The 57,671-nt window shown below is 50.8% G+C and carries 48 protein-coding genes, 3 rRNA genes and 4 riboswitches (2 of these 55 cut by a window edge); of the genes, 19 read left to right on the plus strand and 32 right to left on the minus strand.

The window, feature by feature from the left end; all coding sequences use genetic code 11:
• On the plus strand, window positions 1–1,028 hold the 3' portion of the coding sequence (locus tag IJ22_RS14945; RefSeq protein ID WP_062409392.1) for a MalY/PatB family protein. The gene continues 148 nt to the left of window position 1, outside the view; the window shows 1,028 of its 1,176 coding nt (coding positions 149–1,176); the start codon falls outside the window, past its left edge; the stop codon is at window positions 1,026–1,028.
• Between the two features lie 467 nt (window positions 1,029–1,495).
• Here IJ22_RS14945 and gcvH read toward each other — a convergent pair whose 3' ends face one another.
• Window positions 1,496–1,903: a glycine cleavage system protein GcvH gene (gcvH, locus tag IJ22_RS14955; RefSeq protein WP_062409394.1), complete on the minus strand. Its 408-nt coding sequence runs from the start codon at window positions 1,901–1,903 to the stop codon at window positions 1,496–1,498.
• Window positions 1,904–2,143: 240 nt separating this feature from the next.
• Window positions 2,144–2,238, plus strand: a riboswitch (glycine riboswitch).
• 190 nt (window positions 2,239–2,428) lie between these two features.
• On the opposite strand from gcvH, the gene gcvT reads away from it, so the two are divergent.
• The 4 genes from gcvT to IJ22_RS14975 all read left to right on the plus strand — a co-directional run bounded on the left by gcvT (window position 2,429) and on the right by IJ22_RS14975 (window position 7,903).
• Complete coding sequence (gene gcvT / locus IJ22_RS14960) at window positions 2,429–3,532, plus strand: glycine cleavage system aminomethyltransferase GcvT (protein ID WP_062409395.1); 1,104 nt, start codon at window positions 2,429–2,431, stop codon at window positions 3,530–3,532.
• Window positions 3,533–3,571: 39 nt separating this feature from the next.
• Window positions 3,572–4,924 carry an aminomethyl-transferring glycine dehydrogenase subunit GcvPA gene (gene gcvPA / locus IJ22_RS14965; RefSeq protein WP_054819593.1) on the plus strand — a complete coding sequence of 451 codons (1,353 nt, stop codon included), beginning with the start codon at window positions 3,572–3,574 and terminating at the stop codon, window positions 4,922–4,924.
• Window positions 4,921–6,426, plus strand: coding sequence for an aminomethyl-transferring glycine dehydrogenase subunit GcvPB (gene gcvPB / locus IJ22_RS14970; protein ID WP_269465276.1), 1,506 nt, complete (start codon window positions 4,921–4,923; stop codon window positions 6,424–6,426). Before gcvPA ends, gcvPB begins: the two co-directional genes overlap by 4 nt.
• A gap of 520 nt (window positions 6,427–6,946) precedes the next feature.
• Window positions 6,947–7,903, plus strand: a complete 957-nt coding sequence (locus IJ22_RS14975) for a cation diffusion facilitator family transporter (RefSeq protein ID WP_054819606.1) — start codon at window positions 6,947–6,949, stop codon at window positions 7,901–7,903.
• Window positions 7,904–8,147: 244 nt separating this feature from the next.
• Here the strand turns inward: IJ22_RS14975 and sdhB are convergent, their stop codons facing one another.
• From sdhB to IJ22_RS14990, 3 genes are read right to left on the minus strand one after another with little or no spacing between them, the layout of a single operon-like run.
• Complete coding sequence (gene sdhB, locus IJ22_RS14980; RefSeq protein WP_062409396.1) at window positions 8,148–8,915, minus strand: succinate dehydrogenase iron-sulfur subunit; 768 nt, start codon at window positions 8,913–8,915, stop codon at window positions 8,148–8,150.
• Window positions 8,916–8,917: 2 nt separating this feature from the next.
• Window positions 8,918–10,678, minus strand: coding sequence for a succinate dehydrogenase flavoprotein subunit (sdhA, locus tag IJ22_RS14985; RefSeq protein WP_062409397.1), 1,761 nt, complete (start codon window positions 10,676–10,678; stop codon window positions 8,918–8,920).
• A gap of 15 nt (window positions 10,679–10,693) precedes the next feature.
• On the minus strand, window positions 10,694–11,350 hold the full coding sequence (locus IJ22_RS14990) for a succinate dehydrogenase cytochrome b558 subunit (protein WP_062409398.1): 657 nt from the start codon (window positions 11,348–11,350) through the stop codon (window positions 10,694–10,696).
• A 267-nt stretch (window positions 11,351–11,617) separates the two neighbouring features.
• On the opposite strand from IJ22_RS14990, the gene IJ22_RS14995 reads away from it, so the two are divergent.
• Window positions 11,618–12,526, plus strand: a complete 909-nt coding sequence (locus IJ22_RS14995; protein ID WP_054819386.1) for a LysR family transcriptional regulator — start codon at window positions 11,618–11,620, stop codon at window positions 12,524–12,526.
• A gap of 36 nt (window positions 12,527–12,562) precedes the next feature.
• On the opposite strand, the gene IJ22_RS15000 is transcribed toward IJ22_RS14995, so the two are convergent.
• The 3 genes from IJ22_RS15000 to IJ22_RS15010 all read right to left on the minus strand — a co-directional run bounded on the left by IJ22_RS15000 (window position 12,563) and on the right by IJ22_RS15010 (window position 15,996).
• Complete coding sequence (locus IJ22_RS15000; RefSeq protein ID WP_054819391.1) at window positions 12,563–13,894, minus strand: TrkH family potassium uptake protein; 1,332 nt, start codon at window positions 13,892–13,894, stop codon at window positions 12,563–12,565.
• A gap of 73 nt (window positions 13,895–13,967) precedes the next feature.
• Entirely contained in the window at window positions 13,968–14,630 is a 663-nt protein-coding gene (locus IJ22_RS15005) for a potassium channel family protein (RefSeq protein WP_062409399.1), read from the minus strand.
• 13 nt (window positions 14,631–14,643) lie between these two features.
• Window positions 14,644–15,996 (minus strand): TrkH family potassium uptake protein, encoded by a 1,353-nt coding sequence (locus IJ22_RS15010; RefSeq protein ID WP_062409400.1) that lies wholly within the window; start codon window positions 15,994–15,996, stop codon window positions 14,644–14,646.
• A 64-nt stretch (window positions 15,997–16,060) separates the two neighbouring features.
• Window positions 16,061–16,199: riboswitch (cyclic di-AMP (ydaO/yuaA leader) on the minus strand.
• Window positions 16,200–16,427: 228 nt separating this feature from the next.
• Here IJ22_RS15010 and IJ22_RS15015 point away from each other — a divergent pair.
• Window positions 16,428–18,110, plus strand: a complete 1,683-nt coding sequence (locus tag IJ22_RS15015; protein WP_062409401.1) for a CPBP family intramembrane glutamic endopeptidase — start codon at window positions 16,428–16,430, stop codon at window positions 18,108–18,110.
• Here IJ22_RS15015 and uvrC read toward each other — a convergent pair.
• On the minus strand, window positions 18,022–20,013 hold the full coding sequence (gene uvrC / locus IJ22_RS15020) for an excinuclease ABC subunit UvrC (RefSeq protein WP_062409402.1): 1,992 nt from the start codon (window positions 20,011–20,013) through the stop codon (window positions 18,022–18,024). The two genes, IJ22_RS15015 and uvrC, sit on opposite strands and share 89 nt — an antisense overlap.
• 88 nt (window positions 20,014–20,101) lie before the next feature.
• Entirely contained in the window at window positions 20,102–20,419 is a 318-nt protein-coding gene (gene trxA, locus IJ22_RS15025) for a thioredoxin (RefSeq protein ID WP_054819385.1), read from the minus strand.
• Window positions 20,420–20,602: 183 nt separating this feature from the next.
• Here trxA and IJ22_RS26085 point away from each other — a divergent pair, with 183 nt between their 5' ends.
• Window positions 20,603–20,749, plus strand: a complete 147-nt coding sequence (locus IJ22_RS26085) for a YqzM family protein (protein ID WP_137670599.1) — start codon at window positions 20,603–20,605, stop codon at window positions 20,747–20,749.
• A gap of 98 nt (window positions 20,750–20,847) precedes the next feature.
• Here the strand turns inward: IJ22_RS26085 and dnaI are convergent, their stop codons facing one another.
• The 3 genes from dnaI to IJ22_RS15040 all read right to left on the minus strand — a co-directional run bounded on the left by dnaI (window position 20,848) and on the right by IJ22_RS15040 (window position 24,010).
• Entirely contained in the window at window positions 20,848–21,801 is a 954-nt protein-coding gene (gene dnaI / locus IJ22_RS15030; RefSeq protein ID WP_062409403.1) for a primosomal protein DnaI, read from the minus strand.
• 46 nt (window positions 21,802–21,847) lie between these two features.
• Complete coding sequence (locus tag IJ22_RS15035; RefSeq protein WP_062409404.1) at window positions 21,848–23,353, minus strand: replication initiation and membrane attachment family protein; 1,506 nt, start codon at window positions 23,351–23,353, stop codon at window positions 21,848–21,850.
• A gap of 372 nt (window positions 23,354–23,725) precedes the next feature.
• On the minus strand, window positions 23,726–24,010 hold the full coding sequence (locus IJ22_RS15040; protein ID WP_054819389.1) for a YuiB family protein: 285 nt from the start codon (window positions 24,008–24,010) through the stop codon (window positions 23,726–23,728).
• Window positions 24,011–24,239: 229 nt separating this feature from the next.
• On the opposite strand from IJ22_RS15040, the gene hemQ reads away from it, so the two are divergent.
• Window positions 24,240–24,986: a hydrogen peroxide-dependent heme synthase gene (gene hemQ, locus IJ22_RS15045; protein WP_054819383.1), complete on the plus strand. Its 747-nt coding sequence runs from the start codon at window positions 24,240–24,242 to the stop codon at window positions 24,984–24,986.
• A gap of 85 nt (window positions 24,987–25,071) precedes the next feature.
• Here hemQ and IJ22_RS15050 read toward each other — a convergent pair whose 3' ends face one another.
• Together IJ22_RS15050 and IJ22_RS15055 are read right to left on the minus strand one after the other, a co-directional pair.
• Entirely contained in the window at window positions 25,072–25,347 is a 276-nt protein-coding gene (locus tag IJ22_RS15050) for a hypothetical protein (RefSeq protein ID WP_054819382.1), read from the minus strand.
• Window positions 25,348–25,350: 3 nt separating this feature from the next.
• A complete protein-coding gene (locus tag IJ22_RS15055) occupies window positions 25,351–26,541 on the minus strand; it encodes an NAD(P)/FAD-dependent oxidoreductase (protein ID WP_062409405.1) in 1,191 nt (396 codons plus the stop codon).
• 405 nt (window positions 26,542–26,946) lie between these two features.
• On the opposite strand from IJ22_RS15055, the gene IJ22_RS15060 reads away from it, so the two are divergent.
• Entirely contained in the window at window positions 26,947–27,933 is a 987-nt protein-coding gene (locus IJ22_RS15060; protein WP_062409406.1) for an NAD(P)/FAD-dependent oxidoreductase, read from the plus strand.
• Between the two features lie 129 nt (window positions 27,934–28,062).
• Here the strand turns inward: IJ22_RS15060 and sda are convergent, their stop codons facing one another.
• From sda to ytxC, 3 genes are all read right to left on the minus strand, one after another.
• Window positions 28,063–28,218 (minus strand): sporulation histidine kinase inhibitor Sda, encoded by a 156-nt coding sequence (sda, locus tag IJ22_RS15065; protein WP_054819381.1) that lies wholly within the window; start codon window positions 28,216–28,218, stop codon window positions 28,063–28,065.
• A 362-nt stretch (window positions 28,219–28,580) separates the two neighbouring features.
• Window positions 28,581–30,518, minus strand: a complete 1,938-nt coding sequence (gene thrS, locus IJ22_RS15070; RefSeq protein WP_062409407.1) for a threonine--tRNA ligase — start codon at window positions 30,516–30,518, stop codon at window positions 28,581–28,583.
• A 332-nt stretch (window positions 30,519–30,850) separates the two neighbouring features.
• The gene (gene ytxC, locus IJ22_RS15075; protein ID WP_062409408.1) at window positions 30,851–31,780 is read right to left on the minus strand and encodes a putative sporulation protein YtxC; all 930 of its coding nucleotides are present in this window, start codon (window positions 31,778–31,780) and stop codon (window positions 30,851–30,853) included.
• Window positions 31,781–32,057: 277 nt separating this feature from the next.
• On the opposite strand from ytxC, the gene IJ22_RS15080 reads away from it, so the two are divergent.
• Window positions 32,058–33,554 carry a L,D-transpeptidase family protein gene (locus IJ22_RS15080; RefSeq protein WP_062409409.1) on the plus strand — a complete coding sequence of 499 codons (1,497 nt, stop codon included), beginning with the start codon at window positions 32,058–32,060 and terminating at the stop codon, window positions 33,552–33,554.
• A gap of 56 nt (window positions 33,555–33,610) precedes the next feature.
• Here IJ22_RS15080 and mqnC read toward each other — a convergent pair whose 3' ends face one another.
• The 3 genes from mqnC to metA all read right to left on the minus strand — a co-directional run bounded on the left by mqnC (window position 33,611) and on the right by metA (window position 37,100).
• A complete protein-coding gene (mqnC, locus tag IJ22_RS15085) occupies window positions 33,611–34,750 on the minus strand; it encodes a cyclic dehypoxanthinyl futalosine synthase (RefSeq protein ID WP_062409410.1) in 1,140 nt (379 codons plus the stop codon).
• Window positions 34,751–34,968: 218 nt separating this feature from the next.
• Window positions 34,969–36,177 (minus strand): aminotransferase class I/II-fold pyridoxal phosphate-dependent enzyme, encoded by a 1,209-nt coding sequence (locus IJ22_RS15090; RefSeq protein ID WP_062409411.1) that lies wholly within the window; start codon window positions 36,175–36,177, stop codon window positions 34,969–34,971.
• The gene (gene metA / locus IJ22_RS15095) at window positions 36,174–37,100 is read right to left on the minus strand and encodes a homoserine O-acetyltransferase MetA (RefSeq protein WP_054819377.1); all 927 of its coding nucleotides are present in this window, start codon (window positions 37,098–37,100) and stop codon (window positions 36,174–36,176) included. The genes IJ22_RS15090 and metA overlap by 4 nt, the downstream gene beginning before the upstream one ends.
• A gap of 121 nt (window positions 37,101–37,221) precedes the next feature.
• A riboswitch (SAM riboswitch) is annotated at window positions 37,222–37,345 on the minus strand.
• A 464-nt stretch (window positions 37,346–37,809) separates the two neighbouring features.
• Here metA and corA point away from each other — a divergent pair.
• The gene (gene corA / locus IJ22_RS15100; protein WP_062409412.1) at window positions 37,810–38,745 is read left to right on the plus strand and encodes a magnesium/cobalt transporter CorA; all 936 of its coding nucleotides are present in this window, start codon (window positions 37,810–37,812) and stop codon (window positions 38,743–38,745) included.
• A 38-nt stretch (window positions 38,746–38,783) separates the two neighbouring features.
• On the opposite strand, the gene IJ22_RS15105 is transcribed toward corA, so the two are convergent.
• Window positions 38,784–39,785, minus strand: coding sequence for an HRDC domain-containing protein (locus tag IJ22_RS15105; protein ID WP_235594352.1), 1,002 nt, complete (start codon window positions 39,783–39,785; stop codon window positions 38,784–38,786).
• A 218-nt stretch (window positions 39,786–40,003) separates the two neighbouring features.
• Here IJ22_RS15105 and IJ22_RS15110 point away from each other — a divergent pair, with 218 nt between their 5' ends.
• The gene (locus IJ22_RS15110) at window positions 40,004–40,306 is read left to right on the plus strand and encodes a hypothetical protein (RefSeq protein WP_054819375.1); all 303 of its coding nucleotides are present in this window, start codon (window positions 40,004–40,006) and stop codon (window positions 40,304–40,306) included.
• A gap of 114 nt (window positions 40,307–40,420) precedes the next feature.
• Here IJ22_RS15110 and ilvD read toward each other — a convergent pair whose 3' ends face one another.
• The gene (gene ilvD, locus IJ22_RS15115; RefSeq protein ID WP_062409414.1) at window positions 40,421–42,109 is read right to left on the minus strand and encodes a dihydroxy-acid dehydratase; all 1,689 of its coding nucleotides are present in this window, start codon (window positions 42,107–42,109) and stop codon (window positions 40,421–40,423) included.
• 217 nt (window positions 42,110–42,326) lie between these two features.
• Here ilvD and IJ22_RS15120 point away from each other — a divergent pair, with 217 nt between their 5' ends.
• The gene (locus IJ22_RS15120) at window positions 42,327–42,620 is read left to right on the plus strand and encodes a DUF3055 domain-containing protein (protein WP_062411007.1); all 294 of its coding nucleotides are present in this window, start codon (window positions 42,327–42,329) and stop codon (window positions 42,618–42,620) included.
• 90 nt (window positions 42,621–42,710) lie between these two features.
• Here the strand turns inward: IJ22_RS15120 and IJ22_RS15125 are convergent, their stop codons facing one another.
• From IJ22_RS15125 to IJ22_RS15135, 3 genes are all read right to left on the minus strand, one after another.
• The gene (locus IJ22_RS15125; RefSeq protein ID WP_054819373.1) at window positions 42,711–43,247 is read right to left on the minus strand and encodes an acyl-CoA thioesterase; all 537 of its coding nucleotides are present in this window, start codon (window positions 43,245–43,247) and stop codon (window positions 42,711–42,713) included.
• A gap of 191 nt (window positions 43,248–43,438) precedes the next feature.
• Window positions 43,439–44,044: an HD-GYP domain-containing protein gene (locus tag IJ22_RS15130; RefSeq protein WP_235594140.1), complete on the minus strand. Its 606-nt coding sequence runs from the start codon at window positions 44,042–44,044 to the stop codon at window positions 43,439–43,441.
• A 69-nt stretch (window positions 44,045–44,113) separates the two neighbouring features.
• Window positions 44,114–44,320, minus strand: a complete 207-nt coding sequence (locus IJ22_RS15135) for a hypothetical protein (protein ID WP_062409415.1) — start codon at window positions 44,318–44,320, stop codon at window positions 44,114–44,116.
• A 136-nt stretch (window positions 44,321–44,456) separates the two neighbouring features.
• A riboswitch (cyclic di-GMP riboswitch) is annotated at window positions 44,457–44,544 on the minus strand.
• 273 nt (window positions 44,545–44,817) lie between these two features.
• On the opposite strand from IJ22_RS15135, the gene IJ22_RS15140 reads away from it, so the two are divergent.
• The gene (locus tag IJ22_RS15140) at window positions 44,818–47,496 is read left to right on the plus strand and encodes a phosphoenolpyruvate synthase (RefSeq protein WP_062409416.1); all 2,679 of its coding nucleotides are present in this window, start codon (window positions 44,818–44,820) and stop codon (window positions 47,494–47,496) included.
• Between the two features lie 33 nt (window positions 47,497–47,529).
• On the opposite strand, the gene rrf is transcribed toward IJ22_RS15140, so the two are convergent.
• From rrf to IJ22_RS26370, 5 genes are all read right to left on the minus strand, one after another.
• Window positions 47,530–47,646 (minus strand): 5S ribosomal RNA (gene rrf, locus IJ22_RS15145).
• A 73-nt stretch (window positions 47,647–47,719) separates the two neighbouring features.
• Window positions 47,720–50,632, minus strand: a 23S ribosomal RNA gene (locus IJ22_RS15150).
• 314 nt (window positions 50,633–50,946) lie between these two features.
• Window positions 50,947–52,496 (minus strand): 16S ribosomal RNA (locus IJ22_RS15155).
• Together the 16S, 23S and 5S rRNA genes form the textbook arrangement of a ribosomal RNA operon.
• A 549-nt stretch (window positions 52,497–53,045) precedes the next feature.
• Window positions 53,046–53,420, minus strand: a complete 375-nt coding sequence (locus tag IJ22_RS15160; RefSeq protein ID WP_082660833.1) for an XdhC family protein — start codon at window positions 53,418–53,420, stop codon at window positions 53,046–53,048.
• Complete coding sequence (locus tag IJ22_RS26370; protein ID WP_160327387.1) at window positions 53,378–53,533, minus strand: hypothetical protein; 156 nt, start codon at window positions 53,531–53,533, stop codon at window positions 53,378–53,380. Before IJ22_RS26370 ends, IJ22_RS15160 begins: the two co-directional genes overlap by 43 nt.
• 392 nt (window positions 53,534–53,925) lie before the next feature.
• Here IJ22_RS26370 and IJ22_RS15165 point away from each other — a divergent pair, with 392 nt between their 5' ends.
• The 4 genes from IJ22_RS15165 (at window position 53,926) to IJ22_RS15180 (ending at window position 56,161) form a co-directional block, all read left to right on the plus strand.
• Complete coding sequence (locus IJ22_RS15165; protein ID WP_054818689.1) at window positions 53,926–54,150, plus strand: hypothetical protein; 225 nt, start codon at window positions 53,926–53,928, stop codon at window positions 54,148–54,150.
• 39 nt (window positions 54,151–54,189) lie between these two features.
• On the plus strand, window positions 54,190–55,074 hold the full coding sequence (locus tag IJ22_RS15170; protein WP_062409418.1) for a 5'-3' exonuclease: 885 nt from the start codon (window positions 54,190–54,192) through the stop codon (window positions 55,072–55,074).
• Window positions 55,064–55,654: a hypothetical protein gene (locus tag IJ22_RS15175; RefSeq protein WP_062409419.1), complete on the plus strand. Its 591-nt coding sequence runs from the start codon at window positions 55,064–55,066 to the stop codon at window positions 55,652–55,654. Before IJ22_RS15170 ends, IJ22_RS15175 begins: the two co-directional genes overlap by 11 nt.
• Window positions 55,655–55,846: 192 nt before the next feature.
• The gene (locus IJ22_RS15180) at window positions 55,847–56,161 is read left to right on the plus strand and encodes an MFS transporter (RefSeq protein ID WP_062409420.1); all 315 of its coding nucleotides are present in this window, start codon (window positions 55,847–55,849) and stop codon (window positions 56,159–56,161) included.
• A gap of 54 nt (window positions 56,162–56,215) precedes the next feature.
• Here the strand turns inward: IJ22_RS15180 and IJ22_RS15185 are convergent, their stop codons facing one another.
• Window positions 56,216–57,400, minus strand: coding sequence for an aminotransferase class I/II-fold pyridoxal phosphate-dependent enzyme (locus IJ22_RS15185; protein ID WP_062409421.1), 1,185 nt, complete (start codon window positions 57,398–57,400; stop codon window positions 56,216–56,218).
• Between the two features lie 64 nt (window positions 57,401–57,464).
• Window positions 57,465–57,671, minus strand: partial view of a site-2 protease family protein gene (locus IJ22_RS15190; RefSeq protein WP_062409422.1) — the final stretch only. Its footprint extends 870 nt past the window's final position; only the last 207 of its 1,077 coding nucleotides appear in the window; its start codon lies beyond the right edge, outside the window; the stop codon is at window positions 57,465–57,467.

The raw sequence follows: 57,671 nt of genomic DNA on the forward strand, positions 1-57,671 counted from the left end.
CTCTGGAAGCCCGTGCTGCGCTGGGAGTTTACGGCTATTCGATCAAAAACGAAGCTTATGTGGATGCCATTATCCACTGGTATCAACGGCGGCACGGCTGGACCATCGAGCGGGAATGGCTGAGCGACGTGCCCAGCGTCGTCACATCGCTCAGCATCGCGGTAGATGTATTCAGCGAGCCCGGCGGCTCCGTCATTCTTCAATCCCCGGTTTACTATCCTTTTTACGATGTGATTCGGATGAATGGCCGCGAGGTGGCTAAGAACCCTCTGGTCATCCGTAACGGCAGATACGAAATGGATTATGACCATTTGGAGGAACTGATGGCGGGCGGAGCCAAGCTGATGCTGCTGTGCAGTCCGCATAATCCGGGCGGGCGCGTCTGGGAACGCGAGGAGCTGCTCCGTCTGGGCGAGCTGTGTCTGAAGCACGGGGTTACGGTCATCTCGGACGAAATTCACTGTGATTTGGCACTGCCGGGACATCGCCACATTCCGTTCGCCTCTTTGTCGGAGGAGCTCTCGCAAATTACCTTGACCGCACTCGCGCCGACAAAGACGTTTAATCTCCCCGGCCTCCAATCCTCGTTCATTGTCACCGCTAATGCGGCGATGAAACGGAAATTCGATTACCGGGTCAAAGCGCTCAGCCTGCACATGACGAACTTCTTTACTCATGAAGCCGTGATGGCCGCATATAACGAAGGGGAAGCTTGGCTCGACGAACTGATCGAATACGTAGCAGGCAATGTCGAATATGCCATAGCTTATTTGGCTGAGCATCTTCCCGAGGTAAAGCCGATGCGTCCGGACGGCACTTATTTGCTGTGGGTGGACTGCCGGGGCCTGGGCCTCGATATTAAGGGGCTTAAGTCGCTGATGTTCGAAAAAGCGCGTGTGGCCTTCAGCGAAGGCTCTGCCTTCGGCACGGAGGGACAAGGCTGGCTGCGCATTAACCTGGCCTGCCCGAGATCGCTGTTGACGGATGCGCTGGAGCGGTTTTGTGAGGCGGCTTCCAATAGAAGTTAATCCGTTGTTTCTCACTAACACTACAGCCTTGTATTCCGTAACGCCTTTTCGCGAATACAGGGCTTCCTTATGTCGCCTTTGGGACTTGGGCATCGGGACGTAATTCCAGCCGGCGGCAGGAGAAAAGCTTACGAACGAACGGCTGCTTGCCCGAACAATGCAGCGCAGCCAGAAGACGTATACGCGAAGCCCTGCGGCTTGTCCCTGATCGGCTTAATTCATATTAAGGCCGGAGAAGGCAGCTTTGCGAAATAGCGGAACGATTCCATTTCTTCCGAAACGATTACCTAGCTCTTCATATTCCGGATGAGGTCATGCCGCAATGACTATTTTTCAACAGGTCTGAACCGTCAATCATAAGGATCATAGACCGCAGCCCGAATAAGGACCGCGCCTCCTGAAGTCAGCCGGGAGACCCGGTCTTTGGGGTGCCGCTTTCTCCAGATACGCGGACAAGACGCTGCCCATCATCCGCCTTCATGCTGTTCGTCGAGATAAGCCTTGTACTGCTCGGCATTGAAAAGCTCGTTCAGCTCTTCTCCGGCATCGGGAGACCATTCGATCTCTACGATCCATCCGCCCTCATACGGCTGCTCATTGACAAGCTCAGGCTGATCGAGCAGAAGGGCATTTATATTCGTGATGATGCCCGAAACGGGAGCAAACAAATCCGAAACGGTCTTCACCGATTCGATCGTACCTATAGGGTCTCCGGCGCGAACACTCGACCCTATCTCGGGGAGCTCGACAAATACAATATCCCCCAGCTCGCATTGCGCAAAATCGCTTATGCCGACCCTGACCGTCCCGGATTCCCCGATGTCCGCCCATTCATGCTCTTTGCTGTAGAAAACGTTCGCTTTAACCTCGCTCATATCCATACAGCTCCCCGTCTGTGCGGTGTTCTGCACCTGCCGGCTGCGATTCGTTCTCCCCGGAGGCACAGGCCTTCCACCCTTGTTGATCCTTCATCTTCGCACGTATACTGGTAGAATAAAACAATGGACAAGTTTACGTCAATATAACTTACATATCAATTTATTTTATCGGAAAAGCACATTGACAATCCGTTTCAACCGGGAAATAATGAGAATAAGACAACTAAATATCCGTGGATGATGACAAAAGGAGAGATTACTTGACATTAAAGTAACGCCGAAGGGGTAAGCCGCAAGGTGAATCTCTCAGGCAAAAGGACTTTTGCCGGACACATCTCTGGAGAGAACCTGCAAAACAGGTCACCCAAGGAGAAACTTGTGCTGCGGCATAAGGTAACTCTCAGGTAGAAGGACAGAGCAAGGAACGAGGTAACGCCGGCAAGCCCGGCAAGCCCGCTTCTTTTGCTCTGTTTGTTTTTTCTATGCGCTTGAGAGGCCAAATCATCGAAAGAGGTGAAAGAGATGTCCCCCTTAAAAAGAACACCGCTATTCCCGCTCTACGCGGATGAACCGGGAGCCCGCTGCATCGATTTCGGCGGTTGGGAGCTGCCCGTCCAATTCATCGGCATTCAAAAAGAGCACGATGCCGTTCGCCGGCACGCCGGATTATTCGATGTTTCCCATATGGGCGAGGTTCTGGTTACGGGTACCTTTGCCGAGGCTTACCTGCAGCACTTGACGACGAACGATGTCTCCAAATTAAGGGACGGTCAGGCACAGTACAGTTTGATGTGCTATCCTGACGGCGGCGTCGTTGACGATTTGCTGGTTTATCGGCTCACCACAGACCAGTTCATGCTGGTTATCAACGCCTCGAATATCGACAAGGATCTCGAATGGATGGACCGCCACCTGATCGGCGACGTTGTGATCCGAAACGTCTCTGAGCAAACCGCTCTGCTTGCGCTTCAAGGCCCGTTGGCGGAAACCATACTCTCTCGGGTTACAGACGCCTCTCTTTCCGATTTAACCTCATTTTCGTTTATTTCGAATGTTCAGGTCTGCGGCGTTCAGGCTCTTGTCTCCCGCACAGGATATACCGGCGAGGACGGGTTTGAACTCTATCTTCCCGGCGCCGACGCTCTTCATGTATGGCGGACGCTGCTTGAGCACGGCCGGGATCACGGCTTAATCCCCGCCGGACTTGGAGCCAGAGATACGCTCCGCTTTGAAGCTAGGCTGCCTTTGTACGGGCAAGAGCTCAGCGCCGGGGTGTCCCCTTTGGAAGCCGGAGTTGGATTTGTCGTGAAGCTAAGTAAAGAAGGATTTATCGGCAGGGAAGCGCTGTTAAAGCAAAAGCGGGAAGGAGTACGCCGCAGGCTTGTAGGCATCGGGATGATTGACCGTGGTATTCCCCGCCCCCACTACAGGGTATATGCAGACGGTGCATGCATAGGAGAAGTTACATCGGGCACGCAATCCCCCACCCTGAAAAGGAGCTTGGGCTTGGCCTTGCTGGATACCCGTTATGCAGACATCGGCACGAAAATCGAAGTGGACATTCGCGGCAAACGATTACGGGCGGAGGTTGTTCCCAGTCCGTTTTATAAACGGACCAGCAAATAAGGTAATCGGCTTTCCCCCATCATAAAGGAGCTGAATAAGGTGAAGCATCGATACTTACCAATGACGGAGCAGGATCGGCAGGACATGATGGCCGAAATCGGCATCAAGTCGGTGGAGGAGCTGTTTGCCGACATCCCTGCCCCAGTCCGGTTTCAAGGAATCTTGAATGTCTCTTCCGCACTGAGTGAGCCTGAATTGCTCAAGCACACACGCCGATTAGTGGAGAAAAATGCGGATACCGATCGGTACACCAGCTTCTTGGGTGCCGGCATCTATGATCACCACATCCCCGCCGTCATTCAACACGTGATTTCCCGTTCCGAGTTTTACACCGCCTATACCCCCTATCAACCGGAAATCAGCCAAGGCGAGCTTCAGGCGATCTTTGAATTTCAGTCGTATATTTGCGAATTGACGGCGATGGCCGCGGCCAATGCAAGCATGTACGACGGCGCTACCGCTCTGGCGGAGGCCGGAAAGCTGGCCTGCGAAGCCACCAAACGAAAGCAGCTGGTCGTCTCGCGGGCGGTACACCCCGAATCCCGGCAAACCTTACGCACGGCGGCACGGGGGCTAGATCTGGATATCGTTGAAATCGACTATGCGGATGGTGTAACGGATCAGAAGCTGCTCGCCTCCCAAATCTCCGGTCAAACCGCAGCCGTAATCGTACAATCGCCCAATTTTTTCGGCTGTATCGAGGATTTACGAGCTATGGAGCCGCTCATTCATGCCGTAAACGGCTTGCTCGTAGTGTATACCAATCCGCTCTCACTCGGTTTGCTGGAGCCGCCAGGCGCTCTCGGCGCGGACATCGTGATAGGCGATGCGCAGCCGCTGGGCATTCCTGCGGCTCTTGGCGGACCTACCTGCGGCTTCTTCGCCGTCGGCTCACCGTGGCTCCGCAGGATGCCCGGCCGAATCGTCGGCCAAACGGTAGACCGGGACGGCAAACGCGGTTTTGTGCTCACGCTGCAGGCAAGGGAACAGCACATCCGCCGTGAAAAAGCAACCTCCAACATTTGCTCCAACCAGGCTCTCCTTGCTCTATGCGCTTCCGTTTACTTGTCGGTTATGGGTAAAGCCGGCTTACAGGAGGTGGCAGGCACGAACGTGCGGAAAGCACACTATGCGGTCGAAAGCTTCCGGCGGATCAAGGACGTCACCCTTGCTTTCAACAGCCCTTTTTTCAACGAGTTCGTACTTAAGTTACCCGAACAGGCCGACATCGGAAGGCTTAATGAAGCGCTGCTGTCCTTTGGATTTATCGGAGGCTATGATCTGGGATCGGCATACCCGGAATTAAAAAATCACCTCCTCATCGCCGTTACGGAACGAAGAACCCGGGAAGAGATCGAGGAATTTATCGACCGAATGGAGGCATCCCTGTGAGCAGCGAAAAATCCACTGAACGTATCGTAGAGGAAACAAGCAGCGTAAAGCACGATCAAGCCTTGATTTTCGAGATAAGCAGGCCCGGACGGATCGGGTACTCCCTACCCGAATGCGATGTGCCTCAGACCAGCATCGATGAACTAATTCCTTCCCGTCTGCTGCGAACAAAGCCCGCTCAGCTTCCCGAGGTCAGCGAGGTCGACGTCATTCGCCATTACACCGCTTTATCGCGCCGCAATTTCGGCATCGACAACGGATTTTATCCCTTAGGCTCCTGCACCATGAAATATAATCCGAAAATCAACGAGGATGTCGCCCGTTTTCCCGGTTTTTCCAAAATTCATCCGTACCAGCCCGAATCCTCCATCCAAGGCGCATTGGAGTTGTTGTATACGCTGCAGAATGATTTGACCGCCATCACCGGCATGGACCGGGTGACGCTGCAGCCCGCAGCCGGGGCACACGGCGAATGGACCGGACTCATGATGATTCGCGCCTATCACGAGAGCCGTGGCGAGCATCGGACGAAGGTCATTGTTCCGGACTCCTCCCACGGCACCAACCCTGCAAGCGCAACCGTCGCGGGGCTTGAGACCATCATCGTCAAATCCGACGCCAAGGGGCTGGTCGATCTGGAAGCGCTGCGCGCAGCGGTAGGTTCGGATACCGCCGCACTCATGCTGACCAACCCTAATACGCTCGGCTTGTTCGAGGAGCGGATCGTGGAAATTGCGGAAATCGTACACGAAGCCGGAGGCCTGTTGTATTACGATGGAGCCAATTCCAACGCGATTATGGGCATTACGCGCCCCGGAGATATGGGCTTTGATGTTGTTCATTTAAATCTTCATAAAACCATGAGCACCCCGCACGGCGGCGGAGGCCCGGGCGCAGGCCCGGTGGGCGTGAAGCAAAAGCTGGCCCCATTCCTGCCAGCACCGACCGTAGAACGCAAGGAAGACGGGACGTACTACTTCGACTATGACAAGCCAGAATCGATCGGCCGGGTCAAAGCCTTCTACGGCAATTTCGGGATTCTTGTACGGGCCTACACCTATATCCGCAGCTATGGTCCAGAGGGGCTTCGCGCCGTATCCGAATGCGCCGTGCTGAACGCCAACTACATGATGCGCAGGCTGGCGCCTTATTACGAGGTTCCGTATGAGCGCCTGTGCAAGCACGAATTTGTCATGTCCGGCAGAAATCTGAAAAAATTCGGCGTGCATACGTTAGATGTAGCCAAAAGACTGCTTGATTTCGGTTATCATCCCCCGACCATTTATTTTCCGCTGAATGTCGAAGAATGCATCATGATCGAGCCTACCGAAACCGAGAGCAAAGAAACACTCGATGCTTTTATCGATGCGATGATCCAGATCGCTCACGAGGCCGAGCATCATCCGGAGCTGCTGCTGAACGCCCCGCACACTACAGCCGTAAGAAGGCTGAACGAAACCCAGGCAGCCCGAAAGCCCGTACTGAATTGCACCTGCCGCTAATAGTCCGTTTCGAAACATAACGGGGTTACGCTGCAATAAAGCAAACTCGCCTAACCTGGCGGGTTTGTTTTTCTTCGATCCTATCGGCAAGCTTCTAATTGATTCTCATATTGCCGCGAAAAGTTGGCGAGTTATCGTCCTTCTGCATAATATATCCTATTTCATTTTAACTTTATCGGATTTGGACATATCTTTATTGTTCTAAGCCTTCAAGACAAAAAAAGAGACCCGCCAACGGGGCCGGGTCTTAAAGTGTATATATTAAAAAAGGGGGTCTTGTCACTAATCATACATCGTCAATATGTTAAACAAGTAACAGAAATATTTCATTTATGTAACAAGTTTGAAAGCGCTATATCGAAATTGAGAATAACTATCAAAATCATTGATAAAACTTCTCAATATGGAGATAATCCACCAAAATAGGCTAATAATCGGTCTCAATTAAAGTATTTGCCAAAATTCAACACTTGACGTATAATTCGGAGCACAGGGGTACATGAAAGGCGAGGTGAGAAGAATGTACGACTATCATCATTTACATCATGTCAAGGAGCAGTCCCGATCCAAGAGAACCCTGTGGATCACGCTGTTTTTGACTGGATTTTTTACCCTGGTGGAAATTATCGGAGGTCTGCTCTCCAATTCTCTTGCTCTGCTTTCCGATTCGGCTCACATGATATCCGACGTATTCGCACTCGGGCTCAGCATGTTTGCGATTCATTTGGCTACTCGGCCCCCGAATGCAAAGTTTACGTTCGGGTACCTGCGCTTTGAGATTATCGCCTCTTCGATCAACGGACTTACGCTTTGCGCCATCGCGGTCTGGATCTTTATCGAAGGCATCCGGCGCTTTATCCATCCGGAAGAGATCAACCTGAAGCTGATGCTGACCATTGCCTCCATCGGACTTGTTGTAAATATAATACTGACCTACGTATTAAGCCGCAGCGTGAAGGAAGAAGACAATTTAAACATCCAAAGCGCATTATGGCACTTTATCGGCGATTTGCTCAGCTCGGTCGGGGTTATCGTTTCCGCGATCCTCATTTATTTTACGGGCTTCCTATGGTTCGATCCGCTGATCAGTATGGTGATCGGGGGCATCATCTTTACAGGCGGTGCCAAAATCCTGAAAGAAGCCTACTATATTCTAATGGAGTCGGTGCCTGACCGCTTTCAGCTGGATGAGATACGGGAATCGATTGCTCAGGTAGAAGGTGTGGAGGATGTGCACGAAATGCATTTGTGGGCTATTTCCACCGACCATTATTCGCTGACTGCGCATGTGTTTATTGACAATAAGACCCAACCGTTTTGCATCATTCTCGCCATTAACGAGACGCTGAAGGAGAAATACGGCATTGAGCATTCCACTATTCAAATGGAGCATGCGGTCATTCATCCCCATGGAGAGTACGGCAAGGAATTTTTACGGCACAAGGACGAGATCGGCGGGACGGCGCTGCCAACCTGATCCGGGAAATAAAGCAAAACCCTCTTTCATCCATGCGATGGCAAGAGGGTTTTATGCTTTATCCGCTTTCGCTCCCGTAATCAGTATATGACGAGCCCTGGAACGCCTCCCTTCTCTTGAAGATCAGTCCCCGTCAATGTCATTCAAAACTACAAAACGATATAAAAACCGCCCCTGCCGGCCAAAGCCGACAAAGGCGGTGATATGCATTAGCCCGGATATATTCCGGACTTCATTTACAAAATTACATGCTGAGCCATTTTTTGAACAAATGCTTCGTCGTATCGAGGTTGATCGCTGCGATCGAAGTCGTGAGCGGGATGCCTTTCGGACAAGAGCGCACGCAGTTCTGCGAGTTTCCGCAGCCTTCGATGCCGCCGTCGGACATGAGTGCTTCCAGACGCTCGTGAGCATTCATCTCGCCAGTCGGATGCGCGTTAAACAAACGCACCTGCGAGATGGCCGCCGGGCCGATAAAGTCCGTTTTGTCGTTCACGTTCGGACAGGATTCCAGACATACACCGCAAGTCATGCATTTGGACAGCTCATAAGCCCATTGACGCTTAGCTTCGGCCATACGCGGACCGGGACCCAAATCGTATGTGCCGTCGATCGGAATCCAGGCTTTCACTCTCTTCAAAGCGGAGAACATACGCTCGCGATTGATCACCAGGTCACGAACAACCGGGAATGTCGTCATCGGTGCGATGCGGATCGGCTGTTCCAGCTTGTCTACCAGCGCTGTACAAGCCTGACGCGGTTTGCCGTTGATAACCATGGAGCAGGCTCCGCACACTTCCTCCAAACAGTTCGATTCCCAGCAGACCGGTGTCGTTTTTTCACCTTTGGCATTCACCGGATTACGCTGTACCTCCATCAAAGCGCTGATCACGTTCATGTTCGGGCGATAAGGAATTTCAAACTCCTCCGTGTATGGCGCACTTTCCGGTGAATCTTGACGGGTTATGATAAACTTGATCGTTTTGCTTGCAGTCGCGGTTGCTTCGGCCATGATTAATGACCTCCCTTCTTCTTGTCGGTCGTATAGTCACGTTTACGGGGCGGAATGAGTGATACGTCGACGTCCTCATACTCGATTTGCGGACCATCCGGCGTCCATTTCGCCTTCGTTGTTTTCAAAAATTTCTCGTCATTACGCTCCGGGAACTCCGGCTTGTAGTGTGCACCGCGGCTCTCGTCACGCAGCAAAGCGCCGAGCGTCATGGCATGCGCCAGTTCCAGCATGTTCCAAAGCTGACGGGTATAAGCCACACCCGGGTTGTTGAAGCGGGCGGAGTCGTTGATGTTGATGTTGCGGTAGCGCTGCTTCAGCTCGTTGATCTTGTCGATCGTTTCCTGCAGCTGCTTGTTGTAGCGAACCACCGTCATGTTATTGGTCATCCATTCGCCGAGCTCTTTCCCAATCACGTAAGCATTTTCGGTGCCGTCCATCTTCAGGATGCTTTCGTATTTATCGGTATGAAGCTTCGTATAACGGTCGAATACCGAGGAAGAAATATCTTCCGCATGCTTATCCAGGCCTTTGATATATTCGATCGCTTTCGGACCGGCAACCATACCGCCGTAGATAGCGGACAGCAGTGAGTTCGCGCCCAAACGGTTCGCGCCGTGGTACTGGTACTCGCATTCGCCTGCGGCGAACAAGCCCGGAATGTTTGTCATTTGGTTATAATCTACCCACATACCGCCCATCGAATAGTGAACGGCCGGGAAAATTTTCATCGGAATTTTGCGCGGGTCATCGCCCATAAACTTCTCATAGATCTCGATGATCCCGCCAAGCTTGACATCCAGCTCTTTCGGATCCTTGTGGGATAGGTCAAGATAAACCATGTTCTCGCCGTTGATGCCCAGCTTCATGTCCACGCACACGCTGAAAATTTCCCGCGTAGCGATATCACGGGGCACCAGGTTGCCGTAAGCAGGATATTTCTCCTCAAGGAAGTACCAAGGCTTGCCGTCTTTATATGTCCATACCCGTCCGCCTTCACCGCGTGCCGATTCGGACATCAGACGAAGCTTGTCGTCGCCCGGAATGGCTGTCGGGTGGATCTGGATGAATTCGCCGTTAGCGTAATAAACGCCCTGCTGGTACACCGCACTCGCCGCCGTACCCGTATTGATAACGGAGTTGGTCGATTTACCGAAGATGATCCCGGGACCGCCTGTCGCCAAAATAACCGCATCCGAACGGAATGTTTTCACTTCCATGCTGCGCAGGTCCTGGCCGACAATACCTCGGCATACGCCGTCATCGTCAAGCACCGCACCAAGGAACTCCCAATGCTCGTATTTCTGAACCAGACCGGCAGTTTCCCAACGGCGCACTTGCTCATCCAGCGCATACAGCAGCTGTTGACCCGTTGTCGCTCCAGCAAATGCCGTACGATGGTGCTTTGTTCCCCCGAAACGCCGGAAATCGAGCAGACCCTCAGGTGTACGGTTGAACATCACCCCCATCCGGTCCATCAAATGGATGATGCCGGGCGCCGCTTCACACATCGCTTTAACAGGCGGCTGGTTCGCGAGGAAGTCTCCTCCGTATACCGTATCGTCAAAATGTTCCCACGGAGAGTCGCCTTCTCCTTTTGTATTAACCGCTCCGTTGATACCACCCTGGGCGCATACGGAGTGGGAGCGCTTGACAGGAACAAGGGAGAACAAGTCTACGTGAACTCCAGCCTCGGCCGCTTTGATGGTGGCCATCAAGCCCGCCAGACCTCCACCGACTACAATGATTTTTGAATTCGCCATGATCGTCCGCCCTCCTTAACCTTTTGCCATTTGAGGCACTTGCTGGAATGATGGGTCCATAAATGCCGTCAACGACAAGATAAACATGATGGACATGATAACAAAAACGCCCATCCAGACATAAGTAGATACTCGCTGTGCGCGCGGACCTATGGTAATACCCCAGCTGACAAGGAAAGACCACATTCCGTTGCTGAAGTGGAATACGGCTGCAATCACACCGATCACGTAGAGCACGAAGTAGACGGGATTGACTACAATACCGTGCATGTGGACGCCGATCTCACCTTGGTCAACCGTTCCGATAGCAATCTGAAAGCGAGTTTGGAAAAAGTGCCATGCCACGAAAATAAACGTGATTACGCCGGTCACACGCTGCAGAAAAAACATCTGGTTGCGGAAATACCCGTAGTTAGACACGTTGTTGCGTGCTGTATATGCTACATACAGACCGTAGATGGCATGGTATGCCAGCGGAATCCAGATCCCGAAAATCTCCAGGAACAGGACCAGCGGCAGCGAATGCAGCCAATGCACTTGCTCCATAAAGCCCGTGTGTCCACCGCTGAACGCTTTGTAGTTCGTCAGCAGGTGCTCGATCAGGAAGAAACCGACCGGGATGACACCCAGCAATGAATGAAGCTTTCGAGAATAATACGAGTTCTTAAACATTAGTAATTCGTTCCCCCCTTAAGGTCAAGGCTTGTCACTATTTCGTCAAAACCATCTTTCATTGTACTCCCGCATACTTAGAGCGTCAACAGAAAACGCTACAACTATTTTCCATGAATCGACATGCTTTTATGCAGAATACGCCGAAAAATGTGAACGGGAAGTGACATATACCATACTACTCTTGAATCGCTTATAATGGAAGTGCGGATTTTTTATATATCGTTATAACAATACTGCATATGTAAAAAGGAGACGGTTCTTATTATGGAACTCATTGATGTTTTCGCTGCCGTCGTCGAGCAGCAAAGCTTGAATAAAGCCTCTCAACTGCTGAATATTTCACAGCCTGCCTTATCGCGCAAAATCATGCGGCTGGAGGAGGAGCTCGGTGTCCAGCTGTTCAAGCGCATAGGCAAGCGTCTTGAGCTGACCCGGGCCGGTGAGATTACCTATGAATATGCTCTCGATCAGCAGCGGCTGGAACGCAAGCTGCATGAAACGCTGCAAACCTTCAAAACGGGTGTGCAGCCTGCCAGCATGATCATTGGAGCAAGCTTGACTACGCTGCAGTCTACGCTTCCGGACCTGATTACGATGTATATGAGGGAATACCCGAACACCGATATTAAAGCGATCACCGGCAAAACCCATGAAATCGTGCCGCTGGTTAAAGACAGAAAAGTGGACATCGGACTCGTCGCTTCCAAAATCGATGATCCGTCCCTCACCTGTGTTCCCTTGTTCGACGACCACCTGTGCCTTGTTTTGCCGGACGGTCATTCTTATACCGGCAAGACGGAGCTCAAGATTCACGATCTTCACGGGCTGCCGATGATCCTGTTCTCGCGAGGCACCTGGTACCGTGTCCTGATGGACGAGATCTTCCAACGCTATGCCGTCCATCCCGACGTCAAGATGGAAATCGATTCGTTCGAAGCCATCACGCGTCTGGTTTCCACCTGTAATGCGGGCACCTTGCTTCCCGAATCCTATCTCCGCCGTAATTTAATGGAAGACAACCAATTGACCGTACGTTATATACCGGAGCTGAAGCAAACCAAAAGAACGACCTCTCTGCTGTATACAGATGATGCCGTTCTCCAGACTTCCATCGGTCTTTTCATTGATCAGGCGGTGCGTCATTATCAACAGGCCAGGACGGTGGGCGTTTAGCCTTTTGGGGTTCACTTGCCCCTTGAGCCAAGCGCCTCAGCCGATGGTGATTTTACCTTCAGGGTAACGGTACAGCTCCTTATCCGTTTTCTTTCCAAGCGCGTAGGCCAAAGTCATCGGTCCAAGCCGCCCGGTGAACATCGTCAGAGCGATAACGACTTTACCGAATTCGGTGAGCTGGGGGGTTAGGCCCATGCTTAATCCCACGGTGCCGAAAGCGGAGGTCACTTCGAACAGGATAACCAAAAAGGCGTGATCCTCCGTCGTAGAGAGCAGCATCGTTATGAAAACGACCATAAAGATCGCGAACATGGTCAGTGTGATCGCTTTGAGAATCCGGTCCTTTCCGAGCCGGTAGCGAAACATGACAATGTCTTCCTTTCCCCGAACCATCGCAACCAGCGCCCCGACCAGGATGGCGAAGGTCGTCGTTTTGATTCCGCCGCCCGCCGAACCTGGAGAAGCGCCGATAAACATAAGAATAATGAGAAAAAATTGCGAAGCTTGTCTCATCTGGGAGACGTCCACCGTGGTAACCCCTGCGGAACGGGGGGTCACGGAATGCAGCAGCGAAGCCAGCAGTTTACCGGAACCGTTTAATGCTCCGAACGTTTTGTGATTCGTAAATTCAAAGATCAGCAGAATCACAAAGCCGATAACGGTGAGTGCCCCTGTAGTGCTCAGTACGACTTTTGAGTGAAGCGAGAGCTTTCGGGTTTTATGATATTCCAGCAGATCCGCAATGACAATAAAGCCGATTCCGCCAAGCACGATCAGAATGATCGCCACCAAATTGACAATCCAATCGTAAGCCAGATGAGACATGCTGCCGAATGGCTTATGGATCGCGCCGAATAAATCGAAACCTGCATTATTAAAGAATGAAATGGCATGGAAAATGCCGTAATAAATCGCCTGGCCGGGTTCCATCTCGAACGACCAACGGACCGAAAAAATCACCGCCGCTGCAAACTCAATCGTTAAAGAATATAAAAGAACCTTGCGTATTAACCGGACGATCCCTTCCATGCTGCCCTGATTCATTGCCGTCTGCAGCACCAGACGTTCTTTGAGCGAAATCTTCCGCTTGAACACAAGAGCGATCAAAGCGGCCATCGTCATGAAGCCGAGTCCGCCAATCTGAATCAGCAGGATAAGGACAAGCTGCCCGAACGCGGAAAAATACGTGCCTGTATCCACCAGCACGAGTCCCGTTACGCATGTCGCTGAAGTAGCTGTAAATAAAGCGTCCAGGAAGGGCATGGACTCCCCGCTGACCGTTGCAATCGGCAGTGAAAGCAAGACTGCGCCAATCATAATAATCAAAGTGAAGCCATATACCAAAATTTGCGGCGGTGACAGCCTCATAATCAATCCAGGTTTCAAGCCTTGGCACGTCCTTTCCGTCTCCCGGGAGCATCAAATCTGCTCCGTCCGCCTGCTAGCGGATGACTTCATTCTCGAATGTTTCGATCTGTTCGTTTGTTCCAATCACGACCATAACGTCGCGCTCTTCGAAAGTATCTTCCGCTGTAGGCGCAATGATGACACCGTTCTTTCTATTGATCGCCACGACACTGCATCCGTAACGCGCCCTGGGATCAAGCTCCTTCAGCGTCCGTCCGGCAAGCCTTTTGGGTACGGCCAGCTCCGCAATGGTGTAGTCATTGGACAGTTCAATATAATCAAGCAAATTGGGAGAAACGAGTTGATGCGCTACGCGTATCCCCATATCCCGTTCGGGATAAATGACCCGGTCAACCCCGATTTTGTTCAGCACTTTGCCGTGAAGCTCGGACAGCGCTTTGGCTACGACCGTTTTGACCCCAATGTCCTTTAATAGAATCGCAGTAAGAATGCTCGCTTGAATATCGTTGCCGATCGCCACCACCACGCAATCGAAATTCCGGATGCCCAGCGATCGGATCACCTCTTCTTCCGTCGAGTCCGCTACCACCACGTGCGTCAGCTTGTCGCTCATCTCCTCCACCGCTTCTTCGTCCACATCGATGCCAAGCACCTCATAGCCCAGTTTCAGAAGCTCCTCGGCAAGACTTGAACCGAATCGTCCTAATCCAATGACTGCGTATTGAGTGTTTTTCATCCATTCGTTTCCCCTAACCAATCGTAATTTTGCCTTCCGGATATCTGTACAATTCCTTCTCCGCCTTCGGACCCAGTGCATAAGCCAATGTCAGCGGACCCAGACGTCCGGTAAACATAGTAAACGCGATAAGGATCTTGCCGAGATCCGACAAATCCGGTGTTAACCCCATCGACAAGCCAACCGTGCCAAAGGCCGATGTCACTTCAAACAAAATCATCAGGAACGCATGATCCTCCGTTGTAGAAAGAATCATCGTGATCGTGACGACCAGCGCCAAAGCGACCATCGTAATCGTAACGGCCTTCAGAATCCTTTCTTTGCCTAACCGGTGACGGAAGAGTACAATGTCTTCCTTCCCGCGGACCATCGCGATCATCGCGCCAACCAGCGTGGTAAAGGTCGTCGTTTTGATCCCTCCGCCTGTAGAGCCGGGAGAAGCACCGATGAACATCAGAATGATGATAAAAAACTGCGTCGCCTGCCTAAGCCCGGCAATATCAAGCGTATTGGCTCCAGCTGTCCGCGGTGTAACGGATTGAAACAGTGAGGCGAGTATTTTGCCGGACCAGTCGAGCGGTCCAAGCGTTCTGGAATTCGTAAATTCGAAGATAAATATAATCAACGCCCCGATTCCGATCAAAAAACCGGTAGCGCTTAGCACCACTTTGGTATGAAGCGTCAGCTTTTGGTTCCTTCTATAATCCATGAGGTCCGACAGAACGACGAAACCGATTCCACCCAAAATGATGAGTCCCATCGAAACCGCGTTGATCACCGGATCAGCTGCATAAGCCGTCAAGCTGCTGAATTTTCCCGTTACCGGCCCGAAAATATCGAAACCGGCATTGTTGAAGAAGGAGACGGCATGAAAAATACCATAATAAGCCGCTTTGCCGGGACCCAAATCAACCGACCATCGAACAGCGAAAATAACGGCAGCCGTAAACTCAATCGTGAGCGAATAAATCATCACCTTACGGATTAACCGCACAATGCCTTCAAGACTGTTCTGGTTCAGTGCTTCTTGCAAAATAAGCTTTTCTTTAAGTGAGATGCGCTTTTTCAGGGCAAATGCGAATAAGGTAGCCATGGTCATAAACCCGAGCCCGCCGACCTGGATCAATAGCATGATAACCATCTGGCCGAACAGGGTAAAATAAGTGCCCGTATCCACAACGACAAGTCCGGTTACACAGGCTGCCGATGTCGCCGTGAATAAAGCATCCAGGAAACGCATCGGTACACCGCTGGCCGAGGCCGCGGGAAGCGACAACAGCATGGAGCCGATCAAGATCATAACAGCAAAACCGATGACCAAAATTTGCGGAGGCGTGAGCTCGACTTTCCTGGCAATGGTTTTCATGAATGCACCCCTATTTGACGTTTCAGGCAACAAAAAAGACACTGGAAACCCAATGTCAATTTAAGGTTCCTGTAATTCAAGCCTACGAGGTTAGCTGTCGGATTCGGATGTACAGGCACCCTATCAGCGGATTGTATCCGCTGAATTCACCCCTAAACTCATGGTTCCCCCGTTTTCCTTTAGAAATTCGGCTCGCTATTCAATTGATATGAATTATAATCCTCTTTTCATTGAAGTACAAAGCCTTGTTTCACCTGAATGCACCGGATTTCGCAAAATTACGACATATGTAAGCGTTTTTATAGGTGTGGCGCTTCGCTTTGCTGAATATTGCCTCACGTAGCTCTTGTTATCATTGGATTTGCTTATGGAATGTATGCTACCTTAAAAGAATAGACTGTTATTATCCCATATCTGCTAAGGAGCATTTCATGCCGAAACGACGATTCGAACCTCCACTGCTGCTTCTGGCCGTCCTTGGCCTGATGCTGTACCTGGGCGTTACGTTTGCCTCCGCCTATTTGGACAAGACTCGCCTCCCTAAAGACGATGCCGAAGACCTTCCCGTCGTTACAAAGCAGCAAGCGGCGAATGCTGCGATGAGCTTTGTCCGCAACCGCTTTGCGATAGGACCAGGCGCACAAGCCCATACCTTGTACCAATCTTACCCGGTAAGAAACGGCTATTTGCTAAAGGAGCAGCTGTACGATCAATACAAGAAAAAATATGAAGGACGATTTCCCCTCGAATATTTTGAGGTGGAGATTAACGACATCGAAAAGGGCGCAACGTACTATGTGGCGGTGAATTATAAAACCTTGGCCATATTCGGATTCTCGATGAGCCGGACCGCAACCGCCAGAAGCGAATCCGTAAGCTCTCCGGATGCCGGCCTCCTGAAGACGGCGAATACCGCCATTCGGGAGATGGGCTATGACCCCGCGGAATTTGCATTGACGGGCGAATCCGGGCGGGCCGGGAACGGAAGTCTCATCTTCCGTAGCAAGACGGAGCGAATAGGCGAAGCCCCGCTGGAGCTTCACCTGAAAGTGTCCGGCAGCCGGGTCACTGCGTTTGTGCCGGTATTTACGGTTCCGGATGCGTTCATGGCCTGGCAGGAAGCGCAGGATCGCCGTTCCGCTTTAATGACGCGGATCAGTATCGGAATCTCGCTTGTGATGACACTCGCGGCGCTGATCCTAGTTGTGCGGCGGCGGCGTGACATCCGCTATGCGCGCGGTGCGCTGCTCACGTTTTTCTTCGTGGCGATTTATATCGTCAACAATTTTAATATGATCCCTGCGTTCCGAACGATGCACGGAAGCGGACCTTCCTGGCCAGTAGCCCTGTTTTACTTATGGTTCACCAATATTGTTGTCGGACTGATGGCCCTTTCGACGTATTTGGCCTTGAGTGCGGGGCGGCGGCTCTGGCTCGACCGCGGATGGAATCCCTGGCCGGTTTGGCGGGACTCTGTATTCGGAGGCGAGGTATGGAAAGCGGCGGTACGAGGTTATTTCATTTGCTTGTTCATTTTGGGCCTGCAGCAAACCATGTTTTTTATCGGTACCGAAGTGTTCGGCGTATGGACGGTCAGCGACCCGGCCGACTCCGTATACAACATGACCTATCCCGGTCTATTTCCGTTGATGGCCTGGGTGGCCTCCATCTCCGAAGAGGCGGTGTACCGGCTGTTGGGCATCGCCCTCATGCTGAAGCTGACACGCAGCCGTTTCCTGGCCGTACTGCTGCCGAGCGTCATTTGGGCGATGAGCCATACCCAATACCCTATTTACCCGGTGTACACCCGATTGGTCGAGGTGACGGTCATCGGATTGATATTCGGTTATGTATTCTTGAAATATGGCTTGCTTACCGCTCTGTTCACCCATGCGTCCATGAACAGCATCCTGATGGGGCTCTCGATCATGTTCGTCGGAGAGCCCGAACAGGTCGCTATCGGCGCGGCTTATTTGGCGGCGCCATTGGCTATCGGCCGGGTGCTGTCTCTGCTGCACGCCGGATTCAATCGACGGCCCCCGTCGTTTCCCCCGCCGAATCCTTCGCCGGATCCGAATCCGCACCCTGGCTCCGGCCGTTTAACGCCGTTATGATTTGCTCCGCCAGCTTTGGACCGATACCAAGAGGCTTAAAGTCTTCAGGCTTGGCCTCTTTTATTTTTTTCAGGGAACCGAAATGCCTCAGCAGCGCTTTCCGCCGTTTCTCCCCAACGCCGGGCACGGCATCCAGCTGGGAAACGACCATCGACTTGGCCCTCGTTTCCCTGTGGAAGGTGATCGCGAATCGGTGCACTTCGTCCTGGATGCGCTGAAGCAAATAAAATTCCTGGCTGTCGCGCGGCAGGGGCACAACCTCGGCCGGATCGCCCATAAGCAGCTGCGCGGTTTTGTGCTTGGCGTCTTTTACCAAACCGCAAACGGGTATAAAGAGTCCGAGCTCGTTCTCAAGCACGTCCACCGCAGCAGCGATATGCCCCTTTCCGCCGTCAATGACAACGAGATCCGGCAGCGGCAGACCTTCCTTCAGCACCCGTTCATAGCGGCGCCTTACTACCTCGCGCATCGTTTCATAGTCGTCCGGTCCCTTTACCGTGCGTATTTTGTACTTGCGGTATTCCTTACGGTCCGGCTTGCCGTCCGTAAATACAACCATCGCCGATACGGGGTCCGAGCCTTGAATGTTGGAGTTATCGAACGCCTCGATGCGCCGTACGACGCCCGTGCCCAAATAGCGGCCTAGGTTCTCCACCGCCTTGACCGTACGCTCCTCATCCCGTTCAATCAAACGGAATTTTTCTTCAAGCGCAACCCGGGCATTCTCGCAAGCCATATCCACCATATTCTTCTTCAGGCCCCGGCGCGGAATATGCACCTTTACCCTCAGCCAGCTTTCAAGCGCCTCCTTGATTTCGACTTTGGCCGCCACTTCATGTTCTTCCGATTCAGCATCGGAGAAGCCGGCCTTATGCTCCGCTTTCCCGGCAGGATCGCCTGCTTCTTCCTGCTTCTGCCCCGCTCCCCACGCCGGCAGGAAGACTTCCTTCGGCAGCGCCGGATTCTCGCTGTAGTACTGCGTCACGAAAGTGAGGAAGTCTTCATCCGCCTCGCCATAATATGGAAAGAGAGAGGCGTGGCGTTCGATCAGCTTGCCTTGGCGCATGTACAGGATTTGCACACACATCCAGCCTTTGTCTACGGCAAACCCGAATATGTCCCGGTCCACGGTATCCGTTGTCGTAATTTTCTGCTTTTCCATCACGGCATCGATTTGCAGAATATGATCACGGAGTTCCTTTGCCCGCTCGAAGTTCAGCTCCTCTGCAGCTTCGTTCATTTTACGAGTCAGCTCCGCCTTGATGGCATGATGTCCGCCGTTTAAGAAACGGCTGATCTCTTGGACCATCTTGTCATACGTATCCTGCTCCACCTCATATTCGCAGGGGGCGATACATTGGCCAAGATGGTAATACAAGCATACCCGGTCCGGAAGCGTCTTGCATTTGCGCAGCGGGTACAACCGGTCCAGCAGCTTCTTCGTCTCCTGTGCCGCAAAGGCGTTCGGGTAGGGTCCGAAATATTTGGCTTTATCCTTCAGTACCCGGCGGGTCACCTCAAGCCGCGGATGCTTTTCATTCGTAATTTTAATATATGGAAACGATTTGTCGTCCTTAAGCAGAACGTTATATCGCGGAAAATACGTTTTAATCAGGTTGGCCTCAAGAATGAGCGCCTCCACATTGCTGGCCGTAACAATGTATTCGAAGTCGACGACCTCATTGACCATCAACTGCGTCTTCACGGTATGACTGCCGGTAAAATAGGATCGCAGCCGGTTGCGCAGCACTTTTGCTTTGCCGACATAAATGACGGTGCCCTCCCGGTTTTTCATCAAATAACAGCCGGGCTGCTCCGGTACGAGCGACAGCTTGTTTTTGATGGCTTCCAGCGTCTTCTTCCGTTCCTGTAGGTGATGGGCTCCCCCTTCGTGCTCGGTCATCTGCGCTCCTCCTTTCCATAACAAAAAGCTCTTTTTCCAGCATAGCAGAAAAAGAGCTTTTTCGTCACCTTACTCGCCTGCTGCCAATTTATTGATAGCGGCTCAGTACGTTTTTCAGGGCATCCTTGGACTGGAAGCCGACAACCTTGTCCACCGGCTGTCCGTCCTTGAACACAATCAGCGTAGGAATACTCATAACGCCAAAACGGGAAGCGGACTCCGGATTGTCATCCACGTTCACCTTGGCGATTTTTACACTGTCGCCGATTTCTTTATCCAGCTCCTCAAGTACAGGAGCGATCATTTTGCAAGGACCGCACCAAGGAGCCCAGAAGTCTACTAGAACCGTACCGGATCCTTCTACTTCATTAGTAAAGGATTGGTCAGTAACATTTACGATTGCCATATTTTATATATTCTCCTTTCGGTTTGGTATGCCAACATGTAAAGTATACCACATCACGGCCCTTTTTCAACCGCGCTAAAGTTTGCATAATTGTCACTTTCACGTTCTTTACAATTCCTTCGAAAGTTGGGTATACTGTCTTTATATATGCACCCCGGCTAATTGCCGAAGGAGGAAAGGGACATGAACGATCCGAAACATCCGGAGCTGCACGTATACGAAGAAGGACGCGACGATTTGATGGATACGGCCATGGGCTTTGGCGTATTCTTTATCGTTCTTATCGGAATCGCGGTAGTGGCTACCGTTGTCTCCGTTTTGGTGAAGTAATTTCTCATTAGACAAGTTAGTTTTCCCAAAGCCAAAAGCCCTTCTCGACGTCTGCATGACGCGAGAAGGGCTTTTTTACCTTTTTTATAAGCGGCCGCTTATTGCAAGCCCCGTTTATTCGTTCCATTCACCATGACCACGTCGACAAAATGCCGGATGCGATCCATGATTCTCTGCCCCTTGTACTCCTCGTCTCCATCCTTACTGGTGAAGCTGAAATGCTTCTCCAAAGAGGTTAAATCCAGATTAGAGGTAAAGAACGTCGGCTTGCGGTTCATCCGGTAATTGAGAATCGCTCCCATCACATGGTCGCGCAGCCACGGATTCAGGTTCTCCGCGCCGATGTCGTCAAATACCAGCAGATCCGTTTCCTTGAGCACATCAATCGTTTCCTTCAGCTTCAGCGGTTCCTGGAACATCGACTTCAAATCCTCGGCAAAATCCGGCATGTACACAATGGCTCCCGTATATCCGTCTTTGGCCAGCTCATAAAGCAGGTAACACATTAAGAAGGTTTTTCCTGTTCCGAACGCCCCTGCCAGGTAAAGCCCCTTCGGTTGCAGCCCGTTTTCCCGCACCTGGAAAATATAATCCATCACCTGCCCGACAGCTTCTTCACGATCGGGGTCCTTGCCCAAAATCTCCAATGACGAATAACCTTCCGACAGCGCCCGCTCATCTACATAGAAGCTGCGAATGCGGCTGCGTACCGCCTCTTGCGTTGACCTTGCGATAAACTTTTTGCAGGCCACCTTCTGATCGTGGATGCGGATCCGATCTTCCGCCGCCTCCACCGTCAGTATCGAGTAATGACCTTCAAAATCGTTCGGACAGCGGTCCAGGCCCGGACAATTGGAACAGTTGTTATATTCCGTCACATATTGGTGCAGCTTATTTAAATTCAGCTTCATCGTCTGAAGATCAAGCTCCGGATATTTTTGTCTCAGCTTCACGATGAGCGGGTCCTTTGCCACCTGCTGTAACTTTTCATCCGCCTGTTTTAACAACTGTCGTCCCTGCATGCCGCGCAGCAACTCTCCTAACGATTCCACCGGCTTCACCTCCCCATGGTTTCCGATTCATTGACCGGACTAAAGCCTACCGCTGTCCGTCCAGCTGCTGAGCTTTTCTGCGGAGCGTCTCACGTTCAGCTTCCGTTAACCGTTTGACGTTAGGCGCATCCTTGACGATCGGGATAACCGGCTTCTGGCGCCCTCCTGCCCGGCTTCCCCTTGCCGCTGCAGCGCCCCTGCCTCTTGGGCTTTGCGCATCGCGAGACGCTTTCTTGTCCGTATATTTCATCTGCTCGCGTATGTATTGCACCGCTTGTTCGAACGAGTTCACCTGTTTCCCCAGCATATCCGTCACGCTGAATTCAATGGATGCCCTTGACCAGGATCGTTTATTTACATAGATATAATGAATGAGCACATTGATGACTTCTTCACGCAAGCCGTAATTCAAATCGACCTTTGCCAGCGTATCGAGCAAACCGTCCGGTACCGAACCCTTCGAAAAAATTTTCTCCAGCAGGAACGTATAGGGCTCATTACGCAAAATGTAATTATACTGATGCTGGTTGCATTCGCCTTGAAAAATATCGGGCACGTCCAGATAATATTCCATTTCGACGATGTTGTCCCCCGATTCCGGGCCTTCGCTGCCGCGGTTCAATTCACCCTGCCTGTCGGTCAATTTGGCCAGCAAACGGGTACGGTCGTCGCTTCGTTTCTTATCCGCCCGGAAGATCTGATTCGCTTTATGCTGAAGCAGTTCCAGCACCACCCGGCCCTCTTCATCAAACACGCCATCCTCATCCAGTAAGCGGCAGACGTCCGTCAGGTGTAAATTATACTTTTTGGCCACAAAATTAATGGTTGCCATTTGCTCTGTTTCGTATTTGAGCCTCTCCACGTACTCCCGGTTTATGGATTCGCGCGGGAAATGCATGATGATGTCGGCATATTGATAGCCCTTGTACGTGACTTCCGGCTTCCCTTCCGCAGGTTCAGACGCGGCGGATTCGAAGAAAGCCTGCTCCAGCTCATAATCGACCACCTGTGTGTTGAGCCGGAACAGCTCGTAGAAGGGCACGGATAAATTCTCCGTATTGGCATTCTTCAGTTCGTCAGGCTCCGGCCGCACCAGCTCGTCCCGAAGCGCAAAGACCGCATACTTGCCGACCTTATCCCGCAGCAGCAGCGTCAAATGCTGGTTGCGGAAAAATTCCGCCGGCGTATGGGGCGCATACAGCGTATATTCATATACATAGTCCTCCGAAGCCGCCGCAAACCGGCGGGAGGTTTTCAGAAGCCCTACCGCCTCGAGACGCGAGGTCTGTTCAATAAAGAGCTTTCTGCCCCGCTCTCCCGCCTCCAGCTCCAGCGCCAAGAACAGCTTGCGCTGCTGCTCCACCTCGGAGCAGCCTGTTTTGTCGGCCGGCAGCTGCTGAAACAGCGTATGGTATATGCTCAGGGCATACGCCCCGACCATAGGCTGGTAGACGGCGGTCAGCATCTTGTAATCCAGGCTGCTCAGCGCGAAATCCCGTACGACATAGAAACGGTGATATTCGGAAAAATGCAGCAAATTCGTTATTCGCATTCGTTCAAAGCTCCATCCGTGTTGCGAGTCTTACTCTCCATTTTACCACAGGAATCGACAACATGTGTAGATGAAAAAGAAGGCTCTGCTCTGGATGGCGTGGCTGAAGTGCCAGGGTGGCTGCCGGCGTTCCGCTGCGAGCTCGTGTTACCAGCCTCCGGCCGCTCTTGAAATCAGGTTCTTCTTATTATTAACTTACGTAGCAGTTAGAACCCGATTTCAAAGGCGGCACGTAAACTCTCCGGCAGTTACACGGCTCTCCGCTTCACACCAAACCACCTTAAAAAACGTAAGCCCCGCCAAAATGGCAGGGCCTTGAGGGGGGATAAGCAGGAAAATCAAAGCGACAAAATATCAGAAACATCAAGGAGTTTAAAACATTTTGTAGCCTTTTTGCCGAAGAGATTTGATCGTGGAGCCGCTGACGATGGCGCCGGCTAATCCGCCGATCGCAGGTATATAATCGACAATCGAGTACTCTGCAAGGTTCGCGCCAAGCGAACCGGTACCCCATTCCCAATAAATGACCAACCCGATGACCAGTACGATATATCCGTAAATGGGAAACCATGTCGTTTTCATCAGCATGTTTAGTATAAAACCGAGTCCGAAGAAAAGCACGAACAACAGCATCGTAACGATAATTAATTGAAGCAATCCGGACAACCCCTTTCTTTTCGCACACAACGCAGGCTTTTCCATTCTATTTTATAATAAACAGGAGTGCCCGGTAAAGTGAACGGTGACTGAACAGAGAATTTGGACACAAATCGTTCGCTGTTTTGTCACGGTCTGTCATTTGCCCTTTATTACCGATTTCGTTACAATGAAACAAGCAACCTCAAAATTATATCATAAATGTTCCAATATAAAGGAGTTGTATATCATGAGTGAAGCCGTTTCTACATTGGAAGGCTGGTACTGCCTGCACGATTTCCGCGCCATCGACTGGAATGCCTGGAAGAGCCTGACGGACCAGGAGAGAGCCCGCGCAGAGGATGAGCTGTACACCTTGCTGCGCCAGTACCAGAATACGGAAGACCAAAAGCAGGGAAGCACCGCTTTTTACTCCATCGTCGGACAAAAAGCCGATTTTGTGTTCATGCACCTGCGCGAAACGCTCGAAGAGCTGAACGAGCTTGAAACCGCGTTTAACAAAACGTTATTCGCTCAAGTTACAATACCGACCTATTCCTATGTTTCAATTGTAGAACTTGGCGGCTACATGGCCAAACCCGGATCGGACCCGATGCAGGATCCCGAAATTCTCGCCCGTTTGAAACCGATCCTTCCAAAAGCAAAACATATCTGCTTCTACCCGATGAACAAGCGCCGTGAAGGCAATGACAACTGGTATATGCTGTCTACCGAAGAGCGCCGCAACTTTATGCGGAACCATGGCATGATCGGCCGTAATTATGCAGGCAAAATCAAGCAAATTATCTGCGGCTCTATCGGTTTGGACGATTGGGAATGGGGAGTTACCCTGTTTGCGGATGACGCGCTTCAATTCAAGAAGATCGTCTATGAAATGCGTTTTGACGAAACGAGCGCACGCTTCGGCGAGTTCGGCGAATTTTATGTCGGAAATCTGCTGGATAAAGACAAAATGGAAGCGATGCTGAAGCTATAGGCCCGGCATTCCTGAATACAGCCGACAAAAAACCTTATCGCGCACGGTTCCTAACTCATACCGGGCTGCGATAAGGTTATATTGGTCAATCTTCATCATCGTCCGCTGTCAAACGCGCCAGTTCTTTTTCAAGCTCTTTACGGCGAAGGTATTCTTCCGTATCCCGGTCGCGCTGCCGCGACTTCTCTTTCAGCCGCTCGATGGCGGGAAGAATCAAAATATCGATTTCCTTCTGTACCGTATGAACCAGATCATAGCGCTCTTGCGATTCCAAATAATGGCCGACGTCCATCAGCGCATTGTACCGGTCAAGCTCATCCCGCGTCAGAAGTCCCCGAACTTGAACGCTGCAGTGTCTCACGATTTAAAACTTTCCTTTCCTAATGACCAGCGGAATTCCGCCGATGATGTACAGGTAACGCAAATCGATGATTTTCTTCATGATGGCGGCGATTCCGCCTTTAATTTTCTTTGAACCGACAATCCCGATCGCTTCGCCGCGGCCGAGGGACGCCACTGTACCTTTAGGTTTGTATTCAAATTTCTTCAGCTCGGAGCCGCGGATTTGAGCAACCAGATTGCTTGCGCACACTTCGGCCTGTTGCATCGAAATTTGCGCCGTTGGCGGATACGGACGGCCTTCCGGATTCATTACAATGGAGCAATCACCCAGGACGTACACATGGTCGTAGCCTGGCGCACGAAGCGTCTCATCCACTTTAATGCGGCCGCGCATCGTTTCGAAACCAGCTTCATCCAGCAGGTGATTACCGCGGATACCGCCGGTCCAAATGACCGTGGAGGACTTGATTTCCTCGCCCGTTGCCAGCACGACGCCTTCCGGCGTGCATTCTTTGATCGCTGTAGCGATTTTGAACGTCACACCTTTTTTCTGCAGAACTTCCATCGCGTACTCGACCAGCTCCGGATCAAAGCCCGGCAGTGCAGTCGGCGCCGCTTCAACGTTATAAATTTTAACAAGGGAAGGATCCACGTCGAATTCCTTGCACAGCTGAGGTATGCGGTCAGCCAGCTCGCCGACAAATTCGATCCCCGTAAACCCTGCTCCGCCGATGACAAAAGTCAAGTAATCGGTACGGGAAGGTTCACGCTTGAACTTGGCGAACTGGTATTCGATATGCTCGCGAATGAGGCGCACGCTGTTGATCGAGCGAATGTTCATTGCATATTCCTTCAAACCCGGAATCCCGAACGTTTCCGGTTCGCCGCCTAGACCGATGACCAAATAGTCGTACGAGAGCGTTCCTTCTTCAAGAATGACCTTCTTCTCCTGCGGACGAATCTGAACGACCGTGGATTTCACAAAGTCAATTTTAAACTCATCGATGAGCTTCAAAATATTCACTCTTGCATTCTCGGGATTGTCCGTCCCTGCGGCCGGCATGTGCAGATGAGTTGTGATGTAATGGTAATCATGCTTGTTTACCAATGTGACATCCGCCTCATTATAATTCAACTCTTTTTGTAAGCGAATAGCCGTTACAATGCCTCCATACCCTGCGCCTAAAATGACTATTCTCGGAATTCGACTCATGGCTTTATCCCTTCCATCCCGCATTTGCGTTGTATATGTCTATCATAGCGCTTGTGAAAAAATACACAAGTTATACCGAAAATAGCTTCCATCCTTACTTTTTCCGTCGGAAAATGAAAGTATGAACGTTTAAAGCATACGTAGTACAACAGTTTTAACCAATTCACAAAAATAATATAATTTTATGACTTAAATAGCAAGCCCTATTTTGGATAAAATAGTAGGAAAATCAGCAGAATAATGGGGCATACGCCAGTAAGACACGCAAAAAATGTCGAAAGCTATACAAAAACTTTATCGGGCTAATCAATTAAATCACTCATTGAAAAGGGGATTTTTTATTTTCATACTACTGGACGTACGTTTATAATAAAAAGGATTGAATTTCGGAGGTGTTATTTTTTCATGAGTAACCAAATCAGCGACGTGATTATTGTCGGCGGTGGCCCTGCAGGTATGTTCGCCGCTTTTTATGGAGGAATGCGGCAGGCTTCCGTAAAATTGATTGAAAGTATGCCGCAGCTTGGAGGACAATTGGCCGCGCTCTATCCGGAGAAATATATTTATGATGTGGCCGGATTTCCCAAAGTGACGGCACAAGAGCTGGTCAACAATCTGTATACCCAAATGAAGCATTTTCCGATCGAAGTATGCCTGGAAGAAAAAGTGCTGAAGGTGGAGAAAAAAGACGAGCGGCTGTTCGAAGTGACTACGGACAAAGGAACCCATCATTCCAAAGCGGTCATCATTACCGGGGGCGTCGGCGCGTTTGAACCGAGAAGACTGGAACTTCCGGAAGCGGCACAATACGAAAAGAAAAACCTGCATTATTTCGTAAGCGATCTTAACCGGTTTAAAGGACAAAAGGTGCTCATTAGCGGCGGCGGAGATTCCGCTGTAGACTGGGCGCTGATGCTGGAGCCTATCGCCGAGAAGGTGACCTTGGTTCACCGCCGCGATAAATTCCGCGCCCATGAGCACAGTGTAGAAAACCTGATGAAGTCCAAGGTCGAAGTGGTTACTCCAACGGAAATCACCGCCCTGCACGGAAACAGCCAGATCGAAAAAGTCACGCTCAAGCACATCAAAACAGGTGAAGAAACCGTTGTAGATGTGGATGCTGTTATTATTAATTATGGTTTCGTCTCCACTCTCGGTCCGATCGCGGAATGGGGACTTGAGATCGACAACGGCTCGATCGTCGTCGATTCCCGGATGGAAACGAACATTCCCGGCATTTTCGCTGCCGGCGACATCACCACTTACCCTGGCAAGCTGAAATTGATCGCCGTCGGTTTCGGCGAAGCGCCAACGGCGATCAACAACGCCAAAGTATATATCGATCCTTCAGCCAAGCTTTCCCCGGGTCACAGCTCGAACATGAAGCTCTAAGCACGGGTTTACATTTAGGCTCTACAAAAAACGGACTCCACGGTCCGTTTTTATTTTGGGTATTTTCTGTTTTTTATACTCCATTGCAGCCCGTCTCTTAAATCACCTGAAAAAGAAAAAAAAGCCCGGTCAGCTGACCTGGGCTTCACCCGCTCTGTAGTAATCTAGGTTGATTTGCCTGTGTCTAATTTCATCCAACAACAACGCAACAAATTCATCCTCTAACTGCAACTCAATAGCTTTGAAATAGGACTCGACCAACATCTCATCACTGATAAGTTTCATAATAACTATCACCTTATTCTGTAATCTACCATCATATTAGCATGCGGTTAATATTAGAACAAGCGTTCTGTTATCCACAAAATCATGTGAACAACCTGTGTGTATCATGTTAATAACCTTCTAATAACTGTTATTTATGCGGTGGGTAATGTGGACAAAGTTATACACAGCCGCTTATTCGATCTTGTCGATAAAAAAGAATAATTGGAAAACATATAAACAATCTGATTTAATAAATTTTTCCTTTCATGCCAAGACTACCCTTTTTTCGCAAAAAACCGCCAGGCTTATCCGCCTGACGGTCCCGCTATTTACAAGTGCAGATTTTCCAATTCAATAAGCGTTAGAAGAAGGAGATTTGTTTACACTTGCTTTGAACGGATGTCTTCTTCGATCATCGCAATGACGCTCTCCAGGCTTTGAGCGCCCAAATCGCCTTGTCCCCGCTTGCGTACCGACACGCTGCCCGATTGGACCTCGTTCTCGCCGACTACAAGCATGTAGGGGATTTTTTCCAATTGCGCTTCACGAATTTTGTAGCCGAGCTTCTCGTTCCGCAAATCGGCCTCCACACGAATACCTGCGAGCTTCAGCTTCTCTTCCACTTCCTTGGCATAAGCCTCGAAATTGCCGGATACCGGAAGGACTTTCGCCTGCACCGGACACAGCCAGGTCGGCAATGCGCCTGCAAAATTCTCAAGCAGGAAGGCCGTCATGCGCTCCATCGTCGAAATAATGCCGCGGTGAATAACAACCGGACGGTGCTTCTGGCCATCGGCGCCGACGTACTCCAGCTGGAAACGCTCCGGCAGCAGGAAGTCGAGCTGGGCAGTAGACAGCGTCTCTTCCTTCTTAAGAGCGGTTTTGATCTGCACGTCAAGCTTCGGACCGTAGAAGGCCGCCTCGCCCTCTGCTTCAAAGAACGGAAGGCCCAGCTCCTCCACAACCTCACGCAGCATGCGCTGCGACATCTCCCACATCTCGTCGTTTTGGAAATACTTCTCCGTATCCTTAGGATCGCGGTAAGACAAGCGGAACCGGTATTCCTTAATCCCAAAATCCTCATATACCTGACGAATCAGGTTCACAACACGGGCAAACTCCTCTTTAATCTGATCCGGACGGCAGAAAATATGTGCATCGTTCAGTGTCATCGCCCGGACACGGTGAAGACCGGTCAGCGCTCCGGACATTTCATAACGATGCATCGTACCCAGCTCGGCGATCCGTACAGGCAAATCGCGATAGCTGCGCATGTCACTTTTGTACACCATCATATGGTGCGGACAGTTCATGGGACGCAGCACCAGTTCTTCGTTATCCATCGTCATCTTGGGGAACATGTCCTCACTGTAGTGCTCCCAATGGCCGCTCGTTTTGTAAAGCTCGACGTTAGCGAGCACTGGTGTGTAGACGTGCTGATACCCCAACCGTTCCTCCAAATCGACGATGTAGCGCTCCATCGTGCGGCGCAATTTTGCCCCGTGCGGAAGCCACAGAGGCAGTCCTTGTCCGACCTCGCTGGAGAAAGTGAACATTTTCAGCTCTTTGCCCAGCTTGCGGTGATCGCGTTTTTTGGCTTCCTCCAGCAGATGCAGATGCTCGTCCAGCTCCGCTTTTTTCGGGAAAGCCGTACCGTAAATGCGCTGCAGCATTTTGTTTTTGGAGTCGCCTCTCCAGTAAGCGCCCGCTACGCTCAGCAGCTTGAACGCTTTGATCCGTCCGGTGGAAGGAAGATGAGGGCCGCGGCATAGATCGAAGAACTCGCCCTGATCGTAAATCGTAATTACGGAGTCCTCCGGCAGATCACGGATCAGTTCGAGCTTCAAAGGATCCTCCAGCTCGGTGAAGATGCGAACCGCTTCTTCCCGGCTCACTTCGCGGCGGCGAATCGGCAAATTCTCCTGAGTGATCCGCTCCATTTCCTTTTCGATCTTCCCAAGATCCTCCGGCGTCAGCGAGGTCTCCATATCGATATCATAGTAGAAGCCGTCCTCGATGACCGGGCCGATCCCGAGCTTGACGTTCTTCTCGCCGTACAGGCGTTTGATCGCCTGCGCCATCAAGTGCGCCGTACTGTGACGGTATACTTCCAGTCCTTCCTCGCTGTCCAGGGTCACGATTTGAAGCGCGGCATCCGCTTCAATCGGCGTATTCAAATCCACCAGCTTGCCATTGATTTTGCCCACCACAGCGTTCTTTTTCAAGCCCGGGCTGATCGAGCCCGCAACGTCCTCTACCGTGGTCCCCCGTTCAAACTCCCTTACTGCGCCATCCGGAAAACTTACTTTTACTGCCATACTCCTGTACCTCCGATTCTAAGTCCCTTTTCAAAATAAAAAAGCGCTTCATCCCGTAAGGGACGAGTGCGCTTGGCTCGTGGTTCCACCCTAATTCGATTCGAAAGCCGATTCCTGACAGGACGCCAGCTTGCGAATCCTCAAAACATTCGATAACGTGAATGATCCGGTGACATATACTGAACGCCTGCTGACGGTCGCTCCGCCGATACGGTCGTCGTTCCACATCACGGCTACAAAGGGGTAAACCATTGTCGTTCACTGAAGGGGATTTCAGCCAAGTCCCCTCTCTCTGGGCAGCACTTCAATCGTTCATGTCTTTGATCATAGCCTTAACCTTTATTATATTCAGCTGCCGCTCCCCGGTCAAGATTATGACACAACCTGCAGTACCCGCACAATTCCACCCGGTTTTCAAAAATTTGCTTGATCGTTTTGATCACCTGCAGCTCCGGTTCCCGGGTGTGAATATAGATTTGCTGGGGAGAAACGGTAATTAAAGTACTGATGATCATATCTTCAAAATTGATTTCCCTCTCAAGCATCTCTACAGTAACGACCGCATCCATTTCCGGGGTTTCCATGCTTTCCATCTGTTCGTTAAGCAGCAAAAAATCACTGCCCCCCTTATGAATCAGATGCACGAACGGTATTTTCGCCTCCTGGATATAGACAAAATACTGCAGCAGGGAGATGAATTCCTGATACTGCCGGTCCATCACAAATTCGTCGATCGCGTATTCCACCACATCCCGCAGCTCATCCTTGTAGGCATGAAGCCGAAACCGCAAAAATCCGTTCAGGTCGAACTCCGTATACACCTCGAGATATTCGTAAAACTCCGATATAATTTTTTGTTTTCTTCTTAAATAAGCCTCCGTTTGACCGGCTCCTTCGCCCCATTCGCCTTCACCGTACAGCACCTGCCTGCAAAAGGCCAAGATGCCTTCCACTTCGTCATCCTGCTTATAGTTAAAGTCCTGTTTAATGATCTTGAGCAGCAGTTCCCGCTCCTCTTCCTCCAGTACATAATCCGCAAGGACATCCGCCGCTGCTTTATAAACTCGAATGCCGTCTTCCTTCAACCGAAATCCGGGCGGCACTCCGCTGACTTCTATTCGATGCAAGCCATTCCGCCGGTCCAGGGCGATATGGATGTGCTCCTTATGATGTAGGATCCCGCAGGAGGATTGAAGCAGTCGATACAGCCGATCTGCTTGCTCATCCGTACGTTTGGTCAAGGTCACTGTAAACAGCTTCATCCCCACTCACTCCTTTGAGGCCTTACTTTCTTTTTTAAGTATATGGTAGGACATTCGCATATATACAAATATCCGCCGGCCTAAGTATAGGAATAAATGAGATTTACACACAATTATGGTGTATTTCTCAAGCCGATACATAAAAAAACATGGCGCCATCGCCCGGAATATCATTTTTTATTGATACGTTGCGTATATTAAATATGTTCTTATATTAAATTCAGAATAAATATGATACTATATGTATCATAACGTTGTGATGAACAGGAGGACAGATATGCGGCATAATCGCGATCGGTATAAACCCCCGGCAGCAGACAATCTGGTTCACCTTCACAAAAATGTTTACGTGAACCGCAGCGACCCGAACTATCACGAAAAAGTCCTCCGCTACCTCGATCCTCATTCGCCTGAAGCGCATTATCGGTTAGGACAGCAATTCGAGCATGCAGGAGATACCGGCAAAGCCCTTTTTCATTACAAGGAAGCGATGAAGACGCACCCTTCCCCATACTATTATCCTGCATACACAGCCATTCGCAGGTTGGATACTCAACCATTGAATCCGTCAACTCCCCACCATGCCGGAGACATCGCTTCTTCTTCCGGCACGAGGACGCGACCTTTCATTCCCTTGTTTTTGAAAACGCTTATCATCGTGCTGTTGTTATTGAATTTCCTTCTGCTTGCGGCACTTTACGGGCCCGGGTCCGTATCCAAAGCGGTATCCGTAGTCATCCCATGGTCCATCGGCAAAGAAGTCACCTATGAAAGCGTGGAGACGCCGTTTATCATGCATTTCCCATACGGTTTCCCTCGCGAGCAAGTCGAAAAAGCGCTGCACACCAAAGCATTGCAGCTGTCGGAAACTTATCCGACGCACGCCATTCGCATTTACGGTATGGCTTCACCCGTGACGGTCGCCGACAATAAAGCGATGCCGCTAACCGACGAGACGACTAAAAGCAAAGCCTTTGTCGTAGCGGATTATAACCCGGCCATCGATACGGCCGTAAAAATCCGTTTTCTGAATACCGAACTGCAGCAGCTTCATACTGCCGCGGGCGCCAACCTGGTCCGGACGGCTCTCCTTGCTTATCAGGAGGATCACGGGAGCCCTCCCGCCTCCATCGGTTTGCTGCTTAAAGATTACCCTAATAATTATTTAAGCTTCCTCCCTATAGAAACGGAATCCGGTTCGGCGAATGTCCGAACCGTTTTTGATCGCAGCGGCGGCTGGGTGTACGATCCAACGGCAGAGGAACCGTCCGCTATGTTTTATCCCAACACCATAAAGGGTACAGCCTTCCCTTATGTTCCCGTGAAGCTGACCGTCGATCCGTCCGCCCATGCTTTACGGCTTGCGGCCGGCCCGCTTATCCTTGCGGAAGCCCCCGTCGGAGTGGGCAGGGACAACCTTACTCCGGAAGGCCGTTTCTTCATCTCCGAGAGGGTTCTGGACCCGCAAGGCATCCATCCCGGGGTATACGGGGCCGCAGCGCTCGGTATGGGACAGCTTGCCATCCATGGAACCTTCGATAAAGAGTCGATTGGTCAAAATCAATCGCTGGGATGCATCCGGCTAACCAACAGCGATATTACGGCCATCTATCCCCTGGTTCCCAAAGGCACCGAGGTGGAGATCGCCAACGGCGCAGCAGCGGATGCCGCCTTTACCGCCACCCTGACGCCGGAGCTGCTGCTGCCCGATCCCTCCCTTTTTCCTCCTCCCGACGAAACAGCGCCAAGCCGCCAGTTCCATTGGCTTGGCTGATCCCATCTATGAAAAAAGACGCCTGGCTCCACAGAGGCAAGCGTCTTTTTTGCATATTAATTTTGCATAACAAAGTCCTTGTCCACAGACACCGAAGCGTCGTCAAACACGCGCAAAATTTCGTACTTCGTATTGCGCTGAGCCGGAATCTTGCCCGCTTCACGAATAATCTGCAGCGTCGAGCTGATGTTCACCTTATGCGTGGTTCCTGCGGCGGATACGACATTCTCCTCGATCATCGTCGAACCGAAATCGTTGCAGCCGTAATGCAGGGACAGCTTGCCTACTTCCGGTCCCATCGTTACCCATGAAGATTGGAAGTTCGGAATGTTATCCAGCATGATGCGGCTGATCGCCACATTTTTGAGATAATCCTCCGCCCCCAGCTTCTCGGCCTTCATATTCGTATTCTCCGGCTGGAAGGTCCATGAAATAAAGGCCAGAAAGCCCGGTGAATTCCAGCCGTTGGCTATACATTCATCTTGAGCGTCGCGAATGCGGAGCAGATGCAGCGCTCTCTCTTCTATGGACTCGCCGAAGCCGATCACCATCGTACCCGTCGTATGCATCCCGACCCGGTGGGCTGTCTGCATGACATCCATCCAGTCGCGCCAGGAGCCCTTCAGACGGCTGATCTTGCGCCGCGTCCGATCATCCAATATTTCCGCGCCGCCGCCCGGAAGCGAATCAAGTCCCGCCTCGTGAAGCGCGCGGACGACCTCTTCCAGCGTAAGGCCGTTCGATACTTCCTTCATCTTCATGATCTCCGCAGGAGAGAAGGAATGCATCGTAATTTGCGGGAACCTCTTCTTAATCTCACGCAGCAAATTCGTATAGTACGTGAAAGGAAGGTCCGGATTCGTTCCTCCCTGCATCAGGATTTCCGTCCCGTTGACATCTATCGTTTCCTGGATTTTTTGGAAAATGACATCATCCGGAAGCACGTACCCTTCTTTAGAGCCCGGGGCCCGGTAGAAGGCGCAAAACCGGCAGTACACATCACAAATATTGGTATAGTTCACATTCCGCCCGATCACAAAGGTCGTAATCGGTTCCGGGTGGTGCTTCAGCATAATCTGGTTAGCGGCATGGCCCATTTTTTCAATTTCATCCGATTCATAGAGCGTGATGCAATCTTCCAGGCTAATCCGATTCCCGGCCAGCGCATGCTCCAATATCCGGTCGATGGAACTCATCGCATTCATCTCCTTTACCCTATTCATCGTATCATAAATCACACGCTACCCGCTATACAAAAAGACCGTCATTTCGGACCAAGGGCCTTCAAACGGTCAAAAATTCAACAAATTGTTCAGGTTATCCGGAGTTATTCTCAGTGAATAGGATGGTCCTTCAGACATGATCCAAAGAAAAACCGGTGACGCCTGCCAAGGCCACCGGCTGCATTTATCGTTTATCCTAACGTCAGCGGCTGATTTTCCTCGATCTCCTGACGGGCCAAGTCAATAGCCCGGGACAAATCCGCAATCAAATCGTCAACGTGTTCTATCCCGACGGAATAGCGCAGCAGCTTGTCATCCACGCCAATCCTGCGGCGGATTTCCTCGGGAATGTCCGCATGCGTTTGGACGGCCGGATACGTCATTAACGATTCGACCCCGCCCAAGCTTTCCGCGAACGCAATCAGCTTGATATGCCGCAGAATCGGCTCGACGTAGCGGGCATCTTTCAATTTGAAAGAAAAAATACCGCTGTTGCCCGAGGACTGCTTGTTCTGAATATCATGACCCGGATGGTCCGGAAGCGCCGGATAATACACCGCTTCCACCTGCGGATGGGATTTCAGGAACGAGGCCACGGCCAGCGCGTTGGCTTGATGGCGCTCCATACGGATGGCCAGCGTCTTCATTCCCCGCATTAACAGCCAGCTGTCCTGCGGATTCAGCACCGCGCCGATGGAATTGTGCAGGAAGGCCATCTGCTCCGACAGCTCCTTGCCCTTAGTCACGATCAGTCCGGCAAGGACATCGTTATGGCCCCCGAGATATTTGGTCGCGCTGTGAATGACGATGTCTGCGCCAAGCTCGATCGGCCGCTGGAAGAAAGGCGTCAGCAGCGTGTTGTCAACGATCGAAAGAATGCCTTTCTTTTTGGCCCAGGAACACACAAGCTCCAGATCCGTAATCATCATGAGCGGATTCGTCGGCGTCTCGATCAGAATCGCTTTTGTGTTCGGCTTGATATTGGCTTCCAGCTCATCTAAATTGTTCGTATCCACATAAGTGGCCGTCACTCCGAAGCGTGACATGATACGTTCAAGGAGACGGTATGTACCGCCGTACAAATCAAGCGAAACGATCAAATGATCCCCTTGACTGAACAAAGCGAAAATCGTCTGCAGCGCCGCCATTCCGGAGCTGCAGGCAAACCCCGCATCTCCGGATTCCAGCTCGGCGATTGCATCTTCAAGCACCTTGCGCGTCGGACTCTTCGTACGTGCATAATCGAATCCGGTGCTTTGCCCAAGCTTCGGATGACGAAACGCCGTGGATTGATAAATCGGAAAGCTGACCGCTCCGGTCACCGGCTCCTCCTGAGAACCGATTTGAGCCAGCCGGCTTTCGATTCTCCATCGCTGATTTTCCTCTTTGCTGTTACTCATCTTACGAATTCCCCCTTGTGCAGATCAAACGGTGTCTCTTGGTACACATAATAATTGAGCCAATTGGAGAACAACAGATTGGCATGCGCCCTCCAAGTGTTAAGCGGCGGCTTGCTGGGATCGTCGTTCGGGTAATAATTTTTCGGGATGGCAATGTTTAACCCTCTATTGATATCGCGGTCATACTCCATTTTGAGTGAACACGCATCATATTCCGAATGTCCGGTAACAAAAATTTGCTTACCGTCATGGGTAGCGACGATATATACGCCCGCCTCCTCCGACTCGGAAAGAATTTCAAGCTCCGGCACCTTCAAAATGTCCTCCCGGCGCACCTCCGTATGGCGGGATTGGGGCACCAGATACAACTCGTCGAAGCCGCGAAGCAGTTTGACATTGGACCTTGTGATGGTATGCGGGAACACGCCAAACATCTTTTCCTCCAACGGATATTTCGGGACGCCGAAGTGATGATACAGCCCGGCTTGCGCCGCCCAGCAAATATGCATGGTGGAGGTGACATGCGTTTTGCTCCATTCCATGATTTGCTTGATCTCATCCCAGTAGTTGACGTCTTCAAAATCCATTTGTTCCACTGGAGCCCCGGTGATGATCATGCCGTCGAACCGTTCATGCTTTACATCTTCGAACGTTTTGTAAAACTGTTCCAAATGCTCGGGTGATGTATTTTTGGACCTGTGTGTTTTGGGGTGCAGCAGTGTGAATTCGACCTGCAGCGGAGTGTTTCCGATCAGCCGCAGCAGCTGCGTTTCCGTCGTCTCTTTGGTCGGCATCAAATTCACAATGGCAATGCGAAGCGGCCGGATATCTTGACGATATGCCACACTTTCGTCCATGACAAAAATATTCTCGTTGATCAATATTTCTTTGGCAGGCAGATTATCTGGAACCTTGATAGGCATCGGAATCACTCCTTTTCATTGTAGGATTCGTATGTTCCTTGCACTCTCACGCTCGCAGCAGGCAAAATAAAAAAGCCTTCTTCGCACGCACGAGAAAGGCCTTTGTTTGTAACATCGTCCTCTCTCATCTCTCAGAAGCCGCTACAGCTTCCGCAAGATTTAGCACCGTGCAGTCTTTGTTATGCAAAGAACTGTCGGTTGCCGGGTATCATAGGGCTAGTCCCTCCACCTGCTCTTGATAAGAGTGTGAAACCGAATCTATTCAGTTGAATTTGGATAATAATAATGTATACGAAAACTCGGCGATCGTCAAGCACATGCCTCACGCCATCGAACGAATTGTACGCTTTCCGGATGGACTCCGCGGCACCAAAAGATACACGCATTCATAGTATGTGGTAAGGTGCATTTTTTCTATACATTATGGATTGTCTTCTCGAATATGAGGAGTTATACTAGACAAGTATTCGACAATTCATGCAAAAAAGGGGTGCAGTATTCGAATGGACGGAGACCCGAGGGGTAAACATCTTACGTTCAAACAACAGAATAACTCGTTGGAACCCGGTCGCAGCCGTTCGTCGGATTCTTGCACCAGACGGTAGAAGGCAGGCTTGACGTTCTATTCCGGAAATGACCGCCTCGCTGCCCGGAACGGCTGACGCCGACCGTGCGTTCCACTCGGGTACAAGCAAAAGGGGTGGAACCTATGAAGGCACGTTTAGTGCAGGATGGCATTTTTACACTTGTTGAAGACATTACTCAGACCGCTTATCCGCCTCAGCACGGCTTTTACTGGATTGATGCCGAGCCGGAGGATTTGGATATTTTACAGCCTTTATTTCATCTTCATGAATTGGCCGTGGAAGACATGCTTACGGAAGAAGAGCAGCGGCCGAAAATCGAGCTTTATGATACGCATTATTTCATTGTGGTTAACAGCATCCGTTTTGACGATGAAGAAATTTTCCTTCGCGCCTTGAACATCTTTTTGGGCAAGCATTACATCATCACGATCACAAGACAGAAAATCAATGAAATCCGTGCTGTAAAGCCGGTTCTCTGGGAAGAAAAGGTCACTTCCCCCGACCAATTTTTGTATCATCTCATGGATTTGATCGTGGACAATTACACGATTGTCGGCGACCGGATCGATGCGAAGATCGAAAAGCTCGAAGAAGATATTTTGATGCATACGAAGAAGTCTCACCTGAATGAAATTATCGGGCTGCGAGGCGAGATTCTATGGCTCAGGAAAGTGCTCGTCCCGCAAAAGGAAGTGCTTTTCACGCTTCATAAAAAAGAACTGAGGCTGATCAGCGAGCCGCTCAAAAAATATTTTGGCGACATCTACGAAAATGCCGTCAAAATTTCTGAAACATTCGATACGCTTCGGGATTTGATGGGCAACTTGCGGGAAGCTTACCAATCCAGCCTGGCGAGCCGCGCGAACGATATTATGCGCATATTCACCGCGCTCACGACCATCTTCATGCCGCTGACATTCATCACGGGGATCTACGGAATGAACTTCGAGTATATCCCGGGTCTTCACTCCCATTATGGGGGAATCGCAACCGTCGTGTTTATGGTCATTGTCGGTGTATCCATGTTCATTTTATTCCGCAAAAAAGACTGGCTCTAATCGCCAGTCTTTTGTGGTTTCCAGAGCTCTTTGCGGCATCAGCTTGCCTCAACGGATTTCATCGCGTTCGCACGACGAAATTTCATTCGCAGCAGGCGCAGCCATTCGTAGATGCGGTCCGCATCCTTGGCCGAGAGCTCTTCCTCCTTGTAGACGGCTTGCAGAATCGGCTTCAGATAACGGTCGCCCTGCTGTTGGAACGCCCGCCAAGCCCGTTCCCGTTCCGCTGCGGGAATCGGCTCGAGCAGCTGCTCGATATAGCTTTCTAAATCGTAACCGTCGCGATCCAGTTCCTCGATCCATAGGAGCAGATTCCTGCGCTGCACCTTGGTCTGCTCCATCAGCTTGTCGAGCTGCTCGCCCCGGGAAATCGCCTCAAGCAGCTTCCGTTTGATCTCCTGCTTGTCCGCCTCCGCCTTCCGCTTACGTTCCTTCTCTTCCATCAGCCAGGCATTGAATTCCATGGGGTCGACTTTTTCCTCCACCCACGTTAACGGAAACAAGCCGTTTTGCGGGAGTTTTGCAGTCAATGCAAGAATCTCTGCGCCGTACATGGACAATTTGGTTCGTCCAAATCCGGGAAGCTGCAGCAGTTCTTCTTCCGTTTGGGGAACGAAGGTGCTGATCAGTTTGAGCAAACGGTTCGTAGCAACGATGAACTGCGCTTTGCTCTCGCGCGACGCCTGCTTCCATCGCCATTGGCGCAGCGCCTCATAAAGCTCCTCATTCGAATGCTTCTCGCTGTAAAAATGCAGCATCTGAACAAACGCGGCGCGTCCATCCAGTCCGTCAACCTCACTTACGCTCATCTCAAGCAGGGGTTTAAAGCCTCCACACTGTTTCATAAATACCCCCTCCCGAAAGGAGGACATCATCTCATCCCAATGCAAGCCCTCGTACCAGGTCTCCTGCTCCGACCGCCCGTCCTCCTTGATTTCATTCCACATCACGACCCATACGCCTTGATTTTCAACGATGGATACCTGAGCCGTCCGGACTCTTCCCTCCTCCGTCGCCTTTTCCAGACTGTTCATAAACATCAGATTCAATGGGCTCCCCTCCTGAACTTCATGATTTTCAAACGCAAAAAAGCACCCTCCTACGGTAAGTAAGAGAGGTGCTTCCTCATTGACGTTTGAAATTAATTCGATCATATCATGGAGAACCTACAAAATCAAGCAGGTTTTGGATAATAATCCATGATAAGGGGAAAATTAAATCAACAGTTTATCACCCAGTCCCAAGGAGGTGACAACAAATGGCTTCGATCGACCGTAATCGAGACGGCTTTATAGAGGAAGCCCCTCAAAAGAAATATACCGATCTGAAAACCGTCGAATCCCAGCGCAACGACCTGACCGCGGAGGAATTTCCGGAGGGGCCCTACGGAAGCAGCCTGGAAACCGAATCTCTCGGCAAGAGTAGCCCATGGCGAGAAGACCAGCGGCCGCATAATCAATTTACCTACGAAAACCGGGAGCTTCACGCAGGCATTTCACGCGAGTATCCCGATGCCCATCCGACCCACGATTCGTCTGGTGACGATCATGTAGACGAATAAAAAGGATAAAGACAGCCTCATCCTGAACTGCCCCCCGATGGTTAGACATCCCTAACCATTGAAGGTGCAGCTCACCGCGGTAATACCGATGGGCTGTCTTTATTCATGGACAGATCAATCTATTTTCATAACGCCGCCCGTGCTGGCGGACGTAACAAGCTTGGAATAACGGGCCAAGTAACCGGTCTTCACCTTCGGTTCGAAGCCTTTCCAGTTCGCCTTACGACGCTCGAATTCTTCTTCGCTGATCAGAAGCTCAATCTTGCGGTTGTTCAAATCGAGCTCGATGATGTCTCCGTCTTCTACGAATGCGATCGGACCGCCTTCTGCCGCTTCCGGAGAAATGTGACCGATGCTGATACCGCGGGATGCGCCGGAGAAACGTCCGTCCGTAATCAGGCCCACCTTCGCGCCAAGCCCCATGCCGACGATCTGGGAAGTCGGTGCGAGCATTTCCGGCATGCCCGGTCCGCCTTTGGGTCCTTCGTACCGGATGACCACCACATGGCCTTCCTTCACTTTACCGTTGGCAATGCCTGCAAGAGCTTCTTCCTGGGAATCGAAGCAAATGGCCGACCCTTTATGGTAGCCGCCTACGGATTTGTCGACCGCACCGACCTTAATGATCGAGCCGTTCGGAGCCAGATTGCCGAACAGAACAGCCAATCCGCCTTGTTCGGAGTGCGGATTATCCAGCGTACGAATGACATCCGTATTCCGAATCTCATGACCTTCCACATTCTCTCTCAGCGTCTTGCCGGTTACAGTGATCCGGTCGCCGTGGATCGCTCCCGGCTTTTTGAGCAGTTCGTTAAGGATCGCGCTCACGCCGCCGGCGTTATGCACGTCTTCAATATGATAATCGGAGGCCGGTGCGATTTTGGCCAAATGCGGCACACGCTTCGCTACTTCGTTGATGCGTTCGATCGGATAGTCGATCCCTGCTTCATGCGCTATGGCCAGCGTATGAAGAACGGTATTGGTGGAACCTCCCATGGCCATATCCAAAGCGAACGCATTGTCGATCGCTTCAACGGTGACGATGTCACGCGGCTTGATGTCCTTTTGGATCAGCTCCATCAGCTGCTTTGCCGAACGTTTCACAAATTCTTTGCGTTCCGGATCGACAGCAAGAATCGTACCGTTGCCCGGCAGCGCAAGGCCAAGACCTTCAGCCAGACAGTTCATGGAGTTGGCCGTAAACATGCCGGAACAGGATCCACAGGTCGGACAGCCGTACTGTTCAAGCTCCTGCAGGCCTTTTTCATCGATTTTGCCCGCTTGGTAGGCGCCTACGCCCTCAAATACGGAGGACAATGAAATCGAACGGCCATCGCTGGTCTTACCCGCTTTCATCGGCCCGCCGCTGACGAAAACCGTCGGAATATTGACGCGCAAAGCGCCCATCATCATGCCCGGCGTAATTTTGTCACAGTTCGGGATGCAGACCATTCCGTCAAACCAGTGAGCGGAAACCACCGTTTCCAGGGAATCGGCAATAATTTCACGGCTCGGGAGGGAGTATCGCATACCGATATGTCCCATCGCAATACCGTCGTCTACGCCAATCGTATTAAATTCAAACGGAACGCCGCCCGCTTCACGGATCGCTTCTTTTACGATTTTCCCGAATTCCTGCAGGTGGACGTGACCGGGAACGATATCAATATAGGAGTTGCAAACCGCGATAAACGGCTTGTCGAAATCTTCTTCTTTGACGCCGGCAGCACGCAGCAAGCTGCGGTGAGGCGCGCGGTCAAAGCCCTTCTTGATCATGTCACTTCTCATTTTTCTCTTGGACATTTTTCTTACAAGCCTCCGTTTCTACTCTATGAATCGCTTCATTCTATGAATGCTACCGCTTCTTCCGATTGTACCATGTTTCACCCGAAATGAAAACGAAACGCATGGTCGAAATCGGGCTAAAGTCATCTCGCGATCGGATTTTTTGGCGAAGCCCCGAAAAATCTGTTATAATTCGAATAACTTACGGAAGCTTGAAACGGAGGAGAAAGCGGAAATTATGGAATTTGATTATTTATACGACGGTACGGAGGAAACGAAAACAAGGTTCGTTTGTTTTGTCGGAGATTCGCTGCGGAGATTCGATTTGGCCATCACGACGACTAACCGTTTTTACGGAAAAAAGATGGTCACGGATTTGCAGACCGGACGCACGGCTGTCATCGGGCCGGACGATCTGGAGGCTGAGGGCTACCTGGAGCACGTATACAAGCTCAATGAGGAAGAAGCGGCGGAGCTCACAGCCTTCTTAACGGAGGTTGTGGGGCCGGTCAACTTTACCGATATTTAAAGTGAAGAAAGCCGATCGATAGCTCCCGTAAGGGGCAAGATCGGCTTTTCCATGATGATTGCACTTCCATCGATTCACTACGGCTCCACTCTAGGAATGATCAGAGCCTGAATCCGATTCCCACGGGAAACTCACCGTGAGGTAGTCCGCAAATTTCTTGCTTTCTTCCCTGCGCAATCGGCGCATCTCGGCGCGATGCACAGCCGTTTCGTGAAGCCTGATCTCCTCTTCCGTTTCCGGTATGACTGCCGGGATGGCAACGGGCTTCTTATTGTCATCGAGCGCCACGAAAGTAAGGAATGACGTCGCGGCAATGGTGCGCTCCCCCGTTTTCAAATCCTCGGTAATCACTTTGACAAAGACCTCCATAGAACTTCTTCCCGTCCAGGTTACGAAGGATTCCAAGCATACCGAATCTGTTGTTCGAACCGGTGACAAAAAGTCGACAGAATCCGTCGAAGCCGTCACGACGTTTCTGCGGCAGTGCTTGGAAGCCGCGATAGAAGCGATATCATCGATATAGGCCATCAGCTTTCCGCCAAACAGCGTATTGTGATTATTGACATCCGTCGGAAATACTCGGGATGTTTTGTAGCATCTAGATTCCTTGACATATCTTTGTTCCATATACAGTCTGCCGGCTCCTTCATGTTCATGTACATCATCCGTACGCGCATGTACGTTTTGAACACATTATGCAGGCTAACCCAGATGTTGTCAATGCTGTGTCGCTTCCCGTTTGCCCAAATCCGGCGCCGTTGGAGAAAACCGAATGTAAAAAAGCCCCCCGGATTAATCACAGGAGGCATTTGGTATACTCAACCGTAATATTCTTTTCTCCATTTGCCGAAGCCGGAGAATGTCTTTAATTCATGCAACGGGATGCTCAGGAAAACCTGAACAAGATTTTTGTCAAATTGCTTCCTGCTCTGATACCACAGCTCTTGCTTGGCTTCTTGAACGGATAAACCTTTTCTGTGAGGACCGTCCTGCAGCATGTCATCAAAAGCGTCAAGGATAGAGCAAATTCGCGCAAAAGTCGGAATGAACTCACCGCGCAAGCCATAAGGATAACCGGACCCATCCCAGCGTTCGCGGTGGTATTTAATGATTTCAATAATATTCAAATCATGAATTCCTTCTTTTTGCGCCAGATTTGCTCCGAGCACAGGATAACGTTTCATGGTTTCCCACTCTTCTGCCGTCGTACCTGTTTTCTTTGTAATAATATCCGTTGGAATAAAAATCTTGCCAATGTCATGAAGCAGACATCCTACGACCAGACTACGTGTTTGTTCCTGATTGAAATGAAGATAGGATGCCATGATTCTCGCCATTTTGCCAACCCGCATGCAATGTTCGTATGTACTTAACTCTTTCTTCATTAATCTAAAAAGAATGTACAGCAATCGTTCATTTTTCATGACTTACTCCTCCATACCAAGAAACTGATCCATGCAGACTTCATATGAAACCGTCCCGTATGTCAATCATCAACTGGTCTTTTTTTCCTTTTTTCTTGATAATTCTTTTAAAATAAAATCGATTTCTTCCTTAAGATCGGCTGCCCTTTCAAATTCAAAATTAACGCGAGCCACCTTTAATTCAGCTTTCAGGTTTGTGTAGTGGTGTTTTAATTCCTCATAGGTTTGGTTTCGAATCTCATCCAATCCCATTGCAGGAACTCGGCCAAGATACATTTTCACTCTCTCCTCTCATCAATGATTTCACAAAATACGGACCAACTCATCTACTTAGAGTGACGATGGAAGAATGCTACATAATACGTCCCAAAACCAAAAAATCCCCCGAAATTGGAGGATTGATGATCCGGATTTCGGTAACTGGCTGGCATAGTGTTTATCACACTGAAGCCCCTGTAGCTTTGCGACCCCACTTTTCAATGGGTGTGCCTTTATCACTTTTCAAAGGAGATTAGTTAGAAAAAACTAGATATTAGCTAACAATGTTCGACATATTCAATCAAATTCCTTTTTTATAGTAAAAATTTTCATTTTTATACTATATATTGTGAATGGAAAAGCCTCTCCTCATGTAAACCATCGATTGGAGAACGGCTTTTGCCGGGGGATGGAATAATATGAAAATCAGCAAAAAAATGGTTGACAACTCAGTGACAAGATCAATATATTGGGAACCAATGCAAGCTGCCATTTCGTATTAAGGAGTTGGAAAAATGCCAACGATATATGTGCTGAATTTTCAGAGTATTGATAAATCCCATCTGCCGGCTGTGGGCGGAAAAGGAGCCAACCTCGGGGAGCTGAAAAGAGCCGGCTTCCCGGTACCGCAGGGTTTTTGCGTGACAACTGCCGCCTACCGCCAATTCATTCAATCCAGCCGGGAGATGAAGGAACTGTTCGATCAGTTGGACCGCGTCAGCCATGAACAATTGGAGCAAATACGTATATTGGGACAGCGTATTCGCGAACATCTCACCTCCCTTTCGATGCCCAACTCTGTTAAATCGGCCATTTCAAAAGCGTGGGAAACCACTGGGATAGCTCAAGCTTATGCTGTTCGTTCCAGCGCTACGGCTGAGGATCTGCCGACGGCCTCGTTCGCGGGACAGCAGGATACTTATCTGAATGTTTGCGGACTGGAGCAGCTGCTCAAAGCCGTACAAAACTGCTGGGCCTCACTGTTTACAGACCGGGCGATCTCGTATCGCGCCAAAAACGGCTTTAACCACCGTTCAGTGTTTATTTCCGTCGTTGTTCAACACATGATTTTCCCGGAGGTGTCCGGAATTATGTTTACGGCGGATCCGGTCACGGGACATCGCGGAACGGTATCGATCGATGCAAGCTTCGGTTTGGGAGAAGCCCTTGTATCCGGTTTGGTTACTGCGGATTTGTATCAGGTGCGTGCAGGTGAAATCGTAAAAAAACAGGTTTCCAAGAAGGAAACAGCCATATATGCCGTGCCGGAAGGAGGAACGGTTGCTCAGCATCTCCCTCCGGAGAAACAGCAGCTGCAGGCTTTAACGGATCATCAAATCATTCAACTGGCAATATTGGGTAAAAAAATTGAAGCTCACTATGCCTCGGAGCAAGATGTGGAGTGGGGTTTTGCCGACGGTCAATTTTATATTCTCCAAAGTCGGCCGATTACATCGTTATATCCGGTACCGCCTGTCTCAGATAATCAATTGCATGTATTTATAAATTTCGGCTACATTCAAATGATGACTGATCCAATGAAACCGCTGGCTATATCCGTTTTGAGCCGCCTTCTTCATTTTATAAAGAAAAATCCTGCTTCATCCGAACCGTACATCCTGCATCATGCAGGGGGAAGAATGTTTGCTGATTTTACCGCTCCTCTTTCTATAAGGCCTGTTCGAAACAGAATGCTAAAAATATTCAAGGGCATGGATGAATCCATAGCGTCAGCTTTGGAGGAAGTCATGAGCCGAGAAGCCTTTCGCCATCGATCCATACCGATAGGCACAATATTACGCACGGTCAGTAAACTGGCGCCGATCATCATTCCCTTGGCATTGAAAGTAATCAATCACCGGTTTGTGCAAGATCCCGCTAAGGCGAACAGAAAGGCCTCCGCCCTTATTGATCGTATCACTCGTGAAACCGGGATCCATGTATTTTCCGCCTCAGGGGCGGACAGGATTCGCGCGATCAGGAAGAGTATCGAGAAAATGCCCAAGGTGATTCCCAGAGTGGCCGTCTATTTTATTGCAGGTGTCCTGGCTTCCGGAACGCTTAAAAAGAAGCTGTACAAAAGGGTGGGGAAAGAACGGGCAGATAGGTTGTTGAATCCATTGTACAAATCTCTTCCCGGCAATGTGACAACCGAATTCGGCTTGGCGTTGGGAGACCTTGCTGATAAGATACGAAAGTATCCCGGCTTAATTGATTATTTGCAGAAAGCAAGCAGCGACCATTTCGATGAAAAATTGGGCGAGATTCCGGGCGGAGATGAATTTAAAGTAGAATTGGAGAGCTTTCTTCAGAAATACGGTATGCGGTGTGTGGGTGAAATTGACATCACCAGACCAAGATGGCGCGAAGAGCCTACCCAACTGATCCCTTCCATTATCAGCAATATCAGAACGGCAGCGGCCGGGGAGCACAGGAAGAAATTCAGACAAGGCAGGCTTGAAGCCGAGGCGGCGGGAAAAGAAATGGCCGCGCATTTTGGTTTTTGGCAAAAAAGAAGCATATCCCGGTTGATTAAGCTATACCGCCACCTGTTGGGCATGCGCGAGCATCACAAGTTCTGTGTGGTGAAGCTGTTTGACATCTACAAACGCGCGATAATGGAAGAAGCGAACGGACTTGTCGCAAAAGGAGTCCTTCGGCATAAAGACGATGTGTATTATTTAACGCTGGAAGAGCTCATCGCACTGTTGGAAAACCGCTTTTCAGGAGATGTTCCAACCATCGTAGAAGCAAGAGAAAAGCAGCATGAACGGAATCAAAAACTAAAATCTCCCCGGGTGATGACAAGCGAAGGAGAAATCATTTCCGGAAAATTGCGTGATGTGGTGGAAGCGCCGGAGGGCGCGATTGTAGGCACGCCGGTATCCGCAGGTATCGTCGAAGGTGTTGCAAGAGTCGTTCTTAAGCCGGAGGAAGCCAAGCTGAATGCCGGGGAAATTTTAGTCGCTCCCTATACCGATCCCGGATGGACACCGCTGTTTACCTCGGTCGTCGGCCTGATCACGGAAGTAGGCGGTTTGATGACGCACGGATCGGTGATTGCCCGGGAGTATGGCATTCCGGCCGTCGTTGGAATTGAAAAAGCGACCGAACGGATTAAAGACGGCGCTTATGTCCGGTTGAACGGAACGAGCGGCTACGTGCAAATATTGGAAGGCACTGACTTTGAGTAAGACATAAAAAAGCCTGCCATAGGCAGGCTTTTTGCTTGGCGACGTTCTACTCTCCCAGGACCCTGCGGTCCAAGTACCATCGACGCTGGAAGGCTTAACGGCCGTGTTCGGTATGGGTACGCGTGGTTCCCTTCCGCCATCATCACCAAACGTATTCATTTCTCAAGGCTTGCGCCCTGAAAACTGGATCGAAACCAAGCCGCTGATCATCTTCATGTGCTTTTTGGATAAGCCCTCGACCGATTAGTATTCGTCAGCTCCACACGTTGCCGTGCTTCCACCCCGAACCTATCTACCTCGTCGTCTACAAGGGGTCTTACGTACTGGGAAATCTCATCTTGAGGGGGGCTTCACGCTTAGATGCTTTCAGCGCTTATCCCTTCCGTACTTGGCTATCCAGCCGTGCCTCTGGCGAGACAACTGGTACACCAGCGGTACGTCCATCCCGGTCCTCTCGTACTAAGGACAGCTCCTCTCAAATTTCCTGCGCCCGCGACAGATAGGGACCGAACTGTCTCACGACGTTCTGAACCCAGCTCGCGTACCGCTTTAATGGGCGAACAGCCCAACCCTTGGGACCTACTTCAGCCCCAGGATGCGATGAGCCGACATCGAGGTGCCAAACCTCCCCGTCGATGTGGACTCTTGGGGGAGATAAGCCTGTTATCCCCAGGGTAGCTTTTATCCGTTGAGCGATGGCCCTTCCATTCGGTACCACCGGATCACTAAGCCCGACTTTCGTCCCTGCTCGACCTGTTTGTCTCGCAGTCAAGCTCCCTTTTGCCTTTGCACTCTGCGAATGATTTCCAACCATTCTGAGGGAACCTTGGGGCGCCTCCGTTACGCTTTAGGAGGCGACCGCCCCAGTCAAACTGCCCACCTGACACTGTCCCCATACCCGCTTAGGGCACCAGGTTAGAACTCCGATACGATCAGGGTGGTATCCCAACGTCGCCTCCACACAAGCTGGCGCTCATGCTTCCCTGGCTCCCACCTATCCTGTACAGATCGTACCAAAGTCCAATATCAAGCTGCAGTAAAGCTCCATGGGGTCTTTCCGTCTTGTCGCGGGTAACCTGCATCTTCACAGGTATTAAAATTTCACCGGATCTCTCGTCGAGACAGCGCCCAAGTCGTTACGCCATTCGTGCGGGTCAGAATTTACCTGACAAGGAATTTCGCTACCTTAGGACCGTTATAGTTACGGCCGCCGTTTACTGGGGCTTCGGTTCACAGCTTCGGTCTTACCCTAACCGCTCCCCTTAACCTTCCAGCACCGGGCAGGCGTCAGCCCGTATACTTCGCCTTGCGGCTTCGCACAGACCTGTGTTTTTGCTAAACAGTCGCTTGGGCCTTTTCACTGCGGCCCCCTCGGGCTATTCACCCTACCGGGGCACCCCTTCTCCCGAAGTTACGGGGTCATTTTGCCGAGTTCCTTAACGAGAGTTCTTCCGCGCGCCTTAGCATCCTCTGCTCGCCTACCTGTGTCGGTTTGCGGTACGGGCACCTTCTCCCTGGCTAGAGGCTTTTCTTGGCAGCCTGAACTCATGACCTTCGGTACTCCAATTTTCCCTCCCCATCACAGCCCAGCCTTTCGATGTGCGGATTTGCCTGCACACCAGCCTCACTGCTTGGACGAGCATCCATCAGCTCGCGTCACTATCCTTCTGCGTCACCCCATTGCTCATAACGGTTCACGGTGGTACAGGAATTTCAACCTGTTGTCCTTCGACTACGCCTTTCGGCCTCGCCTTAGGTCCCGACTTACCCTGAGCGGACGAACCTTCCTCAGGAACCCTTAGGCTTTCGGCGGATCAGATTCTCACTGATCTTTTCGTTACTCATACCGGCATTCTCACTTGTAACCAGTCCACCAGTCCTCACGGTCTGACTTCAACCCGATTACAACGCTCCCCTACTGCCCATTACTGGACCCATAGCTTCGGTGGTGTGTTTAGCCCCGTTACATTTTCGGCGCAGAGTCACTCGACCAGTGAGCTATTACGCACTCTTTGAATGGTGGCTGCTTCTAAGCCAACATCCTGGTTGTCTGCGCAACTCCACATCCTTTCCCACTTAACACACACTTGGGGACCTTAGCTGATGATCTGGGCTGTTTCCCTCTTGACAATGGATCTTAGCACTCACTGTCTGACTCCCGGGTTAACGTCTGTGGCATTCAGAGTTTGACTGGACTTGGTAACCCTTGGCGGGCCCCGCACCCAATCAGTGCTTTACCTCCACGACGCATCTCCCGAGGCTAGCCCTAAAGCTATTTCGGGGAGAACCAGCTATCTCCGAGTTCGATTGGAATTTCTCCGCTACCCCCACCTCATCCCCGAATTTTTCAACATTCGTGGGTTCGGGCCTCCAGTGCGTGTTACCGCACCTTCACCCTGGACAGGGGTAGATCACACGGTTTCGGGTCTACGCCTGCAAACTCATTCGCCCTATTCAGACTCGCTTTCGCTGCGGCTTCGGCTTCTCACCTTAACCTTGCTTGCAAACGTAACTCGCCGGTTCATTCTACAAAAGGCACGCCATCACCCTTTAACGGGCTCTGACTTCTTGTAAGCACACGGTTTCAGGTTCTCTTTCACTCCGCTCCCGCGGTTCTTTTCACCTTTCCCTCACGGTACTGCTTCACTATCGGTCGCCAGGGAGTATTTAGCCTTGGCAGATGGTCCTGCCGGATTCCCACGAGGTTTCACGTGTCTCGCGGTACTCGGGATCCGTCTAGGGCTTTCGCAGAATTTCGGCTACAGGGCTGTTACCTTCTCTGGCCGGCCTTTCCAGACCGCTTCACCTACTCTGCTCAACCCACGTTGACGTCCCACAACCCCAGGGGGCAAGCCCCCTGGTTTGGGCTAATCCGCTTTCGCTCGCCGCTACTGACGGAATCACTTTTGTTTTCTTTTCCTGAGGGTACTTAGATGTTTCAGTTCCCCTCGTCTGCCTCCAATGCAGCTATGTATTCACTGCATGGTACGTATCTATTACGATACGCAGGTTTCCCCATTCGGACATCCCCGGATCAAAGCCTGCTTACGGCTCCCCGAGGCATTTCGTCGTTCGCCACGTCCTTCATCGGCTCCTGGCGCCTAGGCATCCTCCGTGTGCTCTTATTAGCTTAACCAATTTGGTTATTCGGTACCGACACTTACGTATCGGCTGCTGACGATTTCCTCACGAAAATCGCAGCGGGATGATTCAGCATTTTGCTTCGTTTCGATATCCAGTTTTCAAGGAACAAACGTATTTTCGCTGCCGTTTTACCGGCAGGAAAGGCATCTTACCATGCTCCGGCTTGCCGATGCAACTATCAACTTTTGCCAAGAACACGCTAAGCTTTGAAAGGCATTGCACCTTTCAAAACTGAACACGAGTGAGTGCCGTTGCAACTTACGTTGCAGATTGTCCGCTGACCTACCGTCAGCATGGACTCCATAGAAAGGAGGTGATCCAGCCGCACCTTCCGATACGGCTACCTTGTTACGACTTCACCCCAATCATCTACCCCACCTTCGGCGGCTGGCTCCTTGCGGTTACCCCACCGACTTCGGGTGTTGTAAACTCTCGTGGTGTGACGGGCGGTGTGTACAAGACCCGGGAACGTATTCACCGCGGCATGCTGATCCGCGATTACTAGCAATTCCGACTTCATGCAGGCGAGTTGCAGCCTGCAATCCGAACTGAGACCGGCTTATAAGGATTCGCTCCGGATCGCTCCTTCGCTTCCCGTTGTACCGGCCATTGTAGTACGTGTGTAGCCCAGGTCATAAGGGGCATGATGATTTGACGTCATCCCCACCTTCCTCCGGTTTGTCACCGGCAGTCAACTTAGAGTGCCCAACTTAATGCTGGCAACTAAGCTCAAGGGTTGCGCTCGTTGCGGGACTTAACCCAACATCTCACGACACGAGCTGACGACAACCATGCACCACCTGTCTCCTCTGTCCCGAAGGAAAGGTACATCTCTGTACCGGTCAGAGGGATGTCAAGACCTGGTAAGGTTCTTCGCGTTGCTTCGAATTAAACCACATACTCCACTGCTTGTGCGGGTCCCCGTCAATTCCTTTGAGTTTCACTCTTGCGAGCGTACTCCCCAGGCGGAGTGCTTATTGTGTTGACTTCGGCACCAAGGGTATCGAAACCCCTAACACCTAGCACTCATCGTTTACGGCGTGGACTACCAGGGTATCTAATCCTGTTTGCTCCCCACGCTTTCGCGCCTCAGCGTCAGTTACAGTCCAGAAAGCCGCCTTCGCCACTGGTGTTCCTCCACATCTCTACGCATTTCACCGCTACACGTGGAATTCCGCTTTCCTCTCCTGCACTCAAGCCACCCAGTTTTCGGTGCGATCCGGGGTTGAGCCCCGGGCTTATACACCAAACTTAAGCGGCCGCCTGCGCGCGCTTTACGCCCAATAATTCCGGACAACGCTTGCCCCCTACGTATTACCGCGGCTGCTGGCACGTAGTTAGCCGGGGCTTTCTTCTCAAGTACCGTCACCCTCAGGGCAGTGACTCCCCAAGGCGTTCTTCCTTGGCAACAGAGCTTTACGATCCGAAAACCTTCTTCACTCACGCGGCGTTGCTCCGTCAGACTTGCGTCCATTGCGGAAGATTCCCTACTGCTGCCTCCCGTAGGAGTCTGGGCCGTGTCTCAGTCCCAGTGTGGCCGATCACCCTCTCAGGTCGGCTACGCATCGTCGCCTTGGTGAGCCGTTACCCCACCAACTAGCTAATGCGCCGCAGGCCCATCTGTAAGCCACAGCTTGCACCGTGTTTCTTGATCCCTCCATGCGGAGAAACCACCTATCCGGTCTTAGCTACCGTTTCCGGTAGTTATCCCGGTCTTACAGGCAGGTTGCCTACGTGTTACTCACCCGTCCGCCGCTCCAGGAGGTCTCCCCTAAGGGAGAACCCCAGCGCTCGACTTGCATGTATTAGGCACGCCGCCAGCGTTCGTCCTGAGCCAGGATCAAACTCTCCAATAAAGTTTAGAGAAAATTGATTGCTCAATTCGTTACTGACTTGTTTTGAAATCTCTTGACGAGACTTCGCACTCACTCGTTGTTCAGTTTTCAAAGGGCAATTACTTTATGGTTTCACCGATCCGCTTGTCTCATGCGGCCGGAAAATCAATCTACCATAACTCCGTACCGTTTGGCAACTGTTTTTTTATCCAGACTGAGGAACGAATCCTTTCGTCCAGACGCTGATTCAGTTGCAGTATTTTCGGAGTCACGGTTTAATAATCTATCATATTCGATTTCGTTTTGCAAGTCTTTTGTTTTCCATGCTTGGGATCGTCCGCAAGCTCAGAGAAACCGTCTGACTTGTATCCTGTCTGCCTCGCAGCAGCTCAGGATTAGTAATTTATCATACTTACTATCCCGATGCAACAGTTATATTTTCCAACCTAGATATTTGTATCATATTATCCAATGTTTTGGTGCTCGTTCAAAATAAAAAAGCACCGCATAGGTGCTCTGCTCTCGGTTCCGTCGGACGATGCGGCGAATCATGCTCTCCTCCGAGCGCGGCTAAAATGATCCTGGGTGTACGCACACGTCGCTAAGTCCCGAGGCCGTATAATCATTTATATCACTGCATGCAGAGCCTTCGCCCCTTACGGTCACCGGCCTAAGCGTCAAAAGGTTCCGCGATGTCCCTGCCGCCTCACGCAAGAAACCGCCGCTTCTTCTGCGGCGATGTGCCACCAATTCTCCCATGATGCTCAGCGTGATTTCTTCCGGCGTCCCGGCCCCGATATCCAAACCGATGGGGGAAAACAGCCTGTTCAATCTCTCTTGCGTCAATGTCACATCGTCGGACCGGAGGCTCTTTACGATTTTGCGGATGCGGCTTCCCGAGCTTAACCCCCCAAGATAGGCGATGTCTTCATGACTTTTTCCGATACAATAATCTTGCCGTCGTCAATGGCAACCGCCCCATCCTTGTAAATCCGCCTGTCCCGGTCTACAGTGATCACATAATCCGCATGAACAATCAACAACGAAACTTGCTGCAATCTGTTCATCTCCATTCACAATGGCAATCAACCCAAAACAAAAACCGGACTCACCAGAAATCAACATTCATGTTGACTCCGGCTGTCCGGTCGATTCTTTCCAACGTTAAAGTGATTCGGTTATTCGATTTTTCTCCTGTCATTCCAACTGGTGATCTAAGAGATATTAATATAATAAAATCACTAGGAATAATTGTCATTTTTTTGTTTTCATCTGATGAGACGACAGATTTCGTTTTCCGGCCAGCGGATGGAGTGAAGGCTATTCGCCGGTCATGCGGCAGGGCATCCAAACCTGCGCAGCTTCCCAAAAACGCAGCAAAGATACTTTCATAATCCTTAAGAGGAATTACTTATTTCTACGTCGAATATTGTAGATTGAGGTGAAAACAATGTCAGATACCAGAGCTCTTTATTCCGATACGGAACTATTCGCTGCATCATTGTTTCAGTTGAAAGTATCCGTCTGGGAACGTACCGCTGATGATATTCCGGTGAGAGTCGAGGACGGCGGAACCATTGAACGGATTACGCCGATTAGCGTTAAAATAAACGGGACCAACTATGTGCGAAGCGACTGCGAATTTCGAGTTTCCATGAGCGATATTAGATCGTAAGGTTCAGCTTCAATTTAAGATAAAGGATGTGGCGAAAAGATGACAGGACAATCTTTATTATTAATCGACGGATTTAACTTGTTGAGCAGAGCGCATTTTGCCACCTCATATAACCGAACCGATGACCAGTTAAAAAATAGCAAAGGCATGTACACCAATGCATTAAGGGTGTTTTACCAGAAAATATTCAACCTGATCAGGGACCACAGGATTACTCACCTCTCCGTGGTTTGGGACGTGAAAAGGGACGAAACCGCAAGAAGGAAAAAGTATCCGTTTTACAAGGCCACACGGTTTGAACTCCCCGAACCTTTGATCCATCAGTATGAGACGTGCAAAGCAGCATCGGATGCGATAGGGATTCATCAGATTTCATTGTCGCCTTACGAAGCCGATGACCTGATGGGGGCTCTGTCGAAAAAGTGGTCTGGCGGAGATTGCTACATATACAGCAATGACCATGATTTGTTTCAATTATTGAGTGAAACGACCTCGCAAATTATTGCGGGCAAACAAGGAGAATATGTTTACTCCCTGAGCCATTTTCAAGCGGATTATGGAATCGCTCCTGAACAATGGGTAGATGTCAAAGCGCTGCTTGGCGACAGCAGCGACAATATTCCCGGTTGCCCGGGGATTGGCGAAAAATCTGCTCTGCCGCTGATTCAGCATTATGGATCGCTGGAGCGGATCTATGAAAATATCGAACAACTGGAGCCCGGCCTGTCCCGGCTTAAAAAGAAATTGATTCAAGGCAAGGAAACCGCTCTTTTAAGCAGGGAGCTGTCGCAAATCACCTGCGATATTGCAGAGCTTGATCCGTTGTTGATGGATGATCTGAAAGTAAGCATACGTAAAGATGTCCTTGGCGAATGGCTGGAGCAAATGGAACTGAAAATCAGAATAGATTCGTATGGCGCTTAGTAGCGCCCGGGCTTTGGGAATAAACAAGAGCTGTCCGCCGGCCATTTTCATGGCGACAGCCCCGCAGCTCTTATTGTTTAATCGACCATTCGTTTACATCATAATGCATGCCGTAGATGGTGCAGTCTCGCCCTTCGATGGCTTTATCAGCGCAATCAGAATTTTTTTCGGAGCAGATGGTGACAAGCGGAACATCTTCCTGAATCAGGTTTTGCAGCTCTTTATATATGACAAACCGTTTGTCCTTATCGATTTCCTTCATGCCAAGCGCTATGTCGGCAATAATACCGGGCCGGCGATCGGAGCGTGCTTGGGAGATTTGATCGCCTCGATTTCGTTTCCGTTGACTTATGCCGTAACGTCAATGTCGACATTCGCTTTTGCCGTGTTCCTGTTCTTCTTCATGCCATTCTCCGCGCAGGATGAGATTCCTGCGGAAAACGCTGCGGCGGCGCATGTCAAAAGTGAAAGCCCGCTGCGTGATTTGACCCGTTTCCACATATATTTGTTCTTGGACTCGGCGCGTTGTTTTATTATATGTCATTTACGTTCTGGAGCAACGGCATCGCACCTTATTTAACGGAGCAAGGATATCCCTTGGCCATGTACAGTTTATTGTGGACCGTAAACGGAATTGTCTTTTTCGCCGGACAGCCGGTAACCACCCTGATCAAATCCACGATGGCCAGGTCGCTGGTCACCCAAATGGTGGCCAGTGCGGTCTGTTATACGTTGGGGCTGGGCTTCATTTTAATTTTTTCACGAGACCTACGTGTTTCTGGTTTTCGGCATGATCGTGTGCACGATCGGAGAAATGCTGCTGCTTCCTGCGATTCCGACCTTTTTCTCCGAACGCACGGGCAAATCCGCGCCTTTCTATATGGGGTTGTCCGGCGGTTTCGGCAATGTGGGCAGAATGACCAGACCTACCATCTGCGGCAATGTGTATGATCATTGGGGCGTCCTGCCGGTGATTGTGATCGGGACCCTCACTTCAGCCGTTTCACTATTGTTTTTTTTGATGCACGCTTCGCTGCACAAACTAAGTAAGGAAAACGTCAGCAAAGGGCAAGTCGCGACCTATTGATTCCATACCGTTAAGAAAAAAATCCCTTGCCGGAACGAACCGGCAAGGAATCGCCTATGTCAAACCTCTTGTTTTTAAAAAATGTCCGATCCGGCGAACAGCCTCGATCAGCCGCTCCTCCTCTTGAACCAAGGCTATGCGTACATAACCTTCTCCTTCTTTGCCGAACGCATCGCCCGGAATGACCGCAACACCGGCCGAATACAGAATTTCCCGGGAAATTTGTCGAGAAGTCCATCCGTCGGGAATCCGTGCCCAAATGAACATGGTCGCTTTCGGTCTGGCAATATCCCAGCCTGCCTCGCGCAAACCGTCAATGACGATGTCTCTCCGTTTCTCATATATTTCCGCAACCGAACGTCTATCCGGGCTCATGTCCTCCTCCAAAGCGGCAATGCCCGCTTGCTGCACCGCCAAAAACACGCCATAATCGATATTCGATTTCAGCACGCGCAGCGCCCGAACCGTATCGGACTGTCCGACCATGAATGCAATGCGGCATCCGGCCATATTAAAGCTTTTGGATAGGGAATGGAACTCCACGGCCACGTCTTTCGCGCCCTCGACTTCCAGAATGCTGGGCGGTCTGAATCCGTCAAAAGCCATCTCGGAATAAGCCAGATCCTGGACAATCAGCAGATCGTGCTTTTTGGCGTAATCTACCAGCCGTTCAAAGAACGGGAGCGTCGCAACGGCAGACAACGGATTGCTCGGGTAATTCAGCAGCATAAATTTGGCCTTCTTTGCCGTTTCCTCAGGGATATCCTCCAATTTGGGGAGGAAGCCGTTCTTTTCACGAAGCGGCATAAAGCAAGGCTGTACGCCAGCCAATACCAGGCTCGCCCCATAAATGGGGTAACCCGGATCGGGAACCAGCACGGTATCTCCCGGATCGGTCACCGCCATGGCAAGATGGGCGAGGCCGTCCTGCGAGCCCATAAGGGTGACGATCTCACTTTCCGGATCCAGCGTCACGTTGAAGCGGTGTTTGTACCATTGCGCAACCTTCCGCCTGAACTCGGGGCTTCCTTCCGATGTCGGGTACCCATAAAGCTTAGGGTCTGCCACAGCATCCGCAAGCGCCTGCATCACCCTTGCCGAAGGAGGACGATCCGGACTTCCGATGCCCAAGTCGATCACATCGACGCCGCGGGCTGCCACCTCTTTTTTCCACTGTGCCACTTCAGAAAAAATAGCCGAACCCAGTTCGGCCAAACGTTTCGATTCCAGTCGTTTCATACGGAAAACCTCTTTTGGTATAAGAATAGTCTTAACATGTTAGCCTCGATCAAGCAAATGACCTTTAAACCGTCAAGCCGGAAACCCGATGCACAAGCGACATCATGGCGATCAGAAACGCCGCAAGCAGCACATATGCAATACCGAATTTCCAACGGGAAGCGGCGGGCACTTCGTAATATTTGTCATTTTCATAATGTGTGTAATCGATCCGGCAGTGAATCATCAGATGCAGCCCGTCTTCCTTCTGAAGATGCTCCAGCCGCGTCAC

Source organism: Paenibacillus naphthalenovorans (assembly GCF_001465255.1).
In the GTDB taxonomy this organism is placed as follows: Bacteria; Bacillota; Bacilli; order Paenibacillales; family NBRC-103111; genus Paenibacillus_G; species Paenibacillus_G naphthalenovorans.

Excerpts from the sequence above, each read along its gene's own strand:
- mqnC (WP_062409410.1), bottom strand. The coding sequence starts at position 34,750 with ATGAGTTCCATCGACCGGATATTGGAGCATGCGCTGGCCGGGAATCGG.
- hemQ (WP_054819383.1), top strand. The coding sequence starts at position 24,240 with ATGAGTGAAGCCGTTTCTACATTGGAAGGCTGGTACTGCCTGCACGAT.
- IJ22_RS15060 (WP_062409406.1), top strand. The coding sequence starts at position 26,947 with ATGAGTAACCAAATCAGCGACGTGATTATTGTCGGCGGTGGCCCTGCA.
- IJ22_RS26085 (WP_137670599.1), top strand. The coding sequence starts at position 20,603 with ATGAACGATCCGAAACATCCGGAGCTGCACGTATACGAAGAAGGACGC.
- IJ22_RS15015 (WP_062409401.1), top strand. The coding sequence starts at position 16,428 with ATGCCGAAACGACGATTCGAACCTCCACTGCTGCTTCTGGCCGTCCTT.
- IJ22_RS15000 (WP_054819391.1), bottom strand. The coding sequence starts at position 13,894 with ATGAGGCTGTCACCGCCGCAAATTTTGGTATATGGCTTCACTTTGATT.
- sda (WP_054819381.1), bottom strand. The coding sequence starts at position 28,218 with ATGAAACTTATCAGTGATGAGATGTTGGTCGAGTCCTATTTCAAAGCT.
- IJ22_RS15170 (WP_062409418.1), top strand. The coding sequence starts at position 54,190 with ATGACAGGACAATCTTTATTATTAATCGACGGATTTAACTTGTTGAGC.
- thrS (WP_062409407.1), bottom strand. The coding sequence starts at position 30,518 with ATGGCAGTAAAAGTAAGTTTTCCGGATGGCGCAGTAAGGGAGTTTGAA.
- IJ22_RS15035 (WP_062409404.1), bottom strand. The coding sequence starts at position 23,353 with ATGCGAATAACGAATTTGCTGCATTTTTCCGAATATCACCGTTTCTAT.
- IJ22_RS15110 (WP_054819375.1), top strand. The coding sequence starts at position 40,004 with ATGGCTTCGATCGACCGTAATCGAGACGGCTTTATAGAGGAAGCCCCT.
- IJ22_RS14995 (WP_054819386.1), top strand. The coding sequence starts at position 11,618 with ATGGAACTCATTGATGTTTTCGCTGCCGTCGTCGAGCAGCAAAGCTTG.
- IJ22_RS15005 (WP_062409399.1), bottom strand. The coding sequence starts at position 14,630 with ATGAAAAACACTCAATACGCAGTCATTGGATTAGGACGATTCGGTTCA.
- IJ22_RS15105 (WP_235594352.1), bottom strand. The coding sequence starts at position 39,785 with ATGTTTATGAACAGTCTGGAAAAGGCGACGGAGGAGGGAAGAGTCCGG.
- IJ22_RS15010 (WP_062409400.1), bottom strand. The coding sequence starts at position 15,996 with ATGAAAACCATTGCCAGGAAAGTCGAGCTCACGCCTCCGCAAATTTTG.
- IJ22_RS15135 (WP_062409415.1), bottom strand. The coding sequence starts at position 44,320 with ATGTATCTTGGCCGAGTTCCTGCAATGGGATTGGATGAGATTCGAAAC.
- uvrC (WP_062409402.1), bottom strand. The coding sequence starts at position 20,013 with ATGACCGAGCACGAAGGGGGAGCCCATCACCTACAGGAACGGAAGAAG.
- metA (WP_054819377.1), bottom strand. The coding sequence starts at position 37,100 with ATGCCTATCAAGGTTCCAGATAATCTGCCTGCCAAAGAAATATTGATC.
- IJ22_RS15090 (WP_062409411.1), bottom strand. The coding sequence starts at position 36,177 with ATGAGTAACAGCAAAGAGGAAAATCAGCGATGGAGAATCGAAAGCCGG.
- IJ22_RS15165 (WP_054818689.1), top strand. The coding sequence starts at position 53,926 with ATGTCAGATACCAGAGCTCTTTATTCCGATACGGAACTATTCGCTGCA.
- IJ22_RS14990 (WP_062409398.1), bottom strand. The coding sequence starts at position 11,350 with ATGTTTAAGAACTCGTATTATTCTCGAAAGCTTCATTCATTGCTGGGT.
- gcvH (WP_062409394.1), bottom strand. The coding sequence starts at position 1,903 with ATGAGCGAGGTTAAAGCGAACGTTTTCTACAGCAAAGAGCATGAATGG.
- IJ22_RS15080 (WP_062409409.1), top strand. The coding sequence starts at position 32,058 with ATGCGGCATAATCGCGATCGGTATAAACCCCCGGCAGCAGACAATCTG.
- corA (WP_062409412.1), top strand. The coding sequence starts at position 37,810 with ATGAAGGCACGTTTAGTGCAGGATGGCATTTTTACACTTGTTGAAGAC.
- IJ22_RS15125 (WP_054819373.1), bottom strand. The coding sequence starts at position 43,247 with ATGGAACAAAGATATGTCAAGGAATCTAGATGCTACAAAACATCCCGA.
- IJ22_RS15175 (WP_062409419.1), top strand. The coding sequence starts at position 55,064 with ATGGCGCTTAGTAGCGCCCGGGCTTTGGGAATAAACAAGAGCTGTCCG.
- sdhB (WP_062409396.1), bottom strand. The coding sequence starts at position 8,915 with ATGGCCGAAGCAACCGCGACTGCAAGCAAAACGATCAAGTTTATCATA.
- IJ22_RS15055 (WP_062409405.1), bottom strand. The coding sequence starts at position 26,541 with ATGAGTCGAATTCCGAGAATAGTCATTTTAGGCGCAGGGTATGGAGGC.
- sdhA (WP_062409397.1), bottom strand. The coding sequence starts at position 10,678 with ATGGCGAATTCAAAAATCATTGTAGTCGGTGGAGGTCTGGCGGGCTTG.
- ytxC (WP_062409408.1), bottom strand. The coding sequence starts at position 31,780 with ATGAAGCTGTTTACAGTGACCTTGACCAAACGTACGGATGAGCAAGCA.
- trxA (WP_054819385.1), bottom strand. The coding sequence starts at position 20,419 with ATGGCAATCGTAAATGTTACTGACCAATCCTTTACTAATGAAGTAGAA.
- IJ22_RS15130 (WP_235594140.1), bottom strand. The coding sequence starts at position 44,044 with ATGAAAAATGAACGATTGCTGTACATTCTTTTTAGATTAATGAAGAAA.
- IJ22_RS14975 (WP_054819606.1), top strand. The coding sequence starts at position 6,947 with ATGTACGACTATCATCATTTACATCATGTCAAGGAGCAGTCCCGATCC.
- gcvT (WP_062409395.1), top strand. The coding sequence starts at position 2,429 with ATGTCCCCCTTAAAAAGAACACCGCTATTCCCGCTCTACGCGGATGAA.
- ilvD (WP_062409414.1), bottom strand. The coding sequence starts at position 42,109 with ATGTCCAAGAGAAAAATGAGAAGTGACATGATCAAGAAGGGCTTTGAC.
- IJ22_RS15185 (WP_062409421.1), bottom strand. The coding sequence starts at position 57,400 with ATGAAACGACTGGAATCGAAACGTTTGGCCGAACTGGGTTCGGCTATT.
- IJ22_RS15140 (WP_062409416.1), top strand. The coding sequence starts at position 44,818 with ATGCCAACGATATATGTGCTGAATTTTCAGAGTATTGATAAATCCCAT.